We start from the raw sequence: 54107 nt of genomic DNA on the forward strand, positions 1-54107 counted from the left end.
ATCGCCCGCCAGTCGGCGCTTGCCGGCTTCCATGAACTCTTTCGACCAAGTGTAATAAAGGCTCTGCGCGATGCCTTCCTTGCGGCACAGTTCGGCAATGCTGTCTTCGCCGCGCAGACCATCGAGAACGATCCGGATCTTGTCTTCAGCTGAAAAGTGCCGTCGGGTCGCCCGGCGAATGTCCTTCACCACCTGCTCGGCAGGCTTTTTGGTGCTCGGGGATTTAGCAGTCATCTTGGTTCCTTCGTCAGACGACGAGACCAAAACACTCCTTAAAGCTCAACCCTGAATCTGTGCCATGGGCGCTGACGGGGAACAATCCATATTTCCTTGTCCGTGTCGCCGCTGCAGGACGAGAGCGGACGAGTTATCGGAGCGTCGAAAATCGCCCGTGACATCACCGACCGTCACCGCGCGTTTGAACAACAGCAATTGCTTCTCAAGGAGATGGAGCATCGCATCAAGAACGTTTTTTCGATCGCCAGCGGACTGATCTCATTGTGTGCAAAACGCGCCCAAACCCCCGAGGAACTCTCCAAAATGGCACGTGAGCGACTGGACGCTTTGGCCCGCGCTCATGCCCTTACCGCCCCTCGACCAGATAGCGGCACAGAAAACGACCCGCCGACCATTACATTGCACGAACTTTTGCAGACGATCGTTTCGCCTCATTTGGATGCAACGGAGCGTAGGCGGTTCGATGTGCTGGGAGAAGATCTGTCGCTTTCATCAAAGGCGCTTACGCCAATAGCATTGGCCGTGAACGAACTGACAACGAACGCGGTCAAGTATGGAGCACTCTCCAGCCCCGACGGCGCAGTGACGTTCGAAGTTCAGAGCCAGGACGACCTCGTCATCATGCGCTGGACAGAGCGCGGAGGCCCCCTCATCGTCGCGCCTCCCGATCATGCAGGATTTGGCACACGGCTGAGCGAAATGGCCGTCGGACAACTCGGCGGCACTATTGGGCGAGACTGGAATAAGGAAGGTCTATCCGCGAAAATCGTTTTGAAGAGATCGCTGTGTGACCCGCTCCAATAGCAGGAATTAGATCTGGGTTGGTGATCACCGTGCATTTGTGGACTGGAGTTCGAACGAGAACGTGAAACGCTGGTATTGTCTCATTGGATTTATCGTTCTCACCCTGGGCGGTGGGCTTCTCATCGGCTTCCTGACCGCGCCCGGCCTTTGGTACGCAGCGCTCGCGAAGCCCACATTTAACCCGCCGAACTGGTTGTTTGCTCCAGTATGGAGCATCCTTTACGTGTTAATCGCAATTGCTGGCTGGCGCACTTTCGAACGAACAGACAGCGCCTGGCCGATGCGTCTATGGTGGCTCCAACTCGCGCTCAACTTTCTTTGGTCGCCTGTGTTCTTTTCAGCCCACGCCATCGGCGCCGCCCTTGCGATCATTCTGCTGCTGCTTGTCGCCATTCTTATTTTCGTTGCTACAATCTGGCGGCAAGATCGCGTTGCGGCGTGGCTATTCGTGCCGTACGTTGCCTGGGTGCTCTTTGCCTCGGCGCTGAATGCGGCAATTTGGCATCTCAACTGACCGGTCTCTCAATGGGGCGTCGCACCGTAACGGTCACTGACAAAATGCAACAAGGCTATCGCTATGCCCTGACCGCGCCGAGCGGCCGCGAATTCGATCCGCACTTTTCTCCGGACCTGACGCCCAAGGAGATGCTTGCCCTCGGCGTGTTTTGCGGAAAGTACATGACCGACTGCCGCGAGGAATTTCCATCAAGCTGGTTCGTGGGCGCGTAGCTCTCACCATTGGGCCGCGATTGCTCTTTGAACTATTTTGGCGTTGACGCAAGCCAGCCGCTGTCTGAGTGGCGGCGGAAAGGCTGGATTCATCCAGACGATCCGCGCGGCTGGTTCCAATGGTACTGCCGCTATTATCGCGGCCGTCGCATGGCGGACGAAGATGCACGGCAGATCGGACGATGGAAGGCTATGAAGCGCCACATTTCCCAAGTGAGGAGAAATTGCGAGCCGGGAGATTGGACGTGCCGCCCCCGTCAACGGCAGGCGCTGTTACATTGGGCTTACGATAGCCGGAAAATATAGCGCCCCAACAATGACATTGCGGTGCCCAGCTTCATCCTCTCCGGCGCGCAACCGCCAAAAGATGCCGTTCAGAACGCGCCGGTCATCGACACGCGCACGCCGCGCACCTTCGTCGGCAATAGCGGCTGGCCCGTGTAATACCGCCGATGCCCATGTCGGGGAGGATTACCTCCCGATATGGTTCCTTCGTGTTGGACGTGGCGATGCCGTCGCGCCGGAAGAGATCTGCCGCCGTCCGTCCTTCCGCGTCTGGTCGATTGGAAATGAACCCCGCCCGAAGGCGAGGTTTCTGGATCATTGTGGCCGGCCGTCTCGCGAGAGGACCGACATCTGCGCTGCCGCGGAGTTTGGCATGAGGCTCATATCAGTCTCCGATCTATGCTTTGCTAGTGACCGCTCCCAACATGGGAGCGGTCACTTTCAGTGCCAGATGGTCAGAAGTCCATGCCGCCGGCGGGCATGGCCGGCGCTGCTTCCTTCTTCGGCTTCTCGGCGATCATCGCCTCGGTGGTCACCAGCAGGCCGGCGACGGATGCAGCATCCTGCAAGGCTGTGCGCACCACCTTGGCAGGGTCGATCACTCCTTGCGCAAACAGGTCGCCATATTCGTCGGTCTGCGCATTCCAGCCGAAGGCGAAGTCGGCCTTCTCGCGCAGCTTGCCAACGATGATGGAGCCTTCGGCACCAGCATTCTCGGCGATCTGACGCACCGGCGCCTCGATAGCCCGGCGCACGATCTCGACGCCGTGCTTCTGGTCGGGGTTCTGGGTCTCTACGGCATCGAGCGCTTTCTGCGCACGCAGCAGCGCCACGCCGCCACCGGGCAGAATGCCTTCCTCGACCGCCGCGCGGGTCGCGTGCAACGCGTCATCAACGCGGTCCTTCCTCTCCTTGACCTCGACCTCGGTCGCACCGCCGACGCGAATCACCGCGACGCCGCCGGCGAGCTTCGCCAGACGCTCCTGAAGCTTCTCGCGGTCGTAATCGGAGGTCGTCTCCTCGATCTGCGCCTTGATCTGCTTCACGCGGCCTTCGATTTCGGCCTTTGAGCCGGCACCGTCGACGATGGTGGTGTTCTCCTTCTCTATCACCACCTTCTTGGCGCACCCGAGCATCTCCAGCGTGACGTTCTCCAGCTTGATGCCGAGATCCTCACTGATCGCCGTGCCGCCGGTAAGGATGGCGATGTCCTCCAGCATGGCCTTGCGGCGGTCGCCGAAGCCCGGCGCCTTGACGGCCGCGACTTTGAGGCCACCGCGCAGCCTGTTGACGACGAGCGTGGCCAGAGCCTCGCCCTCGACGTCCTCGGCGATCATGACCAGCGGCTTGCCGGACTGGACGACCGCTTCGAGCACGGGAAGCATGGCCTGAAGGTTGGAGAGTTTCTTTTCATGGATAAGGACATAGGGATCCTCGAACTCGACCCGCATCTTGTCCTGATTAGTGATGAAGTAGGGGGAGAGATAGCCACGGTCGAACTGCATGCCCTCGACCACTTCCAGCTCGGTCTCGGCCGTCTTGGCTTCCTCGACGGTGATGACACCCTCATTGCCGACCTTCTGCATGGCTTCGGCGAGAAAACGGCCGATCTCGGAATCGCCATTGGCCGAGATGGTGCCGACCTGGGCGATCTCGTCGTTCTTCGAGATCTTGCGGGCGTTGCCCTTGAGCTCGGAGACGACGGCGTCTACAGCCTTGTCGATGCCGCGCTTCAGGTCCATCGGGTTCATGCCCGATGCCACAGCCTTGGCGCCTTCCTTGACGATGGCCTGCGCCAGAACGGTCGCGGTCGTGGTGCCGTCGCCGGCCAGATCGTTGGTCTTGGAGGCAACTTCGCGAACAAGCTGCGCGCCCATGTTCTCGAACTTGTCCTCCAGCTCGATCTCCTTGGCGACCGAAACGCCATCCTTGGTGATGCGCGGCGCACCGAACGACTTGTCGATGACGACGTTGCGGCCCTTCGGCCCGAGCGTTACCTTGACGGCATTGGCGAGAATGTCGACGCCGCGAAGCATCTTCTCACGGGCTTCGGTGTTGAACTTGACTTCCTTGGCAGCCATTGGATCACTCCTTCAATAGGCAGCTTTCATTGACTGAAATGGTTAAGGGAGAAGCCGTCAGGCGGCCTTCTTCAGCGTGGCGGTCTGCTCGATCACGCCCATCACGTCGCTTTCCTTCATGATGAGCAGGTCTTCGCCGTCGAGCCGAATCTCGGTGCCGGACCACTTGCCGAACAGGATGCGGTCGCCGACCTTTACGTCGAGCTCCATGATCTTGCCCGCATCGTCGCGGGCACCGGGGCCGACAGCGATCACTTCGCCTTCGCTCGGCTTTTCCTTGGCGGTATCGGGAATTATGATGCCGCCTGCGGTTTTCTCGTCGGCTTCGATGCGGCGAACCAGGATACGGTCATGCAATGGACGGAACGTCATTTTGTTCTCCTCAAGGACAAACAGATTTTGAGAGGTCCCTCCGCTCCGGCCCGGTGAGAACCGGAGCGGGGCCGCGCAACCCTTGGCGGCGTCACGCGCGTATCGATCTGGTTTTGGCGATTTTCGATTTCAAGAGGCGAATGCAAAATTTTTGGCACTCGCAGCCATTCACTGCTAGTGCGATGTAATCGCAGCCGAAATTGGCACCATCGAGCATCCGGGCACTTGAAAAATTCGCGCGATTAGCCGAACTTCCTTCTGTGCCGTGCCGGAGGCGCGGTCCGGAGTCCTGATCGAAACGGAGTTTTTGGAACGGCTAAAAACGGAAGGAGGACAGCGATGCGCCGAGCCGATTTTTCGACGATCATTCCCTCTCTCGCGCCACGAGCCGAAGACATTGCGCTCGACCGGCTCCTGTCGCCGGCGCGCCACTACAGGCATCCCGAGGATGTGCTGCGCGACCGCACACTCGAACGCAGCGAAAAGCGCGCCATTCTCTCGTCATGGGCATCCGACGCATGCGCGGTCGAATCGATGCCCGCACTGCGCCAGCCGCCTGGCGCGGAAAGCCCCATCCCATTCGATGTCATCATGGATGCGCTGCGGCGTCTGGATCGCGGCGACATCGGGGAGGACGATGCAGTATGCGGATCCGCAGACCATCACCATCGTCTTCACGCATGAAACGACAAAGGAGAGACATATGCCAGCGATCGTCAGTCGTGAATTCCGGATGCAGATGGAAGGCTACGGCCTAACCACAGCCGAAATCCACTATCGTCTTCCAGATCACCCGAGCCTGTTGCAGGTCTATGTCTGGCAGGATTACGATCTCGCCCCGAAGTTTCCCGAACTGCGCGGCTTTCTCGACTACTGGACCGAGACGCTGGAGGGCGCGCTGCACTCCGTGCGCGTCGCCCACCATCGTCTGATCCAGCCCTCAGAATGGAAAGCCGTCGACGGGATCATATCCGTTCACTGAAGCCCGGCGGGAATTCCCTGATAGCTACCGAGAGTACCCCGAACTCGGGTGCGTCGTGCTCCCTGAACGAGACCCGCTCGCATTGCAGCCTTCATAAAGCTCCGGCGTGCCTCCTTCGCAGAGCGCCATCCATCGAGTGCGTCCCGACAGGCAGCAACGGCATTCCGCCAACGCCGTCCACGTGCCCAGTCCGGCCATTCACGCTCAAGGCATTCCAGTGCTTCAAAACCTGTCGCCACCTTTCGGAGGCCAGTTTTTGGCATGCGCAGAATTACGGGTTCGTTGAACACGACATCAGACATCACTTCCTCCTTGTTTTCTGATCGTCTTTTAAGAGCAAGTAACTGATCGTTCTGTACGATCTCTTGTGATCTGGGCATACCGACGTGCCTCTTCAACCCTCCATCCGTAGCTCAGTCCACGCCGTCATCGTCAGGTTCAAGCAGATCGATGAGTTGGCTGACGCGTGTGTCCGGGAGCGGTCGCCCTTCGCCCATCATCGCCTCGTCATTGTTAAGCCAGTTCCACGCTTCTCGAAGTTCATCAACACTCGCCCCGGTTGCGATAAGCCCCGCCGCCAGATCGTCGTCTATGGAGCCGAGCACTGAAACGATGTCGTCATAGGTCATGGCAGGTCTCCATTCATTTTACCAACCAACTCATCAGATGGTGGAGTTGTTCTCAATTTCCAACAGTCTGAAATCGCTGTGGAAATTTTCTGCCGTCACCCTCTTGAAACTCTGAAATGAAGGAACCAGATCGATTGTGCGCCGCTGCCACTACGGGGCGGCGCCGGCCAAAAGCCGCACAATCTTGTACCCATGTTGCTTCAAGGAGGATGTGGCTAAGAGAACCACTTTCGATTTTTCTCCCCTGTTCCGGTCGAGCATCGGCTTCGACCGTCTGGTCAATGCGCTGGAGGCAGCCAGCCGCGTCGAGAGCATCGACAACTGGCCGCCCTATGACATCGCAAAGACTGACGAAGACGACTACCGCATCACCATGGCGGTGGCCGGCTTCAGCGAAGACGAGCTTTCCATCACGCAGGAGCAAAACATGCTTCTCGTGGCGGGCAGCAAAGCCACCGACGAGAATGCGCAGTATCTGCATCGCGGCATTGCCGGACGCTCGTTCCAGCGTCGCTTCCAGCTCGCCGACCACGTGCGAGTTGAACGCGCGACTCTCGTCAACGGCCTCCTGACAATCGATCTTCGGCGTGAGATCCCGGAGGAGATGAAGCCTCGTCGGATTGCGCTCTCGTCGCAGGAGAAGACGATGCAGATTGAAGCCCCCTCGCACACCAACGAGCAGATCGCAGCCTGACGCTTTTGTCAGTCTACGGATCGCCAGCGCCGGGCCACCCGTCCGGCGCCATCGGCGAAGCTGTGTCCAATTGTTCAGAACAGAAGGAGAATAACCATGAACGTACGTGACCTGATCCCCTGGGGCCGTGACACGAGCAGCAATCAGGCTTCCGCTGTCTATCGTGAAGAGGACCGCAATCCGCTCCTGACGCTGCACCGGGAAGTCAGTCGCCTGTTCGATGATGTCTTTCGCTCGTTTGATCGAAACCTGCCAGCTTTTGACCCTCTGGCTTCCTTCGGACGAGGGTGGCCAAGCGTCGAAATCTCCGAGACTGAAAAGGAGATCCGCATAACCGCGGAAGTGCCAGGTCTGGAGGAAAAGGACATCGAACTGGTTCTGGATGACGGCGCTGCGCGGCGAAAAGCGATCTGAGACCGAGGACAAGGACAAGCAGTTCTCGGAACGCTTCTACGGCCGTTTCGAGCGCGGTATCCCGGTTGGAAGGGAAATCGTCGAGGACAAGATAGACGCCAGGTTCAGAAATGGCGTGCTGAGCCTCGTGCTTCCCAAGACCGAAAAGGCACAGTCGCAGGTAAAACGCATAGCGACCAAGAGCTGACGAGGGTTTCGGCGCCGGCGGGTTCGTTGCGCCCGTCGGCGTCGATCTTCACCGATCACCGAGGAAGAACCATGAACATTGCTGCAAGAAGGACATCAATGGCAGATGGTCCTGTCGACCGGCCCGTGCCGGGAGTCAACGACAATCGTCGCACGATGCGGTCAATGGGACGCTCCTTATTCCCCAGCGATGCCTTGGCCCGGATCTACCGCCCATCTCGCTCGGCGACTACCAGTGCTCCGTCGCGCGATCAATGGAAGCTCGTGTTCGAGGCGCGAAGCCCGTCTTTTATCGAACCGCTCATGGGCCACACCGGCAGCCGGGACACACTGAAGCAGGTCGAGCTTAAGTTCCCGACGCTGGCGTCTGCGATCCGTTACGCGCAGCGGCAGGGTCTTTGCTATGTCGTGGACGTACCAAAGGATAAGGCTAGGATTACCAGGGATAAATCTGGAGAATCGCGAAACACATTCTCCGATGCGACGCTCGGCAAGCTTGGCCTCGCCGGGCTTTCGGAAAAGTACCGTCGTCCATGTCGAATGACGCCAATCGCAATGATGCGGATGGCGCCTGGGCTTCGCCGATGGATGTCGTGGCCGACAACCGGCTACCCCTTGATGCGAGGCTGTTGATTTCCGCTGAGAAGTGATCTGGTTTGGGGAGATTTTTCCACTGAGAAGTGACCCATGTTTGAACGCTGTTCTGCTCGTTTCGTGCGGGAGTTTCAGGTGTTGGACCTGGCGCTTTTGAGCGTTATCCGGCGCTGGCATTTCCGGGACGTTTATCGATCCGGGAGATTGCGCGGCGCACCACTTCATTAAACTGCGCTGATCCTGCGCCTCGCCCCCTAACCACCTCCGTTTGATGCGGGCGAGACGCTGATCAGGCCGACCGCCTTGGGAAAAAAAATAGAAATGCCCACCCAACGACCGGAATGGGCGCATGCGGTCGTTCAATGCTCCATAAACCACCTCTACTAATGGTCAAAATCGACCAATCGACCAATCGACCGGAAACGATTCGAACTTTTTCAACGCCAAACATCGCCGTTTCTACGCTTCTTCGCGTAAGGCCCGTCTCACGCTCTTTGCGCGAGCGTAGTTTCGGCGGCTATCGGCGGTAACAGAGGGCAACCGGCGGCATTTGGCGCGCCCTAAAAGATTCGAACCTGTGACTTTCGACTTAAAAGCATCAGCCGATGCACGCGCAATCGTGGATTCGGAATCGCCGAAGCGGCAGAACAACTGACCTATATATGACCCCGACTATCTTCGGTCAGCAAAGCAGTTCTCCAGGAAAGCGCTGGCATGTACCGGTCGACCGGTATCCGGCAAAGCCAATATCTGAACAACCGCATTGAGCAGGACCATCGCCGCATCAAGCGCCGGATATGTTCAAATCAACAAACACCGCCGCCACGATCCTGTTCGGGATCAAGATAGTTCACATGACGCGAAAACGACAGGCGAGGCACGCCTACAATCTGGGACCATCACTCGCCGAGTAGTTTGAAATAGTCGCTGCCTGAATGTTCGTCCGAATGGCACGTTTGCGACAAAGCCCGCTCGCGCGCGGCAGCTCGCCGACCCTGCGTGCGCCGCAAGTTGCATTGCAGGATCGGCGACGTGCCTTTGAACTATCAGCGCGCGAGGTTGCGCGCACGCAGCCACTCGACAGATGGCAGGATGCCTGCCTTGTCGCGCAGCTCCAGGATCAGGCGTGGCTTTGACGTCAGTTCGCCCAGAGCGCGGAACACGGCGTGCCAGCTGATGTTGCCTTCGCCGATGGTCCAGTGGCGGTCGGCATAGCCGTCTGCGTCCTGCAAGTGGATGTGCTGCAATGAATTGCCCGCCCGGCGCACGAAGTAGTCGACCGGCGGCGCCCCCGTCGAACCACAGGCATAATGTGCGTGGCCGGTGTCGATCGAGACAGCCATGGCGCTTGAGTTGAAATCCTCGACCAGTATGCGTCGAATGTCCGGATCCTTGTCCATGATGTTTTCGACCACCATCGTCACGCCGATCTCTTCAGCGCGGCGAACCGCCTCGTCCATCGTGGCATGGGTATGGTCGAGCACGGATTGATAGGCCTGACGGCCTGGCGCGTTGTCGAGGTTGTGATAGTCCCAGGTGATGTAAGGCGAGTGGATCACCATCTGCGTCGCGCCGAGAAATTCACAGACTTCCAGCCCCTGCAGCATACGGCGGGTGACAACCTTCTGGATCTCCTTGTCCGGACTCGCGATATGAAGGCCCCAGAACGGTCCGTGAATGCCAAGGCGGCCGTTGTAGCCTGACAGAAGCTCCTTCGCACGCGTTGCAACCGGCTTCCAGTCATCGTCGAGCGCGCCGGGAACGCAGAAATCCTGCAACTCCAGATCTCGGTTCTCGTCGACGATGAAGTCGCGGAGATGTTCAAGTTCCGTCACCGTAATGGCGGCGCCGAGCAGGGGTAGGTCGTACATGGTCATGCTTCCTCAAGGATGTTGTTTAAAAGCGTTGCAAGAAGGTCGTGAAACTCGGACATGCCGTTGACCAAATGGTCTGCGCCTGCAGCGCGAAGGGTATCAGCGTGCCCGACACGATCGTCGGAAGGAGCGACGAAGCCCACAGCCATGCACCCTGCTTCCTTGGCGCAGTGGATGCCGTGGATGTTGTCGTCGATAAAGACCGCTTCACGCGGGTCGACGCCCAGTTGCCGGCATGCATGGAGCGCCAGATCGGGCGCCGGCTTCGGCTGCGCGACGTGTTCGGCGGAATACACGTGCCCGCCAAAATGGGCCGCGAGCGGCGTTCGGCCAATCGACAGTTCGAGACGCAGCACCGAAGAATTGGAGCAGATGGCGCGCTCGAGCGGAAAATCGCACAGCACCCGTTCAATACCCGGAATGTAGGGAATTGAAGTTTCAAACATCTCAAAAAGGATGTCGTCGCTGCGCGCGAAAACCGTTGCTGCATCCAACCCGTTCGAAGCCATCCAGCGACGGCTGTCGCGTGCTGAATTGCCGGAGAAAATCGCCCTCGCCTCGTGCTGGCTCATCGGGCGTCCGGCTTCTGTGACTGCCTGTGCCAGGGCACCACAGCCCATCGGCTCGCTGTCGATGACGACTCCGTCGCAATCGAACAGGATCGCCTTGATGCCGCTCATTGTCCCGGCTCCATCTCGCGCATCAGCGCCTGTAAGGTCACCGGATCGTCGGAAACGATGAAGAGCGGCTTGACGGCGAGCCAGCGGCGCATCTGGTCGGGATCATTGATCGTCCAGACCGAGCAGTTCTCCACCCCCCAGTCGCTGGCGATGAGATCGAATTCCGCCGCAAACAATTCATGATGGACTCCAAGAATGTGCGGCAGGCCGCGCAGCTTCTCCATCATCGCCGCAAGACCGCCATGACGCGCTGCTGATTGTGCGTTCACCGAAACGAGGCGGCGCATCTCTGGCGCGATCTCGCGCACCCTCTCGACGACGCTCACGTCAAAGCTGTGCAATGCTGCCCGCGCGGCAAGGCCAGCGGAGCGGAGCGCCGCGGATGCCTTCTCGACCAGCCCGTCATAGGGTCTGCCGTCGCCGCCGGACTTCAGCTCCACCCATGGCTCGATGCGCGGGTCCTGAGCCAGAATGGCCAGGACCTCTTCCAGCGTCGGCGGGCATTCGTCGATCAGCGCGCCATCCGGTCCGCGCAACTTGAGCTGTTTGCGCTCTGCTTGCGTCAGCTTGCGCACATCACCGCTGCCATTGGTGGTGCGCTCAAGTGTTGCGTCGTGGATCACGACCATCTCGCCTTCATCGGTCAGATGGACGTCGAATTCGACCGCGTCGAACCCGTACTCAAGGGTGTTGCGAAAGCCGAGCAGCGAATTCTCGGCCCAAAGATTGCGGGCACCGCGGTGCGCCATGATGCGGGACATTGAGGGTCTTCCGGTTCAACGAATGGTAGGATCGAGACGGTCGCGCAGCCAGTCTCCGAGCAGCGAGATCGACAGCGTGGTCAACACGATGACCACCGATGGCGCGAGCATGATCCAGGGTGCTCGCGTCAGATATTCGCGCCCAAAGCCGACCATGTTGCCAAGTGACGTCTGCGGCGGCTGAACACCGAGGCCGAGGAAGCTGAGACCGGATTCCATCAGAATGATTTCTGGGAAGGTCAGCGTCATTGACACGATCAGCGTCGAGGCGACATTGGGCAAAATGTGGCGCAGATAGACCCGGCTTGGCTTTGCGCCGAGCTGCACGACAGCGCCGGCATAGCCTTGCGCGGAGGCAGAAATGGCAAGTCCACGAGCGATGCGCGCATAACGCTCCCAGCCATAGAAACCCATCAGGCAGACGAGCAGCACCATCGACGTGCCGAAGAAGGCCAGCACCGCCAGTGACATGATCAGGAACGGCAGCGCGGCCTGAAAGTCTGCCAGGGCCATCACCGCGTTCTCCACCCAACCGCGAAATTGCGCAGCCAGAAAGCCAAGCCCGGTGCCAACAACCGCCGACAAGATGGTCGCGCCGAAGGCAATCACCAGCGAGACCCGAATAGACTGCATCAGACGTGAAAGGACGTCACGGCCCAGATCGTCGGTGCCCAGCCAATGGCCCGGCGTTCCCGGTTCGGCCATCCGCGCGCCGAGATCCATCTTGGTTATGGGATAAGGGCGGAGCTGGTCAGCGAAGATCGCGACCAGAACCATTGCCAGTAGCCAAAGCGCGCACAGCCAGATCAACACCGGCATTTTCTGCCGGAGGCGTGACAGGAAGCCTTGCTTGGCGGGTGCTTCCGCGGAAAGAGCGGCAACAGTCATGAGACGATGTCCTCAATGCGCCGCGCGCTTGGAGCGCAGGCGTGGATCGAGCAGGCCGTAGGCCAGATCGACGAGAAAGTTGGCGACGATCATCGAGCAGGCGATGACGAGCAGCAGCGACTGAACGACGGCCAGGTCACGGTTGGCGACTGAGGTGACGATCAACCGCCCAACGCCCGGCCAGGAGAAGATGCTCTCAACGACGGCCGCACCTGCGATCAGCGAACCGACCATGAAGCCCAGCAGCGTGACAATCGGCACCGCTGCGTTCGGCAACGCATGCTTCCAGACGACGTCGCGCCAGCTGAGGCCCTTGGCCATGGCCGTGCGAATATATGGCTGTCCCAGCACCTCGATCATCGCCGAGCGCGAAAACCGCGCCATGATGCCGATGCCGCCAACCGAGAGCGTCGCGATCGGCAGGATCGCGTGCCGCCAGCTATCCTGGCCGCCCGATGGCAGCCAGCCAAGCGTCACCGCAAAGATCAAAACGAGGATCAGGCCGAGGACGAAGGACGGAACCGTGAAGCCGAAGATGGACAGGGTAATCACGCCACGATCTGCAATCGATTGACGATGCAACGCGGCGTAGACTCCGGCGGGAATACCGATCGCGACCTTGAGGATCAATGCCGGAACAGTGATCGCGAGCGTCGCCGGGATACGCGACATGACCAGTTCAAGCGCCGGCACCTGATCGCGCATCGAGACGCCGAAATCGAGGGTCAGCACCTGCGCGATGTAGGCCAGATACTGCTTCCACAGTGGATCGTTGAGGCCCCAGCGCTCGCGAAAGGCATTGATGGCGTCCTGCGGTGCATCGGGGCCAAGCAATATGATCGCCGGGTCGCCGGAAAGACGCAGCACCAGAAAGGCAAACGTCATCACCAGCATCAATGTCAGGAACGCCCGGACGAGACGGATCAGAATGTGATTAAGCATGGGTCAGTTGCTTCTCGTCCTGAAAAGGAAGGGTCCGCAGCTTCAGACAGGCAGCAAGACGGCCATTGTCGCGCATCAGCGATGGCACCTTTGCCTTGCAGGCTGCATCGGCAAAGCGGCAACGCGGGTGAAACGCGCAGCCGGAGGGACGCGCGGCCGGGTTTGGTGGCTCTCCTTGCAAGACGATGCGGTTCGTCATGCCGGTTCCCGCTTGTGGCACCGAAGACACCAGCGCCTGCGTGTAGGGATGCAACGGCCTGGCGAAAATCTCTTCGGCCGAGCCCTCCTCGACAATGCGTCCCAGATACATCACGACCACACGGTCGCACAGATTGCGAACCACCTTCAGATCGTGGCTGATGAAGACCATGGTCAGGTCTTCGTCCTGCTGGAGATCGTAGAGCAGATTGACGACCTGGGCCTGGATGGAGACGTCGAGGGCCGACACAGGCTCGTCGCAGACGAGAAATTTCGGCGACATCGCAAGGGCGCGGGCAATCACGACGCGCTGACGCTGGCCGCCGGACAGTTCCAGCGGATAGCGGTCAGCCTGATCGGCGCGCAAGCCGACCTTCTCCATCAATTCCATCACGCGGGCACCTATCTGCTCGCGCGGCATCAGTCTGTGAATTTCGAGCGGTTCCGCGATCTGGTCGGCAATGGTCATCCGACGGTCGAGTGCGGCCAGCGGATCCTGAAAGATCAGCTGCATGTCGCGGCGCAGCGCTCGCCATTTGGGCGTCGCCGGCATCGGCATCAGCGCCCCTTGCCACAGCACCTCGCCATCGGTCGGCGCCTCGATGCCAAGCAGCATACGCCCGAGGGTCGATTTTCCCGATCCGGATTCGCCGACAACACCAACGATTTCGCCAGCACGGATTTCAAGATCGATACCATCGACCGCGGTCACCGTTGACGGCTTGCCGAAAAGCTTCTTGCCGGTGGTGTATCGTTGGCAAAGTCGGGATGCCTTTAGCAGCACGCTCATCTCACGTACTCGGTCGTTTTCACGGAATGGCCATAGGCAGGCACCACCGCGTGAGCGGCTGGATTGAAACAGGCAAGGTCGCAGCCATCGTCCTGACGGACGAGTCCGGGTTGGACACTGGTACAAAAGTCACTCGCACTTGTGCAGCGCGGCGAAAACGAACAGCCCGTTGGCAGATGGCGCGGATCGGGCACGGTGCCGTAGATCGGCACGAGACGTTGGCGAGGTCCATCCAGTTGCGGGATCGCCTGAAACAGACCGACCGTGTACGGATGACGCGGACTTTCGAAGAGCCCCCGAATGCCGTTTTGCTCGACGACCCGGCCGGCATACATCACTGCCGCGCGATCGCACACGGCCGAGACAGCGCCGAGATCATGGCTGATGAAGACCATCGCCATGCCGGTCTCTTCCCGGATTCTGGCGAGAAGGTCGAGAATCTGCGCCTGAATCGTGGCATCAAGCGCCGTTGTCGGCTCGTCGGCGATCAACAGATCGGGTTCGCCGGCCAAAGCCATGGCGATCATGATGCGCTGACACTGGCCACCCGAAAATTCATGCGGATAAAGATCGATACGCGTCGAGGCAGACGGAATGCCGACGAGATCCATCAGGCGAATGGCTTCGACCCTCGCCGCTGCGCCCTTGAGGCCGCGATGCAGGCGGATGCTCTCGATCAGCTGTTTACCCACCCGTTGGACGGGATTGAGCGAGGATGACGGATCCTGAAAGATCATGGCGATGCGCCCGCCGCGGACCGTTTCCAAGGTAGTACGTGGCGCATTGACAAGCTCTTGGCCGGCAAACTTGGCCGAGCCGCTGACCGCTGCCTTGAGCGGCAGAAGTCCGAGCGCCGCGAGCCATGTCACCGACTTCCCGCAGCCGCTTTCACCGACGAGGCCGACGGCCTCGCCCTCGCCGATTTCGAGATCGATGCCGTGGAGTACCTGCACGCCATCAAACGAGACTTTGAGATCACGGATCGAGACCAAACTCATCCTGCGTCCTTTCCGTAATGTCATGAGAAAGCTGGCAGGCCCGCAGGGCCTGCCGTACCGAAGAAACAGATCAGACGTTCCAATTGTCGCGACGGAAATCCATTGCGAACGCTGGTGCGGCCTTCCAGTTGAGTTCGGACTTCATGCCGGTGAACACGGCGTTCTGATGCAGCAACGTGTAGACTGGGTCTTCGCGCTCTGCGATCTCCAGCATGCGCCGGAAAGCCTTGCGACGCGTCTCGTGGTCGGTCGAGGTTTCCAGAACCACCGACATCTGGTTCAGCTCGGCATTGCTGTATTCGAGGTTCTGCTGGGCCTGACCGTTCGGGCCGAACTGGTTGACCATCGGCGTCACCGGATCGTTGACGAGGTTGGAAGCCGACCAGTCACGCAGGCCGCGCTCGCCTTCGCCGGCGAAGATCTGCGACCAGTTTTCCTTCATCTGGATCTCGACGTTGATGCCGGCCTGCTGCCACATCTCGGTCAGCACCTGACCGGTTGCAGTCTGGTTGGTATAGTAGTTGTTCAGCAGGAAATACGGGATCGCATCACCCTTGTAGTTCGCCTGCTTGAGCAGGTCGCGGGCCAGCTCCGGATTGAATTCCGGCACGGTCCAGTCTTCGATCAACATGTTCGAAGCCGCATAGCTGTCGAACTGAAGCCCCTTCGGCACCACGGTCTGACCGGCCCACAGGGCCTCCACGATGGCATTGCGGTCAATGGCGTGTGTCATGGCGCGACGCACCAGCGGATCAGCCATGATCTCATTTTGGGTGTTGAATACCGAAACGCGGTGGTTCCAGATTGTCGATGACTGAACTTCAAGACCTGCTGTGTTGGCGATGGTGCCGATCTGGTCTGGCGGCAGGTCGCAGGCGAAGTCGTACTCGCCGGACAAGAGGCCGTTCACGCGGCTGGCGACTTCCGGCACTTCGATGAAACGGATGCGTTCAAGCGGCGGGCGACCGGCCCAGTGCTCGTCATGCGCCACCAAAGTCAGCGACACGTCCGGCTTGAATTCTTCGACCTTGTAGGCGCCGGTGGTGACGGGGCTTCGGGCCCATTCGGCATAGGTCTTGGCTTCATCCCACGCGCGTTTGGAGGTGATCTGCGGTCCGCCAGCATAGAAGCGGCCTTCCAGCGTTACGTCCGGCGTCGCATTGTGGAAGCGCACCGTGTAGCGGTCGACGATCTCGACGCCGCGCAGTGCAGGCCAGAGGCGGCGCGCCGTACCTGGGACGCTAGCAGGCAGTTCCTTGTCGGTGTTGGGCTTGAAGTCTTCGGCGTAGATGGTGGTGCCGCCAACCGGCTCCGTACCGCCAAACAGGCGCTCGTCCGAGAACGAGAAGGCAACGTCTTCTGCTGTCATTTCGTCGCCATTGTGGAACTTGACGCCCTGGCGCAGCTTGAACTCGATCGTCTTGTCGTCGAGGCGCTTCCACTCGGTAGCCAATTCCGGCACCGGGCCTTGATCGCCCATCCAGTTGCGGCCGATCAGCCCTTCCCAGAAATTGGGGTAGAACACGCGCTCACCGACGTTTGACTGCTCGTGCCAATTATCCAGCGTGTTGTTGTTGCTGATTTTCTGCACCGCGATGGTGATCGAACGGCGAGCGCCCTGCGCCATCAGGCTGCCCGGCAGGATGAGCGCGCCAAATGCTGCCCCACCCAAAAGTCCAAGAGATTGTCGACGATTGATATGCATGAACTGCCCCATCGAGTTTCAGCCACCGGTTTGGCCGTGTTGAGATAGGACTGAGCTAGTCCACTCATGTGACAGTCACTCGAATGGAAGATGAATGTTATGTGACGTTACCCAGCGACGACGAGGGGGATGACCGCGGTCTCGAAACTGGTTTTGGCGCACAACTTGTTTCGCCGTCACAGGTCCGGCCGCGATCGGCTATCAGCACGAGCCGCTGCTACGATGCGCCGAAGACGGGGCTCAACGTGCGCAACGTCGCGCGTGCGATCACGGCAATGGATGTCCAGGCACGGCCTGGGTCTCATCGATGATCCCGGGTTAGGAATGCCACAGGAGACCCATCAAGATGCCAGCCTCTCCCGCGAGGAGACAGCATTTTTCCCTGCCCGCTTTGCCACATAAAGTTGGGTGTCCGCTTCCTTCACAGCATCCCAGAAATGATCGTACGCGTCAGATGCGGCGATGCCGAAGCTGCCTGTAACGGTCAGACTGGCTGATCCCACATTGACGGGTGTTGCCGCAAGAGATGTCCTAAAGCGTTCCGCCAAGGCTAGAGCGTCCTCCACACTCCCGCTGATCACACACACGAACTCTTCGCCGCCGATGCGTGCAAGCAAATCCTGTTTCCGTGCGACTGCTGCCAGGCGGCGTGCGGTCTCTTGCAACACGATATCCCCTGCAGCATGGCCGAAGTGATCGTTGATCGCTTTGAAGTTATCGAGGTCTGCGAGGATGACTGCGTTTTGGGTTCCTTTTCCCGTGAGCGAGCGAACCGCAGTCTCAAGGCCCCGGCGATTTAAGAGTCCGGTCAGCACATCGGAGTCACGCTCGCGCGTGATCGAAGCAAAAATGTCTGCTCCCGCGACCCCGAAAAGAGCTAGGACGCCGGCATTCAGGACGAAAGCCAATGTGTATTGCAGCGTGATCCAGAAGGTGGTGTTGACGTGCTCGCCGGGCGCCGCACTGAAGCTTCCCACTGTCAGCACGGTCCGGGGAAGGAAGTGCAGCCCCACGAGCGCGATCGTCCAGAAAAGTATCTGATCGGCCACGCTACCCCGAATGTGCTTTCTCGTTTTCCAGGCTGCCGCAAGCAGCACAAAGCCAAACCCGAAATTGAGGATGTAGGTTCTCGCTATCAGGTTTCGATCGACGAAAAGAAAGTAGGCAGTGCTTAGGAGAGCCACCACGAATAATGTTGCGTGGAACGCCCACCCCATGGTCTCAGAGGACCGTCGTTTGACCGCCTCGGCGACTGAAAGAGCGCCTGCGAAATAACAAGCGGTAGCTAGCAGGGAATTGGCAGAGATATTGGTCGGGATCTGAGCGGTTTGCAGCAGGAATCCGGTGCCGCATGACGCGAGACCAACAGCCAGATATCGGAAGTAGCGCAGATTGGACGCGTACCACGACAAGAGGGCAAACGCGACAGCGGCAGTGCCGAACACAGACACCACAAAGTATCCCATAGGGTCCCCGAATACTCAGCGTTGCTATTCGAATAGACCCTGTAAAGGTAGCAACTTAACAGTTGATCAACCCGCAACGTAAAACTAGCCGCACACCGACATGAGGTTTCTCAGCGTGCGCGACGCCACTCAAATCCCCCACAACACGAGAGGTCGAATGAGAACCTTCGAAGCCATCGCCGCTTTCTGATGCCGGCTAACGTCGCGTGTTGGTGACGCCCAGTGCTCAGCGTGGCTCCGCAGGTTAGTTGCTGATCGCCACCACCGCCACGCAGTCGCCCGCCTTGATCAGTCCGGGGAAGTGTCGCGCGACGAGAATGCCGTCCATCTTCGCGTGGATCTCCTGTGGGGCAACGCCCGTGCTGCCGGTGCCCCACACGCGCGCGATCACCATGCCCTTTGTCACCGCGCCGCCAAGATCGACCATGGTTTCGATCAGCCCGTCTTCCATCGCGAAGCTGAAGCAGTCTCCGTCGGGCATATCGAGCCATGTCGTCGGCGTCTGCTCGACCGCCCCGGCAACGATCCCCGCATGGCGCAGCACGTTGAGAACGCCCTTGCGGGCGATCTTTACGGTTTCGGCGCGTGAGGTGCCGCCGCCGCCAAGCTCGGTGGTGACGAACACCTTGCCCATTTCCTCTGCGGCGGTGTCATACATGCCGACCGCATCGATTTCGAGCATCCGCACCGAATACGGCGCTGAAAAAGCCTCCACTGCCGCGAACGCCCTGCCCTCCTGCGCCTTGTCGGGCAGGATATGGGCAGCGCAGAACGGCAGGAAGTCGAGCGTCCGCCCGCCCGAGTGAAAATCAAGCACGAGATCGGCGCGCGGTAAAAGATGGCGATAGATATAGTCGGCGATCTTCTCCGTCACCGTCCCGTCCGGCCTGCCCGGAAAGCTGCGGTTCATGTTGCCCTTGTCGATGGGTGATGTGCGGGTGCCGGCCCTGAACGCCGGGTAGTTCAATGCCGGAACGATGATAACCGCGCCGGACACGTCCTCCACCTTCAACGACCGCGCCAGATCGTAAAGCGCAAGCGGCCCCTCATATTCATCGCCGTGATTGGCTCCGGTCAGCAACGCCGTCGGACCGCTGCCATTGCGGATCACGCAGATCGGAACCATCACCGATCCCCACGCGGAATCGTCACGACTATAGGGCAGGCGCAAAAACCCGTGCTGTACCCCTTCGGCATCAAGATCGATGGTGGGCGAGATCGGCGACGGGCGAAGATGCTGGTCTAACATGTCAGGTCTCATGCGAATTGGTCGATTTGATTGCCGAGGGGAGTAGGGGAGTAGGGAAATACTGCCAACTGCCCTCTTTTCCCCCTACTCCGCTCGCCCCATCAGTCCTTCACGAACAAGTGGCGTGGCACGTTGGCGAGGCACTCGACACCCGTGTCGGTAATCAGGATGGATTCGGTGATCTCCAGCCCCATGTCTTCCAGCCATAGACCGGTCATGAAGTGGAATGTCATACCGGGCTTCAGTTCGGTCTTGTCGCCGGGGCGCAGGCTCATGGTGCGCTCGCCCCAGTCTGGCGGATAGGAGAGGCCAATCGAGTAGCCGGTGCGGTTATCCTTGATGATGCCGTACTTCTTCAGAACGCCGAAGAACCCGTTGGCAATATCCTCGCAGGTATTGCCAGGCTTTGCCGCTGCAAGCCCGGCCTCCATGCCCTCCAGCGTCGCCTTCTCGGCATCCAGAAACGCCTGCGTCGGCTTGCCGAGGAAGACGGTGCGTGACAGGGGCAGATGATAGCGGTTGTAGCACCCGGCGATCTCGAAGAACGTACCTTCATTGGCGCGCATCGGCTGGTCGTTCCAGGTCAGATGCGGCGCGGAGGCGTCCACGCCCGACGGCAACAGCGGCACGATGGCAGGATAATCGCCGCCGATGCCATCGACGCCGCGCGTCCCCGCATCATAGATTTCAGCCACCAGATCGCATTTGCGCATCCCGACTTCGACCTTGTCGAGGATGCGTGCATGCATCGCCTCGACGATCCGTGCCGCCTTGCGCATATAGTCGATTTCGGTCGGGCTTTTGATCGCACGCTGCCAGTTGACCAGCGCCGTTGCATCGGTGAACCGCGCATTGGGCAGGCCTTTTTGCAGCGCGGCAAAGGCAGCGGCAGAAAACCAGTAATTGTCCATCTCGACGCCGATGGTCAGCTTGTCGAGGCCGCGCTCGACCAGCACCGTTGACAGATAATCCATCGGATGGCGCTCGGTCGACTGCACATAATGGTCGGCGTAACCGATGATATTGGCATGATCGAGATAGGCGGTACGCTTGGCGCCGTTGGCGTCCTGTCCACGCCCGTACCAGATCGGCTCGCCGGTCGGCGGCACGATCACCGCCTGATGCACGTAAAACGACCAGCCATCATATCCGGTCAGCCACCCCATGTTCGACGGGTCGCTGACGATCAGCACGTCAATTCCCTTCGCCTCCATGGCCTTGCGTGTCTTTGCCAGCCGCGCCGCATATTCGTCACGCGTGAACTTCAGAGAAGGCGATGTCATTTCCACGAAACTCCTCGGTTTCAACTGTCAAAAATTGTGCCGGCGCCTGCATTGCGCGCCCGTTCGCGCGCCAGCGTGGCGATGGCCGTGTCCTGAACGCCGGTGCCGGTCAGGTCGCAAAACGTGATGTCATACGGGGAGCGGCGGCCTGTTGCGGTTCCGGCAATGATCTGGCCCAGTTCGGCAAATTCCGTCGAAGGGTTCACCAGCCCCGCTTCAATTGCATGGTGCAGTTCGCCCAGAACCCGCGTCTGGGTGAGCCGGTCGGCGACATAGACATTGGCGCGGCGCAGCGCTTCGGGGTCGATCTCGTTCTTGTGCTCTGCGTCCGATCCCATCGCCGTGACGTGCTGCCCGGCTGACAGCCATTGCGCCATCAGGATCGGCGTTTCGCTCGGCGTCGTCGTGACGATGACGTCTGCTCCGGCCACCGCCTGCGCGCCGTCGCTCTCAGCGCGTGCGTCAATGCCAAGCTCGGCACGCAGATTTGCCGCCAGCGCTTCTGCCTTGGCTGCATCCCGCGCCCAGATTCGCGCCTCACGGATCGGGCGCACCAGCATCAACGCTTCCAGTTGCAGCCGCGCCTGGACTCCGGCCCCGAAGATTGCCGCAACCTTCGCCCCCTCGTGCGCCAGATACTTCGCCGCCACCGCACCAGCTGCCGCCGTTCGCACATCGGTGAGGTAGCCATTGTCGAGCAGCAGCGCCTCGACCAGCCCGGTCGTTGCCGACAAAAGCACCATCATGCCGTTGACGCTGGGCAGCCCCAGCTTGGGATTGTCGAAGAAGCCGGGGCTGATCTTGATGGCGAACCCGTCAAGGCCGGGAACGTAAGCCGTCTTGACGTCGACCTCGCCGCGATGCTCGGGAATGTCGAGCCGCAGGATCGGCGACATCGCCACCCTTTGCGTCGCCAGCGCGCGAAACGCGTCCTCGACACAGGCGACCGCCGCAAGGTCAAGCTTCACGATTTTCCGCAATTCCGCTTCGGTCAGGATCGTCATCCGGCTCATGGCCGCCCCTCCCCGTTGATGACGCGCCGGTGCAGCTCCATGTCGATATTTCGGCCCGACAGGATCAGCGCCACCGGCCCGCCTGGCATGACCTTGCCCGCCAACAGCGCCGCGATGCCCACCGCCCCTGCGCCTTCCACGATCTCGCGTTCCTCGCGATAGGCGTGGACGATGCCCGCCGCGATCTCCTCCTCCGACAACAGGATCACGCCATCGAGCAGGTCGCGGCACATCGAAAATGTATGGCGATTGGCAAGCCCGATGCCGCCGCCGAGCGAATCCGCCAGCGTTTCCTCCTCGCGCAGCTGCACCGGCCTGCCTGCCTCAAGGCTCGCCTGCATCGCCGCGCCGCGCGCCATCGAGACACCGATCACCCGCGCCTGTGGGCGCAAACCCTTCACCGCCGCCGCGACGCCCGACGCAAGCCCGCCGCCGGACAGCTGCACCAACACCGTGTCGACCTGAGGCAGGTCCTCGATCAGCTCCAGCCCGATCGTACCCTGACCGGCGATGACATCTTCATGATCGAACGGCGGCACAATGGTCATGCCCATGTCCTCGACCAGCCGCTCGGCCTCCACCTGAGCGTCATCCTGACTGTCGCCGACGATGCGCATCTCCGCGCCCAGAAGCGCGATCGCGTCGCGCTTGTTCTGCGGCACCAGCTGCGACATGCAGATCGTCGCGCCTAGTCCCTCCAGCCTTGCTGCATAGGCCAGCGCTCGCCCATGATTGCCGGTCGAGGCCGCGACCACGCCACGTTTGCGCCCTTCCGGATCCAGCATCGCGACGGCATTGGTCGCGCCACGTAGCTTGAACGATTCGGTTGGCTGGCGGTGCTCCATCTTCATGTAGACCGGCACGCCACAATGGCGCGCCAGCGCGTCGGACAGCTGCAACGCCGTGCGCTCGACCTTGCCTGCAATCCGCGCCTGCGCGGCCCTTATCTCTGCCAGCGCTACCGTCATGCCGCATCCAAAGGCAGCGAGAACACGCGCCCCCGTTCCGGCATGGCGCGCTCGTCGCCGCACAGCCGCAGGCACATCCATGCGGTTGCCTGATTGCTCGTCACCACCGGCTTGCCGAGCGCGGCCTCGATGCTGGCTGCCGCTTCGGCGGCCCGCAGTGCCGTGCACAGGATGATCAGCGCATCCGCCTGCGGGTCCATCGCCTCGCGCGCCAGATCCACCAGCGTCGCCGGTGCGATCCGCGCCATCTCGCGGTCATCGTCCATCCCAAGACAGGTGAAGCTTACAACGTCGAAACCCTTGGCTACGAAATAGTCCGCCACCGGCGCGCTGGTCTCGGCCAGATAGGGCGTCAGAATACTGATCCGCCGCGCGCTCAGCGACTGCAACGCCCTCACCGTTGCCAGCGGTGGCGTCACCACTGCAACCTCCGGCTTGCTTGCCTGAAAAGCCCGTTCGACCGCGTCGTCGCCGATCACCACCGACGCCGAGTTGCAGGAATAGCAGACGACGTCGAGCGGCTCGTCCGGCAGGATCAGCGCCGCCGCCGCGCTCAAAGCTGGCTGCATCGCCCGCAAGTTTTCCGGCGTCGTCGGGTTGGCATAGGCAACGCGCGTGACATAGACGCCGATGTGGTCACTCGCCACCATCCGCGCATAGTCCGGCTCGGTGGTGTGGTCGGTCGCCAGGATCACCAGCCCGACGCGGCTGTCGCGTGGCCGCGCATCGAGTGGCGGTCTTGTTGAGCGCTGACGGATTTTCAGGGCTGCCATTCTACCGCTCCACCCGCCCGTAGCGCCGTTCCAGCCAGCGCAACCCGAATACGGAAACAATCGAAACCGTCAGGAAGAACACCCCCACCATCGTCATCGGTTCGATATAGCGATAATTGGTGTTGGCGATGCTGCGCGCCTGGTTCATCAGTTCCAGCACGGTAATCGCCGACAGCAGCGGCGTCTCCTTGAACATGGCGATAAAATAGTTTGCCAGCGCCGGGATCATCGGCGGAATCGCCTGTGGCATGATCACGTGCACCCATGTCTGCACCGGATTGAGATTGCAGGCTTTCGCCGCCTCCCACTGGCCGCGCGGCACGTTGTCGATCCCACCGCGATAGACCTCGGCGGTGTAGGTGCCATAGTGCAGACCAAGCCCGATGACACCGGCCACCAGCGGCGACAGCAGGATGCCAGCCGAGGGCAGCACGTAAAACAGGAAATAAAGCTGCACCAGAAGCGGCGTGCCGCGAATGAACTCGGCCACCAGCCCGACCGGCCGCGCGACATAAGGGTTCGGCGAGCGGCGCAGAACCGCAAACACCATGCCAACAATGGCGGCGAGCACCGAGCCAAGCAACGTTGCGATAATGGTGATCTTGAACCCTTCCAGCAGGGTTGGCATGATCTGCCAGACGAATTGCCAATCCCATTCCATCAGCTGCGCACTCCATCGAGACCGCGCGTCAGGCGGCGTTCCAGCCAGCGCATCCCGGCTGAGATCGTCATCGCCATCGCAAAATAGAGCACCAGGATCGTCGCAAACGGGATCAGCGTGTTGCCAGTCTGCGCCCGCACCACCTGGGCCTGAAAGGTCATGTCGGACAGTGAGATCAGCGACACGATGGCGGTCGCTTTCAACAACTCGATGGCGTTGTTGCCAAAGGTCGGCAGCATCAGGATCACCGCTTGCGGAAGGATCACATGACGCATGGTTTGATAGCGCGACAGGTTGACGGCCACGCAGGCCTCGAACTGTTCGCGGCCGATTGACTGCACCGCGCCGCGCACCGCCTCCGCGCCATAGGCGCCGACATTCAGGCCCAGCGCCAGCACGCCAGCCTGCATCGAGGTCAAGTCAAACCCCAGCAGCGGCAGCACGAAATAGGCCCAGAACAGCTGGACAAAAATCGACGTGCCACGGAAAAACTCGATATAGGCAGTCGCCAGCCAGCGTACCGCAGCATAATGCGACAGGCGTCCAAGACCCGCCAAAAACGCCATAACCAGTGCCAGCGCGCATCCCATGACCGTCAATTGGACGGTCACCAGCGCACCTTGCAGGATCAGGCCGAGATATCCGGACCAATCAATCATCGGCGACGTTGCCCCATCTGTTGCGGTGCGAGCCTCGAAGGCCACACATTCGGGGGAAAAAGCTGTCAGACATGAAACGCCGAGCCACTGAGGATGGATGGGTGACGGCTCTCTTCCCGAAGAGAAGAGAGCCGTGCTTTGCTGTTACTGCGCGGCGCAGAGCTTTTCGCGCGATGTCGACATCGCCGCGGCGGCCGAGAAGCCATAGGGCTCGATGATCTTGGCGAACTCGCCCGTTTCCTTCAGCTTGGCCAGTTCGACGTCGAACGCATCCCGCAGTGCCTCATCGCCTTTGCGGAAGGCGGCACCGTCGCAATAGACCGGCGCGTCCGAAATCGGCGCGATCATTTCGAGGCTGTCATCCTTGGCCAGCCGCACCAGTTCGCTGATCGACAGCACTGGCAGCGAATAGACATCGAGACGACCATCCTGCAGCATGCGCAGGCCGCTCTGGCCGTCCGGCACGACGACGACGCGGTCGCGTGGCACCCCGGCGTCAAGCGCCAGCCTTTCTTCTGTACCGCCGCCGGGCGCGCCGATGGTGGCGTCGGCATGGGCAGCGATGTCAGCGTAGGTGTTCAGCCCTTTCGGGTTGCCCTTCTTGACGAGGAAGGCCTCAGCATCGCACAGGATCGGTTCTGAGTAGGCGACCGCTTCGCAGCGGTCCTTCTTCATGAACAGGCCAGCAGTGACCACGTCGAAACGGCGCGCCTGCAGCCCCGGTATCATGGCGCCATATTCGGAGATCGACGCCACGACTTCCGGCACCCCGAGACGTTCGAACACCGCCTGTGCCACGTCCGGCCCGGCTCCCGACACCTTGCCATCGGCGGCAACGGCGGTGAATGGCGGTTCGTTGGCGATGGCAATGCGGGCGAAGCCCTGTTCCTTCAGCTGGTCGAGTTTCGGGTTGTCCTGCGCCTGTGCCCCAATGGCGATGGCTGCGACGGCTGTCATGGCGGCCAGCCCGCCGAAGATTAGTTTCTTCATGGTCTTGCTCCTTGTTCCCTGGATCTTTTGTTGTCGCCTGCGGTCACACCCGATGGCCTGCCGCGATGATCTTTTTCAAAAACGCCTGCGTACGTTCCTGTTTCGGATTGGAGAAAATTTCTGTTGGCGTGCCTTCCTCAACGATCTTGCCCCTGTCGAAAAACAGGACCCGATCGGCAAAATCGCGCGCAAAGCCCATTTCGTGGGTCACCAGCAGCATCGTCGTGTCCGTCTCGGCAGCGAGTTTGCGCATCACGTTCAGCACTTCCTCGACCAGTTCCGGGTCGAGCGCCGAGGTCACCTCGTCAAACAGCATGATCTTCGGTGAGAGCGCCAAAGCGCGCGCAATTGCCACGCGCTGCTTCTGGCCGCCCGACAGTTGCGCCGGCATGTTCTTGGCCTTGTCGGCCATGCCGACCATATCGAGCAGTTCCATCGCCCGCTTTTCCGCATCGGGGCGCGAAACATGTTTGGTCAGGCGCGGGGCGAGCGTCACGTTGTCGATCACCGATTTGTGCGGAAACAGATTGAACAGCTGAAACACCATGCCGATCTTCTGGCGCATCTTGGCGAGGTGACGCTCATCCGCTGGCACCAACCCGCTGCGATTCTTCGGCATGTGGTAGAGCTGTTCGCCCTCGATCTCGATATGGCCGCCGTCGATTTGTTCCAGTGTCATCAGGATACGCAGGATCGTCGTCTTGCCTGAACCCGACGGCCCGATCAGCGCCAGCTTTTCGCCGGGCCTTACCTGCATCGACAGATCGTCCAGGACCTTCAGCACGCCGAAGCTCTTGCTGATCTTGTCGATCTTGATGATGGCCGCTGTCATGAATGTCCCGTCTCCCGTTGCGTCATTAACGATGGGGAAGGCTTCAAATCATGTCAATCCGGAAAATAATATCATGACAATTTGATTGGTCAGTCGCCTGTTCGTTTGCGACGGAATTCTCCCGATTTGGCAGTTGCTTCCGGGCAACTGGACGAAATGTGTCGCCTGAACCTGATTGTGGACAGATTTGGCCCGAAATCTTTCGAATTGTTGGTATCTGACTGATTTTGTTGCACATCTCGCGGCAGGTCAGTGAATTAGGTTCACCTGCCCTGATGTGTTGGCACGAGTGTCGCTTCAGATCGCCAGCAACAAATGTTCCGGATCGGCCATCAGCAACTTGGCGACGATGCCCAGTCCGGTGCGCAGTTCCGTCTCGCTGGTCGAGCCGAGCGAGATGCGTACCGACGGCGTCCACGGCGCGTCGGAAACACGGAAGGACATGCCGGGCGCGATGGCCACGCCTTGCAGCCGTGCCTGTGCGACAAAGCTTTCTTCCGCCTGGCCTTCCGGCAGATCGAGCCAGACATGCAGGCTTTCCGGTTGTGACCGGAACGGCGTCTGGGCCAGCACTTCCGATGCAATCGCGTGGCGCTGATGGATTGCTGTGCGCTGCCATTCAACCAATTGGGCGGCCGTTCCGTCCTGCACCCAACGCGTCGCCATCTCAGCCACCAGCGGCGTTGCCATCCAGTTCGACACCAGATGGCGGTTGGCGATAGCGGCGACGAAACGGTCGGGCGCAACCAGATAACCGATACGCAGACCGGGCACGGTGATCTTGGTGAAACTGGTAACGTAGAAGGTGCGTTCCGGCGCAAGCGCCGCAATCGGCGGCGCGCTGCGGGTCACCAGCGGGCCAAGAATGTCGTTCTCGATGATGGCGATGTCGTGCTTTCGCGCCACCTCAACCAGCGCGGCGCGCCGTGCCGCGCCCATCAGCGTCGCCGTGGGGCTGATCGCCGACGGCTGGACGAAGACGGCGCGAATATTGCCGCGTGTGCACGCGTCGTCCAGCGCCTGCGGTAAAATTCCCTCGCGGTCGATCGGCAGCCCCTCGAGGTGAAAGCCCAGATAGCTGGCCAGCGGCACCAGCGTGTGATGGCCGATGGCCTCGGTGGCGACCGTTGTTCCTTGTGGGGCAGCGGTCATCAGCGCCACCGTCATGCCGGCGGTCGCGCCATTGGTGACGCTGATGTTGAGCGGCGAGGTTTCCAGCCCGCAGCCCAGCAGCCATTCCGCTGCCGCCAGCCGATGGCGCGGAAAGATGTTGTTGGGTCGAAATGACAGCGCCGCGCTGGCCGGCAGATCCTGCGCCAGCTGGCCCAGCATCGCGCGCATCTTGTCCAGATGCATCGGCTCGCACACCGGCTTGAGAATCGACAAATCAATCAGGTCACCCAGTCGTTCGGGCAGATAGGGCGGCGTCGGTTCCGGCTGGCGTGCCTGCACAAACGTCCCCCGCCCGATCTCTCCAGAAACCAGCCCGCGCCGTATCAGCTCCTCATAGGCGCGACTGATCGTCTGAACTGACAAATTCATCTCATCCGCCAGCTGCCGATGCGTCGCCAGCTGGGTACCATTTTCCAGCCGCCCTTCATGAATCGCCCGCGCAATCTGGTCCGCCAGAGAAAGGTAAGCCGGACGACGAATTAGAGCAGGATCGGGGCGCCATATTGTCATGAGTTCATTAATGACGCTAATCATGTCAATTGACAATCCTGCTCAGGAAACCAATGCTGCCCCATGACCGCGCCCCGACTTGATGCCATCGACCTGAAGATCCTCGACGCGATCCAGCGTGACGGACGTATTACCAAACTCGCACTCGCCGAGAAGGCAGGGCTGTCACCGACCCCCTGCTGGACGCGGTTGGCGAGGCTGGAGAAGGCGGGCATCATTGCCGGCTATCATGCGCGGCTTGACCTGCGCGTGGTCGCGCCGGTCACCGGAGTGCTGGTCGAGGTGACGCTCGGAAACCACCGACAGGCCGATTTCGAGCGTTTCGAACGCGCGATCCGCGCCTGCCCGGAGGTCGTCGCATGCTGGTCGGTCGGCGGCGGTATCGACTACATGGTAAAGGTCGCGGCGCGCGACATCGATGCCTATCAACGTTTTATCGATTCGTTGCTCGAACAGGAGATCGGTATCGACCGTTATTTCACCTACATCATCACCCGCACCGTGAAGGACGAGGTGGTGCAGCCGGTGATGCAATTGCTGTCGGCCGAAATCTGACGGAGACAGTTTCTCCGCTTGCGGGAATTTCCACAGCTGATTTCTCTTCCAATCATAGCGCAAACAGTCCCCTTCTCCGCTAATTCACGCTTAGGCTGACGGCATCGTTCAACTCGCGAGGCCGTCATGTCTGCCACACTTGCCCGCACGATCCGCCACCAGGCGTTTGACAGGCTGTCCGACCGACGGCTGCATCGCGAACTTGCCTATGTCGGCGGTCAATGGACCGCCGGGGAGAACGGCGAGGGATTTGACGTCAACGACCCGGCAACGGGCGCGAGCCTGGCCTGGGTCGCCGCGCTTGGACGTTCCGAAACGGTGCGCGCCGTGGATGCCGCATCAAAAGCCTTTCCAACATGGCGCGTGCTGCTCCCGCAGGAACGTGCCGCGATTCTGCGCAGATGGTTCGACCTGATTGTCTCGTCAAAGGAAGACCTTGCGCTGCTCATGACGCTGGAACAGGGCAAGCCGCTGGAAGAAGCGCGTGGCGAAATCGACTATGCTGCCTCCTTCGTGGAATGGTATGCGGAAGAAGCGCGTCGTGTGAACGCTGAAAGTGTCACCAGTCATCTGCCGGAAACGGAAATGATGGTGCGCCGCGAGCCGCTGGGCGTTGTCGCACTCGTGACGCCATGGAATTTCCCCTCTGCCATGCTCACCCGCAAAGCCGCTGCAGCTCTTGCTGCAGGCTGCACGATTGTCGCCCATCCGTCATCGGAAACCCCGCTCTCGGCACTGGCGCTGGCGGAGCTGGGCGAACGTGCGGGAATCCCTGCAGGTGTCTTCAACGTTGTCACCGGCGACGCAGAAACCATCGTCGGCACTCTTTGCGAAGATAGACGTGTGCGGGCGCTCAGCTTCACCGGCTCAACCGAAATTGGCCGCCTGATTGCCGCACAATGTGCGCCAACGATGAAACGCCTGGTGATGGAACTGGGCGGTCATGCTCCGCTCATCGTGTTTAACGACGCCGATATCGCCAGAGCCGTGAAAATTGCAGTCGACGCGAAGTTCGCCACCTCCGGGCAGGACTGCCTTGCCGCCAACCGCATCTATGTCCAGCGCGGCATCTATGCGCGCTTTTGCACGGCCTTTGCCGCGCGCGTTGCTGCACTGAAGGTCGGCATGGGGCTGGAGGATGGCGTCGAGATCGGCCCGCTGATGCACGAACGTGCTATCGCCAAGGTGGAACAACAGGTAGCCGACGCAGTTTCATGCGGCGCACGCTGCCTGACCGGCGGACAACGCCACGATGCCGGAACATTGTTTTACCAGCCGACGCTGCTGGTCGATGTCCCGGACAACGCGCGCATCATGCATGAAGAGACGTTCGGGCCGGTGGCCGCAGTCACCGTTTTCGATACCGAAGCTGAGGTCATGGCACGTGCCAACGCGACCGAATACGGCCTCGTCGCTTATGTGGTGACCGAAAACGGTGCGCGCCAACTGCGGATGGGGCGCGCGCTCGACTACGGCATGGTCGCCATCAATCGCGTGAAGATCACCGGCGCGCCGGTTCCATTTGGTGGAGTGAAGCAGTCGGGCCTCGGCCGCGAAGGCGCGCGCCATGGCCTCGAAGCCTTCACCGACCTCAAATATCTCTGTCTCGATGCTGCCTGAAACGGCCCGACGAAAGGACCTTGCCATGCTCGACCGTTCCAACGAATTGACCGCCTGGGATCGCGATCACTTTTTTCATCCCTCAACCCATATGGGCATGCATGCCCGCGGCGAAACGCCAACCCGAGTGATGGTCGGGGGTGAAGGCGTATGGATCACCGATAAGTCCGGCAAGAAAAGCCTCGATGCTTTCGCCGGCCTCTATTGTGTCAATGTCGGTTATGGCCGCACCGAAATCGCGGAAGCCATTGCAAAACAGGCGCATGAGCTCGCCTATTATCACGCCTATGTCGGCCATGGCACCGACGCTTCGATCACGCTGTCCAAGATGATCATCGACCGCGCGCCCGCTCACATGAGCCGCGTCTATTTCGGCCTGTCAGGCTCCGACGCCAACGAAACCAACATCAAGCTGATCTGGTACTATAACAACGTTCTGGGACGCCCTGAGAAGAAGAAGATCATTTCGCGCTGGCGCGGCTATCACGGCTCCGGCGTAATGACCGGCTCGCTGACCGGCCTCGACGTGTTCCACAACGCCTTCGACCTGCCGCGTGCGCCAATCCTGCACACGGAGGCTCCTTACTATTTCCGCCGCGAGGACCGCTCGATGACGGAAGAGCAGTTCTCGCAGCATTGCGCCGACAAGCTTGAAGAAATGATCCTCGCCGAAGGTCCGGAAACCGTTGCCGCTTTTATCGGCGAACCGATACTCGGCACCGGGGGACTGGTTCCGCCACCGGCAGGCTATTGGGCGAAGATTCAGGCCGTTCTGAAGAAATACGACGTGCTTTTGGTCGCCGATGAAGTCGTCACCGGCTTTGGCCGGCTTGGAACGATGTTCGGTTCGGACCATTACGGCATGAAGCCCGATCTCATCACCATCGCAAAAGGCCTGACCTCGGCCTACGCCCCGCTGTCGGGCACAATCGTCGCCGAGGAAATGTGGAACGTGCTGGTGCAAGGATCCGACAAGCTTGGCGCAATCGGCCACGGCTGGACCTATTCCTCGCATCCGATCTGCGCCGCAGCCGGTGTTGCCAATCTGGAGCTGATCGACAAGCTGGATCTCGTCACCAATGCGGGCGAAACCGGTGCCTATTTCCGCCAGAAGCTGGCGGACGCTGTGGGCTCGCACAGGCACGTTGGTGAGGTGCGTGGCGACGGCCTGATGGCTGCCGTGGAATTTGTTGCAGACCGCGATGACCGTGTCTTTTTTGACGCCTCGGAAAAAATCGGACCGCAGATTGCAGCTGCCTTGCTGGAACGGGGCGTCATCGGCCGCGCCATGCCACAAGGGGACATCCTCGGCTTTGCCCCGCCGCTCTGTATCACCCGCGAAGAGGCGGATATCGTGGTGGAAAAAACCGTCAAAGCACTCGACGACGTGTTCGGGCGCTGACTTTGGTGTCGCCGGAGCGGCATGCAGCTGCTCCGGCAATCTCACCGAAGGGCGTTTGGTCGCCCACGGACACGATCGCAATGACACATGCTCCACAGCGTATATCCCATTGACATATCCCAAAATCGATCTATCTTCGGGATATCCCTTCTGTAGATGCCAGCGAGGTTTGTCATGGAACAAGGTGCAGTATTTCAAAGTAACCGCAGCCAGGCTATCCGATTGCCCAAGGCGGTCGCTTTGCCTGATGACGTCAAGCGCGTCGATATCATCGCGGTCGGACGTACGCGGATTATCGCCCCAGCTGGCGAAGTTTGGGATAGCTGGTTCGATGGTCCGGTGGCGACATCAGACTTTATGGACGAACGTGATCAGCCTGACGTGCAGGAGCGCGAAGCGTTGTGATGCTAAAATATATGTTGGATACCAACATTTGCATCTTCACGATCAAGAACAAGCCACAGCAGGTACGCGACGCGTTCACGCGCCACCACGGTCAGCTGTGCATCAGCTCCGTTAGCCTGATGGAATTGATCTACGGGGCAGAAAAGTCAGCGAATGCAGAGCGCAATCTCAGCGTCGTTGAAGGCTTTGCCGCACGCCTTAACGTGCTCCACTATGATGAACTGGCGGCCAGCCACACTGGCCAGCTTCGTGCAGAGCTTGCACGAAGCGGAACGCCAATAGGGCCATATGACCAGTTGATCGCTGGACATGCGCGCTCTCGCGGCCTCATCATGGTAACGAACAACCGGCGCGAGTTTGATCGCGTGCCCGGCCTGCGTGTCGAAGACTGGACCGTCTGACCTATACTCATACCGGTCCGCGACGCAGGTTTAGGGAGCGCATTTTGTACACGGTTGCTCTCCGACACCAGATCATTTCCGCTTTTCTTCGAATCGCTGGCTTGCTCTAACACTTTGTTTTTAAGCAATTCCGAACGCAAAACCGCTTCGCACTTTTGCTGGAATTGCTCTAGCATCGAAATGCATCGGACGCGGTCTGAACTGCATGCCAAGATGGCGTCCTAGTCATTGAGCTCAGTGAGCATGCCATTTGTAAGTTGCCCGATGCCCTGTTCGCCGACGCCAGCACAGATGTTGAGGATCTGAGCGTCGTCCTCGCTCACCGAAATGTACGCATGCCCCATCCGGCCGTCGAAATAGACGCTGTCGCCTGCCTCGAGACGAATAGGGGCGTAGAATTCAAGATGCAGTTCAACGGCTCCAGTGAGGACGAATACGCATTCCTCCCCCGGATGGCGAACCAGGTCAGGAAATTCATCGCGCGAACGCGCAGTGACCCGAACCAGTGTCGGGTCCATCAGTCGATTGGTCAGCCGCATCGCAAACGGCTCATACACGTACACCCCGGTTGGGTAGGCGTTCCTTTCCGATGATCTCGTGACATCAAGCCTGCCTGCGGGCGCGTCCGAAACTGCCCGCTCGCCGCCGGCCATTAGAGTAACGAGATCTACCCCCAGCCCCTTCGCAAGTTTGAGCAACACATCATAGGTCGGAGACATCCGATCATTTTCGATTTTCGAAATGGTCGAAACCGCCAACCCTGCCCGCTCCGCCACTGCCTTCAACGTTAGCGAGGCATTCCGGCGTAGGGTGCGCAAATGGGGCCCGAACGCAAAGGTTTCGCTGTCATTGGTATCTTGCATCGTCGAACTCCGTCCGCAGGCTGCACCTCTGGAATACTCTTATCAGAAAATTCGATTGACAAAAGTTTCTAATAGGAAAACTTTAGGTCGAGTGAGGGCTCCGTATGGCGTGGGTTGCAGTTATCATATTTGTTGTCGCGACGTTAACGGGCGGAGCAGCAATTGCCTACGTGACCGGCGCCGCCGCGGTGTTGAGTTTCCTTGCCGCGGATCAGGCTCGACACCTTGCCATTCTACCCCAGCGCGTCCTCAGCCAATTGGACGTCTTCACATTTCTGGCCATGCCTCTTTTCATTCTCGCAGGTGAGATGATGAGCCGAGGCGGCATCACACGTGCGCTGATCGATCTCGCAATGTTGATCGTCGGACGGTTCCGCGGAGGTCTGGGGCACGTCAACGTCGCGACCAGCATTTTCATGTCATCGATGTCCGGCTCGGCGGTTGCCGACGCCGCAGCGACTACAAGCGCTTTGGTCCCGGAGATGTCCAAGCGCGGTTACCCGTTGGAGTACGCCACCGCTCTTACCGCTGCATCCTCAGTGCTGGGGCCACTCATTCCCCCCAGTGTCGTGATGATCTTTTACGGCGCGTTGATGAACGTTTCCGTAGCAGCTCTGTTCGCTGGCGGCATCCTGCCCGGTCTGCTCGTGGCGGCCGGGTTGTTCGCCTACAATGCCTATGCAGCTGTCCGGCTTGATCTGCCTGGCGGCCGCGATACCCAGATGCCACCGGTGCTTCCGACCGTGGCAAAAGCGGTGCCGGCCCTCGCCGTCCCGGCGGTCATGCTGGGCGGTATCGTGTTTGGCCTCGTCACGCCAACGGAGGCTGCCGCTCTCGCCGTCGTCATCGCCGGCATTACCGGTGTCGTTTATGCACTTCACCAGCCCGGCGTCGCCACACGGCAAGCACTGCGCGACTACGTCAGTCATCTCAACGCAGCACTGGAACGTGCGGCACTTCTCACGGGCGCGATATTTGTCATCCTCTTTGCAGCTGCGATCTTCGGCTATCTTGTAGCGATCCAGAATCTCCCGCAGCAGATCGCTGCCCTCATCGATGGGCTTGGCATCAGCGGTGTCGGATACCTTCTGCTGATTACCGTCTTCTTTCTGATCATGGGGACGTTCATGGACAACATGATGGCCATGGTTCTTCTCGTGCCGCTGCTCATTCCCGCCGCAATCGCGGGCGGCGCGGATCCGGTACATGTCGGCGTGGTGGTGTGCCTCAACCTGACGATAGGGCTTGTATCACCGCCGGTAGGGGGCGTCCTTATGGTTGTCTCCGCGATGAGCGGCGTCAGCTATCTGAAGCTGGCGTGGGCAATTCTGCCGCTGTTTCTTGTGCTTGTTGTCATGCTGTTCGTGCTTGTCCTGTTTCCGGAAATCACACTCTACATCCCGAGACAGGCTGGCTTTATTCAATAATCAGAACACATAGAGGGGAAATCAAAATGAAATCGACATTGAAATGGATGCTCGGCGCGGCTTTTCTGGCGACCTCCGCAATGGGTGCGACCACGGGGCAGGCAGAAGAGATCAGGATTGGCGTTGGTTGCCCTGCAGTGCCGGTTTGCGGCGACTGGGTGTGGGCAGAAGATCTCGCAGCCAAGCTCAAAGCGGATGGCTTTGAGGCCACTGTTTATCCAGGCGGAGCGCTCGGCAAAGACCCCGAGCTCGTTGACCAGCTTGCGCAGGGGCTACTCCAGTTCGGTCTGACCAATTTCGTCATGATCAACGAAATCGATCCACGCATCCAGGGCTTCATGGCGCCCTATATGTTCGACAGCATGGACCACATGTTCCGGACAGTAGATGAAACAGACATCCTCGCGTCAATCGACGGTTCGATGCAGAAACAGGGAATCCGTATCGCCGGGCTGATTGGCCTGGGCGGTACGGTGGGCATTTTCAACTCCAAGAAGCCGATCGAGACCCCCGCAGATCTTGAGGGCATGCGCATTCGCGCAATCGACGCCACGCAAACCAAGCTGATTGAAGAATGGGGTGCCTCGTCGGTCGTCATCGACATGCCTGAATTCATGACTGGCATGCAGCAGGGCATGGCCGATGGCTACGTCAACCCACCCGTGGTGGCGTTGATTTTCCAGCACACCGACTACCTGAAATACTACACCGACTCCGGCTCCGGCACGCCGTTCCGTTCCGCCTTGATGTCCAACGATTGGTACGAAAGTCTCTCCGATGAGGACCGCGCCAAGATCGACGCAGCCATCAAGCATACCAACGACAAGAACCGGGATTGGACAGAAGTCGCAGCGGCCAAGGAACTCGAGCAGTTGCGCGAGAAGGGTGTCGAGATCACATCGCTGACTCCAGAAGCACGTGAGGACTTCATCGCTCGTTCGAAGGCGGCCTGGCCAAGCCTTATGCCAGCAGATGCGATTGAAGCATTTGTTGCAGCGGCGGAAAAAACACGCAGATGACCAGGTTCGGCGAGGCGGCGATCGCACTCAGCAGCGGTGTCGACCGGATATGTCTGTTCCTGGCCAAGTCAGCTCTGGTCGGGATGGTTTGTGTGGTCATGCTGCAGGTCGTCTCGCGCTACGGTCTGCGGCAACCGCCCGCATGGACGGAGGAACTCGCCCGCTACCTGATGGTCTGGGGCGGGCTCCTCGGCACCACTGCTGCATTTCGTAGAGCCACGGACCCAGCGGTCGTACGCGTTGACGAAAATGCGCGTGACAGGCGCGCGTATTTCGCCAAGCTTGCAATCTTGGTGACTGCGGCAATCTTCGTCGGTCCTATCCTCTATTATTCGCTATTTGGCGCGGGGATGGATCCTGCGCGGAGTTTCATCATGCGGATGTCCGCACGAAGCTCGCCCGGCCTTGGCGTCAACCTTGCGGTGATTGCCGCCGCCATTCCAACGGTGTGTGTCGTAATCCTGATTCACCTGGTGGCCCGAATCATCGGAGGACCCTTGATTACAAGAAACGCGGAGCAGAAATAGTAGATGCGGTTCACCGGAGAACATGTCGACTACGTCGTGATCGGTGCAGGCATCGCGGGCGCGTCCGTCGCGGCCGAACTGGCTGCGAACGGCAGTGTTCTGCTGATCGAACGCGAGAACCAGCCGGGCTATCATACCACAGGGCGCTCCGCGGCGCTTTTCTCTCAGGTTTACGGGCCCGACCAGATCCGAGCCCTTTCCCGTGCTTCATCCCGCTTCTATCAGAATCCACCACCCGGTTTCACGGAGCACCAACTCGTTCATCGCCGTCCGGTGGCCCTGATGGGGCGAAGTGACCAAGCGGACACGGTCCACGCTGAATTCGAGCAGGTCCGTGGCCGTGGTGACGTCAGCCTTATCACAGGCAACCAACTACGCGAGATGATGCCACTTCTTCGCGAGGGTTACGCCGCATGCGCCTTGTTAGAGAACGATTCAGCCGACATTGAAGTGCACGCCCTTCACCAAGGCTATCTGCGCCAACTGCGAGAGCGTGGCGGTCAACTTCGAACGACGAGCGAAGTTCTGGGCCTGTCAAACGCTAATGGTTGTTGGTCGATCGAAACCAACCAAGGCCGATCATACGCATCGACCGTCATCAATACTGCGGGCGCATGGGCGGACGAAATTGCTGGCCTGGCTGGCACGTCGAGGGTCGGCTTGGTTCCAAAACGCAGGACGGCATTGATTGTCGACGCACCCGAGGGCCATGCTGACAACCAATGGCCAATGGTCGTCGACATCGACGAGCAGTTTTACCTGAAACCGGATGCAGGAAAACTATTGCTTTCGCCGGCGGACGAAACTCCAAGTCCGCCTTGCGACGCGCAGCCGGAAGAAATCGACATCGCAATCTGTATCGATCGCGTTCAGCAGGCTTTCGATCTCGACGTGCGCCACATCGGCAACCGATGGGCGGGTCTGCGGAGCTTCGTGGCTGACGGTGTGCCCGTCGTTGGCTACGCCGATGACGTACCAGGCTTTTTCTGGCTCGCCGGTCAGGGCGGGTATGGAATCCAGACCGCTCCTGCGATGGCACGCGTAGCCGCTGCCTTGATCAAGGACGATCAAATTCCCGACGATATAGCGGAAGAAGGCGTCGAAATCGCCAGGCTATCCCCGCTTCGCCGTACGCTTACTTCAGAGGTTACCTGATGAAACTTTTCATGGCCGGTCTTGTCACGGAGACGAACTCGTTTTCGCCGCTGCCAACAGGCATGCTCAGTTTCGAAGAAGGCGGCATCACGCGGGGCAATACCGCTTCTTTGCCGCTCCAATATTGGACCGCACCCTTGCACGTCTGGCGCAAGAAAGCGGCCGAGCGCGACATTGAAGTGGTAGAAGGTCTGATGGCCATCGCCCAGCCAGCTGGCCCGACCGTCCGCACGACATATGAGACTTTTCGTGACGAGATCCTGGATGACCTGCGCACGGCAATGCCGGTGGACATGGTTTTTCTCTCGTTGCACGGCGCAATGATTGCCGATGGCTATGACGATTGCGAAGGGGACCTGATTGCGCGATGCCGTGAAATTGTCGGTGAGAAGACGGTTATCGGAGGTCTGCTGGATCCTCACTCACACCTCACCGACACAATGATGACAGAAGCAAACTTGCTCGTTCCGTACAAGGAATACCCCCATGTGGACGTTGCGGAACGCGCACAAGACCTGTTCTCGATGGCAGTTGCCGCTGCCGAAGGGCGCACCCGTCCGGTGATGCGCGACCACGATTGCCGGATCATTTGCGCCTTGCATACGCCCTATGAGCCGATGCGCAGTTTCGTTGATTCCATGTCAGCTCGCGAAGGCAAGGACGGCGTTCTGCACGTCGGGCTGATCCACGGGTTTCCCTGGGGTGACCATGAGCGAACGGGCGCGCGCAGTCTCGTCATCACTGATGGCGATGCTGACAAGGCGTCCAACCTGGCGGCTGAAGTTGCAGAGCAACTGTTTTCAATCCGCGGCGGTCTCAACCGTCCGCACCCGGACATTGGAACGGCACTTGACGCGGCGCTTGCGCATCACAGCGGGCCGATAGTCCTGGCAGATGTTGCAGATAACGCCGGGGGCGGTGCTCCGGGTGACGCCACCTTCCTGCTCAAAGCGATCCTTGATCGCAACATTACCAACGCGGTCGTCGGAATTTTCTGGGATCCTATGGCTGTCCGGATCTGCCGGGAAGCGGGGGAAGGCGCAACTTTGCAGTTGCGACTGGGGGGCAAACACGGCCCGATGTCAGGTGACCCGCTGGACCTTCAGGTGACCGTGAAGAAAATCGCCTCCGATCTTTCCCAGCGGTTCGGCGAACTGCCATTGGCGCTCGGCAACATGGCTTGGCTACAGTGCGAGGGAGTGGACATTGTGATCAACGATCTGCGCACCCAGACATTCCATCCTGAAGCCTACACCGGGCTTGGCATCGACCTGTCTTCCAGGAAGCTTGTGTGCGTGAAGTCCTCCCAGCATTTCCATGCCGGTTTCGCACCGATCGCCGCCGAGGTCATACATGTCGCGACACCCGGATCAATCACACCGGATTACGCCAACATCCCATATACGCGACGCGCACCAAGTTACTGGCCGAAGATGGAGGATCCTTTCGCATGACCAACGCTCTGATAAATGCCCGAGATGACTTTGCCAGGGCCAATCCGGAACAACGCGTCTTGCTGAACGGCCGTGAATGGGGGCTCATCGATCTTGCTGGTAGCGGGCCAGCCCTGCTGTTGATCCCCGGCACCCTGGGACGCGCTGACATCTTCTGGCAACAGATGGCTGCCTTGAAAGGCCGTGTCCGCATCCTGTCCGTTTCCTATCCAGATAGCGGAGGTGTTGAGGAGTGGGCCGGCGATCTGATCTCATTGATTTCCGATCGCGACATAGAGAAAGTTACCGTTCTGGGCTCGTCGCTTGGCGGTTATCTGGCGCAATACATCGCCGCAGTCCATCCCGACCGGGTCGAGCGTTTGATTGCAGCCAACACGCTTTACGACACTGCCCCCGCGAAACGAAACCCGCCCTATAGCTCTGATCTCGACCTCGCCCCGATCGAGGTATTGCGCAACGGGTTTGGACGTGGTCTTGGCGCTTGGGCGGACAGTCACCCAGAACAGGCAGAACTCGTCGAACTCCTCTTGCAGGAAGTCGGCGGTCGCATTCCTGAACTGGAGTTGCGCAACCGGTTAAAGGGGATCAAGAACGCCCCTGACCTGCCCGCTAGTAAAACAAGCCCAGCGAATACTATCACGATCGAGGCTGCGGACGACCCGTTAATCCCTCAGTTCATGCGCGATGAAGTCCGGGCCGTGCTCATTCCTGCAGTCAGCTACCACTTCGAAAGCGGCGGACATTTCCCCTATCTCGCCCGACCCGAACTCTACACGGCAATCCTCGAGGAACAGCTGCAACTGGTTGCAGCTGGAACTACCGAATGGGGTAACGCCAGGGAGCGTAGTCTGTGATCGTTCTTTCTCATCAGGACATCATTGAGCTGCTGCCGCCACGTACCGCGATTGATGTGGTGGCAGATGCAATGGCCGCGACCTCGCGCGGCGATGTCGAGCTTCCACTGCGCTCCATCATGGATGCAGGCGGTCCCAACAAGATGGGCATCATGCCTGGCATGATGCGAACGCCCCCATGCCATGGGATCAAGCTGGTCAGTCTCTTCCCCGGAAACGTCGCTGCAGGTCTGTCGTCGCACCAGGGAGCGATGGTGCTGTTTGAATCGGTGAACGGGACTGCCGTCGCGATGATGGATGGAGGTCCTCTGACCGCGCTACGCACAGCGGCCGCGAGCGCCGTCGCCACACGCAGTCTTTCACGTCCGGACTCAACCGTGTTGGCCATGATTGGCGCCGGCGAGCAGGCCCGAAATCACCTCCATGCGATATGTGTTGTACGAAACATTTCTGAACTGCGCATCGCTAGCCGAACTGAGGCATCGGCTTCAGCCTTCGCAGAGTACGCACGGAGACACTATCCTCATCTGACGATCGATTTCGGCACGGATATCAAAAATGCGGTGGCGGGTGCTGATATTGTCTGCACGGTAACCAGTTCGCCGGTCCCGATTTTGAAGGGCGAATGGATCTCCCCCGGCACCCACCTTAACATCGTTGGCGCCTCGATACCTTCACGACGAGAGATCGACGACGAAATGGTGCTCAGGTCTAGTGTGTTCGTAGACTTCCGTCGTTCAACCTTTGCTCAGGCGGGTGAAATCGTCGACATGATCGAAGCGAAACGGATCGGAGAGCAGCACATACGCGCCGAAATCGGTGAAGTTCTGAACGGTACCCGAACTGGGCGGACTGATAACAGTCAGGTCACCCTCTATCGCTCCCTCGGAATAGCTTCACAGGATATCGCATGCGCCTATCACTGCTGGGAGCAAGCGAAGGTAACCGGTCGCGGCGTCAACGCTCCGCTATAGGCCCCGCCGAAAACCGGCTCAGGCTGAGATTGCTCTGACGAACTGCCGAGGGGGTTGGAACGCTTCAACCGACGCAGCGAAGCGTGACCGGCGAATGGCATATCGATAAAATCGACATCAAGGTTCGTGGCCGATGAATGTATATTTGACGCGCTATTGACTGTGTCGGCGACACCATCGAATTCTGGTTCAGCCAGCAGCGTTACTTGCTGTCAGCAAAGCAGTTTTTCAGGAAAGCGCTAGCACGTTACGGTTGACCCGAGTGCGTGTTTATTGATGGTAGCCGAAGCAATCATGAGGCCGTCGTTTCCTGTGACATCATTAACCGTTTGCAGGACCGCTCTTGGTGCCGGCTGAAGCTGATCGAAATCTGCAAGAGCAAATATCTGAATAACCGGGAAGCGCAGGATTAACGACGTTTCAAGCGCCGAATCCGGCCAATGCTTGGGTTGGGTTCAAATCACCAACATCAGCTTTGATCATCCTGTCAGGCATCGAGATGACCCCATGATGCGCAGGCGACAGGCCAAGTGTGCCTTCAATCCAAATCCGTTCTGGGTCGAGCAGTTCACGATCCTTACCGCCTAAATGGTGTACGGTAAGGCCGCTTGTGTTTCCAGTTAACAGTTGCAACAGAGGCATCGTAAAGCGTGGTCATTCCGATCAGTGGCCTTGCAATGCTTATTATATGTCGATACATTTCGATTTTATCGACGCTTCGTGGCCAAATGTCGATGCTGACGACATATCAGCCCGACATGTCGATCGAAAAAGGATTGATCGACATGTCGTTTCGCGCGGACCAGCCCTATAATGACCTGCCTCCCCTCCCCCCGCGCCAAGATATCGAGACAAAGGCCGTTCTGAAGGCCTGCATAGAGGCGCGCGCAGCGCTGGCGGAACTTCGCGTCTCCGGCCAGCTTATTCCGAACCAGGCCGTGCTGATCAATTCGATTCCCCTGCTCGAAGCGCAGGCTAGCTCTGAAATTGAGAATATCGTCACCACGACCGACCGGCTGTTCCGCTTCGCCAACGAGCCCGGCAATCAGGCTGATCCCGCGACCAAAGAAGCCCTACGCTATCGAACAGCACTCAGCGAGGGGTTCCAGACCCTCACGGAAAGGCCGTTGTCGACGTCCACCGCCATCGCCGTCTGCCGCACCATCAAGGGTGTCGAACTGGATATCCGGGCAACGCCTGGAACGGCTTTGATGAATGAGGCAACGGGTAGCGTGATTTACACACCACCCGAGGGTCAGGCTCTGCTGCGGGACAAGCTCGCAAACTGGGAGCGCTACATCCATGAAGCCGAGGAGATCGACCCTCTTATCCGACTGGCTGTGATGCACTACCAGTTCGAGGCAATCCACCCCTTCATTGACGGCAATGGACGAACCGGCCGTGTGTTGAACCTGCTCTACCTTGTTGATAAAGGCCTGCTGGATATCCCTGTGCTCTATCTTAGTCGCTATATCATCGGCAACAAACGCGCTTATTACGACCGGCTATTGTCGGTCACGACCGACGAGGAATGGGAAGAATGGATCCTATTCATGCTGGAGGCGGTACGCGAAACGGCAAATTGGTCGACAGCGCGCATTCGCGCCATCCGGGACCTGCTCAACCAGACCGCGGAACAAATCCGACATGATCTGCCGAAAATCTATTCACGCGAGTTGGCTGAGATTATCTTCGTCAACCCCTATTGCCGCATTGGCGATCTGGTAACGGCCGGTATTGCCAAACGACAGTCGGCATCGGTCTATCTCAAGAGCCTGACCGAGCACGGCTTGTTGCAGGAGATGAAAGCCGGGCGTGAAAATCTCTACATTAACCCTCCACTGCTCGCGCTTCTCAGAGAGCGGCCCCCGGCGCGGTCCGACCGATAGACCGTCCAAGTGCCATGCTACGCGTGTCACCATCCGCCCGCGTGGAGTTGCGCAGCGGCAGGATGTGATCCTGACTGATTGCGTCCGCGGATATGGTTGCGCATCACCGGCTCCGGGGAGCTTGTCCATCCTGTGCAGCAACGCATCGCTGATTACCCGCCGCCGCTCGATGCGTATTACATCTCCTCTGAGTTCATGCCGAACCACGACGTTCGAGCGGAGCCAAGCTATCCGGCACGGCGCATCTGCGCCATTAGCTTCTGCCGGGAGACCTTCGGCGGGCGTTTGTAGCCAAGACATTTGCGCGGCATTCGCACGCCATGTCATTGGCCGTGACGCAATAGTAGCCGTCGATATCCGGCATCTCCGGATCAACAAAGGTGTGGCGTTTGATCTCACGAAAAATCGTCGAGCGATCCTGCGGCGTTCATCCATGTCGATCTGGGGGTAGGTGCGTGTTACCAGCCCTGCTACGGGGTGATATCGCATGACATCATAATTGCGCTACTTTAAGTATGCCAACGCTGAGGGACACCGGCGTTGCCGTTAGGGTTATAGTCGCGGATAATCAGCCCACACTCCAGCTTGGCGAGACGCCGGCGCGACCTCTGCTTCCAGGAGAGCTTCCTGCGCGGCTTCGACCACCAGCTCTTCAAGGTTCTGCTCCAGCCGGCCAAACTTCGTGTGGCCCCTACCGATAATGTAGGTTTCAGATTGCAAGATAGGCTCCTCTTCTGCCTGAATATTCCAAAAATCACTGGAAACAGGCAATACGAGCAACTACGTATGTATCTACGTACAAACTACGTATGTAGCTTGAACCGACATGCCGTCCCGAGCGTGAGAACAAGATGATCGAAGTCGCCAATATGACCGAGCAGGATCTTAATGCATTCGGCTTCCGTAATGCGCCAGCCGGCATCATCGTTCTGGCAAACAGGAGTATCGTTTCCGCCAATGCCGAGATCGAGCATATCTTTGGCTGGTCGCGCATCGACCTCGAAGGCCAGTCGATCCGGGTGCTTTACCCGTACAGCGTCGATTTCGAGAAAGTCGGAACCCGCTGGCAGCGCTGGTTGCAGAAGCCGGACAGTTACGAGGACGAACGTTTCATGCAGCGCCGCAACGGTGAAATCATCTGGGTGCGGGCGCGCGGACGCACTCTAACGCCAGAAGATCCGTTTCAACTCACGGTATGGACGCTTGAGCACTTGCAGGACCGCGCCCCTGCCGAGGCCTCTTTGACCTTGCGCCAGCGCGAAGTCGCGCGCGGCATGGTCAATGGTTACACCAGTAAGGAGATCGGGCTGGCGATGGGCATTTCACCCCGCACGGTGGAAGTGCACCGACGCACGATCAAGCAGAAGCTCGGCGTGCACAAGCCTGCCGAGCTCGCAGCCAAATTGCTGGGCGCATCGTCTTGAGGGCAATTCGAAGAAAATAGCTAGGGTGGGGACTAATTCACGATGCCATGAGCGCGCAGACGAGTCGCGGGGTTGGACGGACGGCCTACAGCAAAGGGATTTCGATCTTGTATCCTCCACGTTTCCGGGTGCCAGGACGATAGCGTCCAGTTGCCGCGAGCGTGGGCCAAAAATACTCGCTTATCCTCTGCCACGCGACGTGATCGTCTCTTGCGGCTTTTCCTTATGGGCCTTGTGCAAAAGGATTTGCCTTGCCCCAGCAAGACATGCAGTCGCGGGTCTGCAGGAGTATAAGTCAGACGGTCCAGTCTTCGACACGCAGGACTGGAGATTATTCTTGATCCTCGGTGATGTCGCCACTGAACGCTATACGGTCGACGCACCCGACTTTACATAGAAACATCTTGCCGTGCAGGATCCGCGGAACACGTCATATGTCTGCGGCATCGCTCTGCGTCGAGGCTTTGCCGAACTGCTTGAGTCATGCTGCGTACAAACCCGCGATCTCGCTTGCATATTTCTTTTCTATATTGGAACGCCGTACCTTCATGGTTGCAGTCACCTCATCGTCGTCATGGTCCAGCTCCTTGGTCAGAAGATGGAATCTGCGGATGTGTGAGACTTGTGCCAATTGCGCGTTGGCTTCCGCGATCTCGCGCTCGATCAGAGCGCGTGTCGCCGGATTTTCGGCAAGGTTGCGGAAGTTGGTATAGGCGATGCGATTTTCTTCTGCCCACGTACCCACAGTTTCGTAGTCGATCTGAATCAGCGCCGAGACATATTTGCGCGCTTCGCCGATCACGATGCATTCCTTGACATAGGGGCTGCCCTTGATTGTGTTCTCGATCTCGGACGGGCTCAGATTCTTGCCTCCCGCAGTAATCATGATGTCTTTCAGCCGGTCCACGATACGGAACTGACCGTCGCTAACCGTCACGACATCGCCCGTATGCAGCCAGCCATCGCGCAGCGTTGACGCAGTGGCTTCGTCATTCTTGTAGTATCCCTTGAATACTGTGTCGCCACGCAGGATCAATTCGCCGTCATCGCCGACCTTCGCCTCGACATTGACCACGGGCTCACCAACGCTGCCGGGATCGAGCCGGACAAGCTTTTGACCCAGCGCCACGCCGCTCGTTTCCGTCGCGCCGTAAACCTCGACGAGCGGTACACCGATGGTGCGGAAAAAGCGCACGATGCGCGGCGGGATCGGCGCAGCGCCGGTCATCGCGACCTGGGTGCGGCGCAGGCCGATGTAATTCTGTACGGCGCGGAAAACCAAGAGATAGGCCAGCGCAAAACGCAGCTTCTGTCCGGCAGTCCGCTTGTGGCTTGGCGTCTCGGCAAAAGGCTCGCAGGAGCGATAAGCCCATTCAAACAATCGTCGTCTTGGGCCACCCGTTTCCATCATCCGGATATGGATCGAGGAGTGGAGTTTTTCCCAGATCCGCGGCACCCCCAGGAACATCGAGGGCGCGACCTCACGCAAATCTTCCTGCACTGTACGGATCGACTCGCCGAAATTGATCTGCGAGCCAAGATAGATCGGCGCCATCAGCGTCGTCATCTGCTCGGCGACATGGCACAGCGGCAGATAAGAGAGGTGCGTGGAATGTTCGTTCAGGCCGAGCATTTCGACGATCGCAATCGCCTGGGCGCGGATATTCCCGTAGCTCAGGATCGCACCCTTGGGCTTGCCGGTGGAGCCGGACGTATAGATCATCAGCGCCATGTCCGACAGGCTCTGGCCTGCCAGTGTCTCCTCTACCAGATCGCGATGTTGCGCCCGGTGTGCTGTGCCGGCTTCTTCAAGCGCCGCAAATGACATCACCAGATCATCGGGATAAGCGCGCATCCCCTTGGTTTCGACGACGATGATGCGGCGCAGCATCGGCAACTGCGCGCGCACCTCCATCACCTTGTCGACCTGCTCCTGGTCCTCGCAGACGATCACTTCCGTGTCGGAATGCTCAAGCACATAGGCGACTTCGGGTGCAGGACTGGTCGGATAGACGCCGATCGTCACCGCGCCGACGAGGCCTGCACCGAGTTGCGCCAGAACCCATTCAACACGGTTTTCGGACAGCACCGCGACATGGCCGCCTTCGCCAAGCCCGATGGCGCGATAGCCATGGCCGACAGCGGCAGCCCGCGTGAAATAGTCTTGCCAGCTGACCGGGTTCCAGATACCGAAATCCTTTTGCCGGACAGCCGTGCGATCAGGCGTACGGGCTGCATGCTCGCGCAGCATCTGCGGCAGCGTCAGGTCGGGGAATACAGGCACAGTCATCTTATACCTCAGGAAAGCCAGCGCTTGCGGCGCTTGTAGTGCTTGATGTCGCGGTAGCTTTTTGCGCCCTCCGCGCCGCTCATGCCGAGATAGAATTCGCGCACATCCTCGTCCTTGATGAGACGCTCGGTGGGGCCATCGAGGACGATCTTGCCGGTCTCCATGATGTAGCCGTAATGCGACACGGCGAATGCGACGGCGGCATTTTGCTCGACCAGCAACATCGACACGCCCGTCTCTCGATTGATGCGTGCTATGATGGTGAAGATTTCTTCGACCAGAAGTGGCGACAAGCCAAGGGACGGCTCATCGAGCAGGATCAGTTTGGGCTGCGCGATCAGGGCGCGGCCGATCGCCAGCATCTGCTGCTCACCCCCCGACAAATAGCCGGCACGCGAATGTCGGCGCTCATACAAGCGTGGAAAATAGCCATAGACGAGATCGAAAGGGGTTGGCTTCACCCCACGACCTGACAAGGCGAAGGTCGCGGCAGTGAGGTTTTCCTCCACCGTCAGATCCTCGAAGATGCGGCGGCCTTCCATCACATGGAACATTCCGCGCCGCACCAGCCCGTGCGGCGTTTCGGCCAGCAACGGCTTGCCGTCGAAAGTGATGGAGCCGGACGTGACGGCCCCGTCTTCCAACGCCAGCAGATTGGAAATGGCTTTCAGCGTGGTCGATTTGCCCGCGCCGTTCGACCCGAGGAGCGTGGCGACCTTGCCACGCTCAACGGAAAGCGAAAGGCCACGGAGCACCTGGATCGTCTTGTTGTAGACGACCTCGATGTTCTCGATCGAAAGGATGGTGTCCGCAGCCAATTCGATTACTCCGCCACGCTGATCCAGTCGGAAACGGGCTGCATCTTCTTCTCGCCCGCGTCGTACTGATAGATGCGTCCTACAGGAACGGTGTTGCCGGGAACCGAGATCGGCACGCCGATGATGCCCCCCGTATCGAAATCCTTGATCGAGTTCATCGCCGCCTTCATGTTCGTGGACGTCAGTTCCTTGCCCTCGTCCAGCGTCCGCTTGACGGCCTCGCTCATCAGCATCGCGGTCAGGAATCCCTGCATGTAGCCGGTGGCCTGATAGGTCGGGCGCATCTGGCGGATGCGCTCCAGCATCGGAGCCTCTTCCTCGTCATAATAATAGCGGTAGGGCATGACGCCCATGAAGCCGTCGGCCACATCGCCAACGCTTTCCCAGATGCTGGAATCCATCGACCAGAACGTGCCCATGAACTTGGTGTCGAGGCCGAGTTGTTTGGCCTGTGTCATGAATTCCGGCAGCGGGGCCAGGATATAGCCGTGGAAGATCGCGTAGTCTGGCCGTGCACGGCGCAGCTTCAACACTTCCGTCGATACGTCGACTGCGCCCGGCGGCGTGATGATCTGATCGACGACTTCAAGGCCAAGTTCTTTCGCCCGCGCCGTCGAGGACGCGATCGGGTCGCGGCCAAATTCGGTGTCGGAGTTGACAAAGACGAGTTTGGCGCCCGGCTTTTCCTTGGCGATGTATTCGAGCAGGATCGAGTACATTTCCGTATAGTCCGGCCCGGCAATGAACTGCGGCGCGAAATTGACCGGGTCGTTGATTTCGGTGGCAAAGGATGCGCCGGCCATGATCATGTCGCCGCGGCGTACCAGTTCCGGATTGATCGTGCGCGAGAAGGCGGTCGAGTCGCCGTAATAAAGATGCATGTTCTCGTTTTGGCTGGTGAGCTTGTTGAACACCGCCACCGACTGGTCGACCTGATAGCCTGTATCCTCATAAGCCAGCCGCAACTTGCGGCCATGGATGCCGCCTTCCTCGTTGATGATCTTGATGTAGTCCTGGATGCCGGCCTCAATGGCAACGCCGGCGAAGCCGAAGACGCCGGTCAGCGGCAGCGAGCCGCCGATAACGATCTCACCGCTTTCCTGTGCAAAGGCGGGCACGGCAGTGACCAGCGCCGAAGACGCCGCCAATGCCATGAATGTTCTTTTTGTCATGCCCAACATGTCAAACTCCTCCACGAGTTGGTTCAGTTCCGGAATGGCCAGAGATGGAAGAAACGCCGGATCCTCTGGACGATCTCGGCAAGGCCCTGGGGCTCAAACACCAGGAACAGGATGATCAACGCACCGAAGACGACGGTGCGCACTGGCGACAGCAGCGTGCCGGCATTGTCTACGTAAGGCGAAATCGCTTCGACGCCGAAACGCAGAACCTCCGGCACCAGCGTCATGAATGTCGCTCCGATAATGGCACCGAGGATCGAGCCCATGCCGCCGACGATGACGGCGGCAAGATAGAAGATCGACTCGCCAATGGTGAAACTCTCCGGCCCGACAGAGCGGAAGAAATAGGCCCACAAACCGCCAGCGATACCGGCGTAAAACGACGAGATCGCAAAGCTGAGCAATTTGTATCTCAGCAAGGGGATGCCCAGCACCTCGGCGGAGATGTCGCGATCGCGAATGGCGATGAACGCGCGACCAACGCGCGTGCGAAACAAGTTCGCCGCGCCCAGAACCATGAGCGCAGCAATCGGTGTCAGCACCCAATAGAGCTGGAAATAGGTGGTCAGCTGCACCCCGAAGATGCTTGCGGGCGCGACATTCATGCCCCGCGAGCCGCCAGTGACCCCATCCCAGTTGAGAAAAATGAACTGCAGGATGATCGACGCGCCAATGGTGGCGATCGCAAGATAAAGCCCTTTCACGCGCAGGCTTGGCAGCCCCACCAGAATGCCGACCAGCGCAGCGGTGCCCCCGGCGGCAACAAGGTTGAGAATAAAAGGCGTCCCAATGTGGGTTTCCAGCCAGGCGACGGTGTAGGCGCCGACTGCCATGAACGCGCCCTGGCCGAGACTGACCAGCCCGGTATAGCCGGTCAGAATGTTGAGACCCGTCGCACTGGCGACATTGATCGCCACCAGACATGCCAGATAGAGCCAGTAATTGTTGAGCATGAAGGGAGCGGCGACCATCGCCACCACCAGCACGCCTATCCACGCCCATTGGACATTTGTCTGAAGCAGCGCTTCATCAGCCCGGTAGGTTTCATTGGCGGTTGCAATACGCATATCAGAGCCGCTCTATTTCTTTGGTGCCGAACAGACCGTATGGACGGATCATCAGCATCATAATGAGAAGACCGAAGGTGAAGACCAGCTTGTATTCACCGCCGAGATACGTGCCTGTCAGCGCTTCCAGCAGGCCGATGAACAGACCGGCGATGAGAGCGCCTGCAACCGAGTCGAGGCCGCCGACAATCACCACGACCAGTGCCGACAGGCCGAACGCCCCCATGGTTGGCGAGATGCCGCCAATCGAGCCGAGCAACACGCCGGCACCTGCCGCCGTGCCGCAACTGATGATCCATGCGAGCGAGAAAACCCCCGGCACATTGATGCCGCAGGAATAGGCGGCCGCCTGGTCTGTCGCAGTGGCGCGCAACGCCACACCACCACGCCAGAAGCGGAACAATGTCAGGAACAATGCGATCACGACCGCAGCGATGGCAAAGCTGATGGCAATTTTGCGCGAGACATAGGCTTCCCCGATGAAGACCGGGGCGGTGCCCATGAAGTCGGGCAATGTCCGTGGGTCGGTGCCCCAGACCAACTCGACGATGCCGACCAAGACTGAACCAAGGCCCACCGTGACCATGAACACCGAGATCGGGTCTTCACCCAGCATCGGGCGAATGACGCCGCGCTCAACCACCGCGCCAATCGCCATGCCACCTGCGACCGCCACCGGAATCGCGATCCAGGCCGACAGGCTCATGCCCGCCGCTACGGTGAAAAAGAAATAGCCCCCCATCATCAGGATTTCGCCGACGGCGAGGTTGATGACGCGGGTCGCCTTGTAAATCAAAACGAAAGCCAGAGCGGTCAGCGCGAGAAGCGCACCGGAACCGAGACCGGCAAGGCAGATCTCGAGGAAGAACACAAAATCGCTCATGCCATCCCCGCTTCGCCTGCCAGTCGCTTCATCAATGCCGCCGGATCGCCGCTGCCGAGATAGGCCGCCACAACCTGCGGGTCCTGCTGCACTTCATGCGGCAGCCCACTGGCGATCACCTGCCCAAAATTGAGCACGACGACATGGTCGGAAATGTCCATCACCATTCCCATGTCGTGTTCAACCATGAGGATCGTGGTGCCCCATTCCTCTTTCACGTCGAGGATGAAGCGCGCCATGTCTTCCGTTTCCTCGCGGTTCATGCCTGCTACCGGCTCGTCCAAAAGCAGGATGCGCGGCTTCATCGCCAGCGCCCGCGCCAGCTCGACACGCTTCTGCAATCCGTAGGACAAAGCCCCAACCGGCATATGGCGAATGTGGTTGATCTCGAGAAAGTCGATGATATCGCGCTCGACCTCGGCGCGTAGCTCGACCTCCTCGCGCGCGGCAGGCCCGAAATAGGTCAACGCCTGCAACAAGTTGGTCTTCATATGCGCATGGCGACCGAGCTTGATATTGTCGAGCACGGTCATGCCGCGAAACAGCGCAATGTTCTGGAACGTGCGGGCAAAGCCCATCTTGGCACGTTGTGGCGGGTGGAGGCGAGACACATCCTTCCCATCGCACCGGATCGCGCCCTGTTGTGGCTTGTAGAAGCCCGAGATGCAGTTGAACATCGACGTCTTGCCGGCGCCATTTGGCCCGATCAAAGCGGTGATCGAACCAGGCTCAACCGAAAACGACACATCACTTATGGCCTTCAGGCCGCCGAAGGACAGCGACAGGCCCTCTACGTCAAGCCGCGCTGGCTTCTCCATATTCGTCATCGCGCGGCTCCTCCCGTCGCAGGACAATAATACGACCCGACCATGTTCCTCCCGTGCCTTTTGGCCTTCTCCTGCCCATGCCTGCCTGCCCCTCCCGGCCACGGCGTGCTATGAGAACAATCGTGCAATCATCCCTGCATCCGGGCACGCGCGACTGGTTCGTCAATGCTGCGGCCGGTGCGCTCAAAACCTCTCTTCCAGTCATTCACGTGCCGCGCCATCCACAAGCGCGCACGGTCGCGGTCGCGATCCCGGATGGCGTCGATCAGTTCGCGATGGGCATCGACCATGCGGCGCGCGCCCTCCGGCACCATCCGGCAGATCATCTCCGATGTCGGGAAAAACAACAGTCCAGCGGGCTCGCGCGCCAGTTGCAGTACGCGATTATGCGATGCGCGCGCGATCAACTCGTGAAATCGCGTATCAAGGTTCGCCAGATTGACCGGATCGTCAATTGCCGTTTCGGAAGCCTGAAAATTCATTTCCAGGGCGTCGAGGTCGTCGTCATCGGCATGAGCAACCGCACCCTCGATTGCGCCAAGCTCAAGCACCATACTGGTTTCATAGAGCTCTCGGAATGTCACTTCGCTCATCATCAGCGCGCGACTCATCCGACTTGAAAGTTCGCCATAATGCGGTGTGCACACGAAGAGCTTACGTGCAGCCTCCCGACGCACCAGCCCGCTCTGCTCAAGCACACGGATCCCCTCACGCACTGTCGAGCGGTTCACACCGAACTGACGCACAAGCTGTGCCTCGGTGCCGATCTCGTCCCCAGGCTTTAGTCGCCCGGACGTGATCTCGCGTTCAATCGCCTCCGCTACCATTTCATAGGCAGACGCGACCTTGAGCGGTTCAAAACGACGCGGTGTTTCGGACATCTCCTCCCCGATCTTGCCCGTTTGTCGGACAAAGGTAGCAGCGTCCATCAACCTGTCAAGGTTCAACCAAATGGCGCGAGTGACCGAGCAGCGAGTATCTTGAAAAGCCAACCCGGGCCTCGGCCGCGCTCGTGTGCGGTTGAAATGACCCTTTACTAATCGTGATGCACGAGAGGAGCGGCCAATGTTTGTTGGAGGGATTGCCCCCTTCAAATTGCGGCTTACGGTTCTGAAGCCCACTTTGAGGTATTGCCGCGGCGGTGGCTTCGGTTCGACGATGGACATGGCGGCAGTAAATCCCGAGACTTGCGAGTTATGCCGACGTGGTACAGATCTTCAAACAAGTTTCGTAATGAACCGACCGGCGGCTACTGGATAGACTTCCAGCTCCTCGAGGAGCACGGCTTCAAGCTGATCTTTGTGAATGCGCGTTACACAAGCACTTGTGCCTTACCGGATGACAAATGTCAGCGATACTGGGGGCTGCGACAATCGCATTCTTGTGGGCTATCGCATGGCAGCTTTCACAATACTGGCGCGACCGGAAGGCGGACCCCACAGGCAATCGTCGCCGGGAGCGAGATCCGGAAGTGTTGGCGTGGTAATGTTGCGGAAGGTCGCCGCGACAATCGAATTATCGAGGCCGTTGCAAGATCTCATCGGGCGGCATGATCCACAACCAGATAAACGTTTCCTGCTAGAAGACATGGAATGTGTGGGCGTACTCAACTCGCTTAGGGCATTGAGAGAGTGATTTAGTCGAGGCATGGTAGTAGAATCGAAGATGCTACGGTCTTCGATTGAAATACGCTTGTAGAATTCTCGACCGTCTACGGATTGCTCTCGGTTCCCGCCTCAGTAAAAGGATCTGAAACTTGCTATCGCTGTATCACTGTTCGGACGACGTACGCGGTGGCGGCACAGGTTTTAGCGTTTCAAAACCTGCCGGGGAAAACAATGTCTTGATCCACCAGCACGTTGAATCGGTATCCTGGCCTTATTTTCAATGTCGGTTGAACATTGAGGTTTCGTGACAGGCTCTGCTGCGACATGTGGCTGAAACTTTCGGCAAATGAACGCCTAGCGACCTCCTCAGCGCTGTTGGATGTTCCGAACGCGTTACGATCCTGCGGGATCATCATGTCGGTGCCCGCACCGATTAGCGCTACGAGGATTGCGGATCCGAAAGTCCGGAAATGGTGGTTGTCGACCAGATCTCTAAAGCCGCCAAAGCCAGCCGCATCAGTTCCGGCCATACCACCTAGCTGGAGAGTGGAACCGTTCGGGAAGATAATATCGGTCCAGATGACCAGCACGCGGTTCTGTCCAAACGAGACTTTGGAATCGTAGCGGCCGGACAATTTTGCTCCCTGCGGGATGAGTAGATACCGGCCGGTGGCGCTGTCATAGACGTTCTGGCTTGTGATTTTTCATGGAATGAGGACCCTGTTTAAGGGGTGATTTTCGTCCAAACGGGACCCCTTAACGTGGGGTCATCAAAATGCCTCCGGTTTCATCGGAGGCATTTGTGTTTTGGATGTTGATTGTGGAGACGATTGCAAAGATACGCCGGCTTTCGCGGGTTCAGGGCAAGTCGATCAAGGCGATTTGCCGCGAGTTGAAGGTTTCACGGAAAGTGGTGCGCAAGGTGCTGCGCTCGGACGAGACCGAGTTCCGCTACGAGCGCAAGCATCAGCCCTATCCGCGGATGGGGGCATGGCGCGAAGAGCTTGACCGGATGCTGACGACGAACGTGGCCAAGCCCCGGCGG

53 protein-coding genes and 7 pseudogenes are annotated in these 54107 nt (G+C 59.4%); 25 read left to right on the forward strand and 35 right to left on the reverse strand.

Annotated elements, in window-relative coordinates:
* The coding region (locus tag BMZ42_RS14600; protein ID WP_139207948.1) for a transposase at positions 1-234 on the reverse strand (234 nt) is incomplete at its 3' end.
* A 96-nt stretch (positions 235-330) separates the two neighbouring features.
* Here BMZ42_RS14600 and BMZ42_RS14605 point away from each other — a divergent pair.
* From BMZ42_RS14605 to BMZ42_RS18285, 3 genes and pseudogenes are all read left to right on the forward strand, one after another.
* Entirely contained in the window at positions 331-1041 is a 711-nt protein-coding gene (locus BMZ42_RS14605) for a sensor histidine kinase (RefSeq protein ID WP_139207950.1), read from the forward strand.
* A gap of 61 nt (positions 1042-1102) precedes the next feature.
* Positions 1103-1555 (forward strand): TspO/MBR family protein, encoded by a 453-nt coding sequence (locus BMZ42_RS14610; protein WP_091523984.1) that lies wholly within the window; start codon positions 1103-1105, stop codon positions 1553-1555.
* Between the two features lie 11 nt (positions 1556-1566).
* Positions 1567-2076: pseudogene (locus BMZ42_RS18285) on the forward strand (hypothetical protein).
* A 434-nt stretch (positions 2077-2510) separates the two neighbouring features.
* Here the strand turns inward: BMZ42_RS18285 and groL are convergent.
* Together groL and BMZ42_RS14625 are read right to left on the reverse strand one after the other, a co-directional pair.
* The gene (groL, locus tag BMZ42_RS14620) at positions 2511-4136 is read right to left on the reverse strand and encodes a chaperonin GroEL (RefSeq protein ID WP_091523874.1); all 1626 of its coding nucleotides are present in this window, start codon (positions 4134-4136) and stop codon (positions 2511-2513) included.
* Between the two features lie 57 nt (positions 4137-4193).
* Positions 4194-4508 (reverse strand): co-chaperone GroES, encoded by a 315-nt coding sequence (locus BMZ42_RS14625; protein WP_091523876.1) that lies wholly within the window; start codon positions 4506-4508, stop codon positions 4194-4196.
* A 339-nt stretch (positions 4509-4847) separates the two neighbouring features.
* Between BMZ42_RS14625 and BMZ42_RS14630 the strand changes: the two genes are divergently transcribed.
* Positions 4848-5192 (forward strand): hypothetical protein, encoded by a 345-nt coding sequence (locus BMZ42_RS14630; protein WP_091523879.1) that lies wholly within the window; start codon positions 4848-4850, stop codon positions 5190-5192.
* A gap of 19 nt (positions 5193-5211) precedes the next feature.
* Positions 5212-5490 carry an usg protein gene (locus BMZ42_RS14635; RefSeq protein ID WP_091523882.1) on the forward strand — a complete coding sequence of 93 codons (279 nt, stop codon included), beginning with the start codon at positions 5212-5214 and terminating at the stop codon, positions 5488-5490.
* Here BMZ42_RS14635 and BMZ42_RS14640 read toward each other — a convergent pair.
* Both BMZ42_RS14640 and BMZ42_RS14645 read right to left on the reverse strand, forming a co-directional pair.
* Complete coding sequence (locus tag BMZ42_RS14640) at positions 5484-5870, reverse strand: DUF982 domain-containing protein (protein ID WP_342028961.1); 387 nt, start codon at positions 5868-5870, stop codon at positions 5484-5486. The genes BMZ42_RS14635 and BMZ42_RS14640 overlap by 7 nt on opposite strands.
* A 33-nt stretch (positions 5871-5903) precedes the next feature.
* Positions 5904-6119 (reverse strand): hypothetical protein, encoded by a 216-nt coding sequence (locus tag BMZ42_RS14645; protein ID WP_091523885.1) that lies wholly within the window; start codon positions 6117-6119, stop codon positions 5904-5906.
* A 211-nt stretch (positions 6120-6330) separates the two neighbouring features.
* Here BMZ42_RS14645 and BMZ42_RS14650 point away from each other — a divergent pair, with 211 nt between their 5' ends.
* From BMZ42_RS14650 to BMZ42_RS14665, 4 genes and pseudogenes are all read left to right on the forward strand, one after another.
* Positions 6331-6813 (forward strand): Hsp20 family protein, encoded by a 483-nt coding sequence (locus BMZ42_RS14650; RefSeq protein WP_091523888.1) that lies wholly within the window; start codon positions 6331-6333, stop codon positions 6811-6813.
* A 96-nt stretch (positions 6814-6909) separates the two neighbouring features.
* Positions 6910-7414 (forward strand): annotated as a pseudogene (locus BMZ42_RS14655) (Hsp20/alpha crystallin family protein).
* A gap of 71 nt (positions 7415-7485) precedes the next feature.
* Positions 7486-8046 carry an NADH dehydrogenase ubiquinone Fe-S protein 4 gene (locus BMZ42_RS14660; protein WP_091523890.1) on the forward strand — a complete coding sequence of 187 codons (561 nt, stop codon included), beginning with the start codon at positions 7486-7488 and terminating at the stop codon, positions 8044-8046.
* Positions 8047-8739: 693 nt separating this feature from the next.
* A pseudogene (locus tag BMZ42_RS14665) lies at positions 8740-8921 on the forward strand (DDE-type integrase/transposase/recombinase); the annotation flags it as partial.
* 132 nt (positions 8922-9053) lie between these two features.
* Here the strand turns inward: BMZ42_RS14665 and BMZ42_RS14670 are convergent.
* The 19 genes from BMZ42_RS14670 to ehuR all read right to left on the reverse strand — a co-directional run bounded on the left by BMZ42_RS14670 (position 9054) and on the right by ehuR (position 28420).
* A complete protein-coding gene (locus BMZ42_RS14670; protein WP_091523892.1) occupies positions 9054-9878 on the reverse strand; it encodes a sugar phosphate isomerase/epimerase family protein in 825 nt (274 codons plus the stop codon).
* 2 nt (positions 9879-9880) lie between these two features.
* Positions 9881-10561: an HAD family hydrolase gene (locus BMZ42_RS14675; RefSeq protein ID WP_091523895.1), complete on the reverse strand. Its 681-nt coding sequence runs from the start codon at positions 10559-10561 to the stop codon at positions 9881-9883.
* Complete coding sequence (locus tag BMZ42_RS14680; RefSeq protein ID WP_091523898.1) at positions 10558-11322, reverse strand: glycerophosphodiester phosphodiesterase family protein; 765 nt, start codon at positions 11320-11322, stop codon at positions 10558-10560. The genes BMZ42_RS14675 and BMZ42_RS14680 overlap by 4 nt, the downstream gene beginning before the upstream one ends.
* A gap of 15 nt (positions 11323-11337) precedes the next feature.
* Positions 11338-12210 (reverse strand): ABC transporter permease, encoded by an 873-nt coding sequence (locus tag BMZ42_RS14685; RefSeq protein ID WP_091523900.1) that lies wholly within the window; start codon positions 12208-12210, stop codon positions 11338-11340.
* A gap of 12 nt (positions 12211-12222) precedes the next feature.
* Positions 12223-13152 carry an ABC transporter permease gene (locus BMZ42_RS14690; RefSeq protein ID WP_091523903.1) on the reverse strand — a complete coding sequence of 310 codons (930 nt, stop codon included), beginning with the start codon at positions 13150-13152 and terminating at the stop codon, positions 12223-12225.
* Positions 13145-14140 (reverse strand): ABC transporter ATP-binding protein, encoded by a 996-nt coding sequence (locus BMZ42_RS14695; RefSeq protein WP_091523904.1) that lies wholly within the window; start codon positions 14138-14140, stop codon positions 13145-13147. The genes BMZ42_RS14690 and BMZ42_RS14695 overlap by 8 nt, the downstream gene beginning before the upstream one ends.
* Complete coding sequence (locus BMZ42_RS14700) at positions 14137-15138, reverse strand: ABC transporter ATP-binding protein (RefSeq protein ID WP_091523907.1); 1002 nt, start codon at positions 15136-15138, stop codon at positions 14137-14139. Before BMZ42_RS14700 ends, BMZ42_RS14695 begins: the two co-directional genes overlap by 4 nt.
* 70 nt (positions 15139-15208) lie before the next feature.
* Positions 15209-16843 (reverse strand): ABC transporter substrate-binding protein, encoded by a 1635-nt coding sequence (locus tag BMZ42_RS14705; protein WP_091523990.1) that lies wholly within the window; start codon positions 16841-16843, stop codon positions 15209-15211.
* Between the two features lie 341 nt (positions 16844-17184).
* Positions 17185-18309, reverse strand: coding sequence for a GGDEF domain-containing protein (locus BMZ42_RS14715; protein ID WP_091523913.1), 1125 nt, complete (start codon positions 18307-18309; stop codon positions 17185-17187).
* A 244-nt stretch (positions 18310-18553) separates the two neighbouring features.
* The gene (gene doeB, locus BMZ42_RS14720; protein WP_091523915.1) at positions 18554-19558 is read right to left on the reverse strand and encodes a N(2)-acetyl-L-2,4-diaminobutanoate deacetylase DoeB; all 1005 of its coding nucleotides are present in this window, start codon (positions 19556-19558) and stop codon (positions 18554-18556) included.
* 101 nt (positions 19559-19659) lie between these two features.
* The gene (doeA, locus tag BMZ42_RS14725; protein WP_091523917.1) at positions 19660-20841 is read right to left on the reverse strand and encodes an ectoine hydrolase DoeA; all 1182 of its coding nucleotides are present in this window, start codon (positions 20839-20841) and stop codon (positions 19660-19662) included.
* Positions 20842-20861: 20 nt separating this feature from the next.
* Entirely contained in the window at positions 20862-21854 is a 993-nt protein-coding gene (gene eutC / locus BMZ42_RS14730; RefSeq protein WP_091523920.1) for an ectoine utilization protein EutC, read from the reverse strand.
* Positions 21851-22822 (reverse strand): hydroxyectoine utilization dehydratase EutB, encoded by a 972-nt coding sequence (gene eutB / locus BMZ42_RS14735; RefSeq protein ID WP_091523923.1) that lies wholly within the window; start codon positions 22820-22822, stop codon positions 21851-21853. Before eutB ends, eutC begins: the two co-directional genes overlap by 4 nt.
* Entirely contained in the window at positions 22819-23595 is a 777-nt protein-coding gene (gene eutA / locus BMZ42_RS14740) for an ectoine utilization protein EutA (protein WP_091523925.1), read from the reverse strand. The genes eutB and eutA overlap by 4 nt, the downstream gene beginning before the upstream one ends.
* Before the next feature lies 1 nt (position 23596).
* Complete coding sequence (gene ehuD / locus BMZ42_RS14745; RefSeq protein WP_091523927.1) at positions 23597-24256, reverse strand: ectoine/hydroxyectoine ABC transporter permease subunit EhuD; 660 nt, start codon at positions 24254-24256, stop codon at positions 23597-23599.
* Positions 24256-24915, reverse strand: a complete 660-nt coding sequence (gene ehuC, locus BMZ42_RS14750) for an ectoine/hydroxyectoine ABC transporter permease subunit EhuC (RefSeq protein ID WP_091523930.1) — start codon at positions 24913-24915, stop codon at positions 24256-24258. The genes ehuD and ehuC overlap by 1 nt, the downstream gene beginning before the upstream one ends.
* Before the next feature lie 144 nt (positions 24916-25059).
* Entirely contained in the window at positions 25060-25905 is an 846-nt protein-coding gene (ehuB, locus tag BMZ42_RS14755; RefSeq protein WP_091523932.1) for an ectoine/hydroxyectoine ABC transporter substrate-binding protein EhuB, read from the reverse strand.
* Between the two features lie 43 nt (positions 25906-25948).
* On the reverse strand, positions 25949-26737 hold the full coding sequence (gene ehuA / locus BMZ42_RS14760) for an ectoine/hydroxyectoine ABC transporter ATP-binding protein EhuA (protein WP_091523935.1): 789 nt from the start codon (positions 26735-26737) through the stop codon (positions 25949-25951).
* Positions 26738-27034: 297 nt separating this feature from the next.
* Positions 27035-28420: a MocR-like ectoine utilization transcription factor EhuR gene (gene ehuR, locus BMZ42_RS14765; RefSeq protein ID WP_091523993.1), complete on the reverse strand. Its 1386-nt coding sequence runs from the start codon at positions 28418-28420 to the stop codon at positions 27035-27037.
* Positions 28421-28483: 63 nt separating this feature from the next.
* Between ehuR and BMZ42_RS14770 the strand changes: the two genes are divergently transcribed.
* The 5 genes from BMZ42_RS14770 to vapC all read left to right on the forward strand — a co-directional run bounded on the left by BMZ42_RS14770 (position 28484) and on the right by vapC (position 32803).
* Positions 28484-28975, forward strand: coding sequence for an Lrp/AsnC family transcriptional regulator (locus tag BMZ42_RS14770; RefSeq protein ID WP_091523938.1), 492 nt, complete (start codon positions 28484-28486; stop codon positions 28973-28975).
* A gap of 126 nt (positions 28976-29101) precedes the next feature.
* Positions 29102-30595, forward strand: coding sequence for an NAD-dependent succinate-semialdehyde dehydrogenase (locus BMZ42_RS14775; RefSeq protein ID WP_091523941.1), 1494 nt, complete (start codon positions 29102-29104; stop codon positions 30593-30595).
* A gap of 25 nt (positions 30596-30620) precedes the next feature.
* Positions 30621-31997 (forward strand): aspartate aminotransferase family protein, encoded by a 1377-nt coding sequence (locus BMZ42_RS14780; protein ID WP_091523996.1) that lies wholly within the window; start codon positions 30621-30623, stop codon positions 31995-31997.
* Between the two features lie 174 nt (positions 31998-32171).
* The gene (gene vapB / locus BMZ42_RS14785; RefSeq protein WP_091523943.1) at positions 32172-32402 is read left to right on the forward strand and encodes a type II toxin-antitoxin system VapB family antitoxin; all 231 of its coding nucleotides are present in this window, start codon (positions 32172-32174) and stop codon (positions 32400-32402) included.
* Complete coding sequence (vapC, locus tag BMZ42_RS14790; protein WP_091523945.1) at positions 32402-32803, forward strand: type II toxin-antitoxin system tRNA(fMet)-specific endonuclease VapC; 402 nt, start codon at positions 32402-32404, stop codon at positions 32801-32803. The genes vapB and vapC overlap by 1 nt, the downstream gene beginning before the upstream one ends.
* Before the next feature lie 221 nt (positions 32804-33024).
* Here vapC and BMZ42_RS14795 read toward each other — a convergent pair whose 3' ends face one another.
* A complete protein-coding gene (locus tag BMZ42_RS14795) occupies positions 33025-33666 on the reverse strand; it encodes a helix-turn-helix domain-containing protein (RefSeq protein WP_091523948.1) in 642 nt (213 codons plus the stop codon).
* A gap of 104 nt (positions 33667-33770) precedes the next feature.
* Between BMZ42_RS14795 and BMZ42_RS14800 the strand changes: the two genes are divergently transcribed.
* The 9 genes and pseudogenes from BMZ42_RS14800 to fic all read left to right on the forward strand — a co-directional run bounded on the left by BMZ42_RS14800 (position 33771) and on the right by fic (position 42965).
* Entirely contained in the window at positions 33771-35093 is a 1323-nt protein-coding gene (locus BMZ42_RS14800) for a TRAP transporter large permease (RefSeq protein ID WP_091523951.1), read from the forward strand.
* A gap of 26 nt (positions 35094-35119) precedes the next feature.
* Positions 35120-36112, forward strand: coding sequence for a TRAP transporter substrate-binding protein (locus tag BMZ42_RS14805; RefSeq protein ID WP_210185229.1), 993 nt, complete (start codon positions 35120-35122; stop codon positions 36110-36112).
* Positions 36109-36639 carry a TRAP transporter small permease gene (locus tag BMZ42_RS14810; protein ID WP_091523953.1) on the forward strand — a complete coding sequence of 177 codons (531 nt, stop codon included), beginning with the start codon at positions 36109-36111 and terminating at the stop codon, positions 36637-36639. The genes BMZ42_RS14805 and BMZ42_RS14810 overlap by 4 nt, the downstream gene beginning before the upstream one ends.
* Before the next feature lie 3 nt (positions 36640-36642).
* Positions 36643-37794, forward strand: a complete 1152-nt coding sequence (locus BMZ42_RS14815; RefSeq protein WP_091523956.1) for an NAD(P)/FAD-dependent oxidoreductase — start codon at positions 36643-36645, stop codon at positions 37792-37794.
* Positions 37794-39248 carry a M81 family metallopeptidase gene (locus BMZ42_RS14820; RefSeq protein ID WP_091523958.1) on the forward strand — a complete coding sequence of 485 codons (1455 nt, stop codon included), beginning with the start codon at positions 37794-37796 and terminating at the stop codon, positions 39246-39248. The genes BMZ42_RS14815 and BMZ42_RS14820 overlap by 1 nt, the downstream gene beginning before the upstream one ends.
* Positions 39245-40102, forward strand: a complete 858-nt coding sequence (locus BMZ42_RS14825; RefSeq protein WP_091523960.1) for an alpha/beta fold hydrolase — start codon at positions 39245-39247, stop codon at positions 40100-40102. The genes BMZ42_RS14820 and BMZ42_RS14825 overlap by 4 nt, the downstream gene beginning before the upstream one ends.
* Positions 40099-41076, forward strand: a complete 978-nt coding sequence (locus BMZ42_RS14830; RefSeq protein ID WP_091523962.1) for an ornithine cyclodeaminase family protein — start codon at positions 40099-40101, stop codon at positions 41074-41076. Before BMZ42_RS14825 ends, BMZ42_RS14830 begins: the two co-directional genes overlap by 4 nt.
* A gap of 45 nt (positions 41077-41121) precedes the next feature.
* Positions 41122-41664 (forward strand): annotated as a pseudogene (locus BMZ42_RS14835) (DDE-type integrase/transposase/recombinase); the annotation flags it as partial.
* Between the two features lie 197 nt (positions 41665-41861).
* On the forward strand, positions 41862-42965 hold the full coding sequence (gene fic / locus BMZ42_RS14840) for a protein adenylyltransferase Fic (protein ID WP_091524000.1): 1104 nt from the start codon (positions 41862-41864) through the stop codon (positions 42963-42965).
* Between the two features lie 304 nt (positions 42966-43269).
* Here the strand turns inward: fic and BMZ42_RS18290 are convergent.
* Together BMZ42_RS18290 and BMZ42_RS18075 are read right to left on the reverse strand one after the other, a co-directional pair.
* Positions 43270-43400, reverse strand: a pseudogene (locus BMZ42_RS18290) (IS30 family transposase); the annotation flags it as partial.
* Between the two features lie 117 nt (positions 43401-43517).
* Positions 43518-43685: a hypothetical protein gene (locus tag BMZ42_RS18075; protein WP_175556742.1), complete on the reverse strand. Its 168-nt coding sequence runs from the start codon at positions 43683-43685 to the stop codon at positions 43518-43520.
* Between the two features lie 131 nt (positions 43686-43816).
* On the opposite strand from BMZ42_RS18075, the gene BMZ42_RS14855 reads away from it, so the two are divergent.
* Positions 43817-44389, forward strand: coding sequence for a LuxR family transcriptional regulator (locus BMZ42_RS14855; RefSeq protein ID WP_091523967.1), 573 nt, complete (start codon positions 43817-43819; stop codon positions 44387-44389).
* A gap of 481 nt (positions 44390-44870) precedes the next feature.
* On the opposite strand, the gene BMZ42_RS14860 is transcribed toward BMZ42_RS14855, so the two are convergent.
* The 8 genes and pseudogenes from BMZ42_RS14860 to BMZ42_RS14895 all read right to left on the reverse strand — a co-directional run.
* Positions 44871-46679, reverse strand: a complete 1809-nt coding sequence (locus tag BMZ42_RS14860; RefSeq protein ID WP_091523969.1) for an AMP-dependent synthetase/ligase — start codon at positions 46677-46679, stop codon at positions 44871-44873.
* Between the two features lie 8 nt (positions 46680-46687).
* Positions 46688-47497: an ABC transporter ATP-binding protein gene (locus BMZ42_RS14865; protein WP_091523972.1), complete on the reverse strand. Its 810-nt coding sequence runs from the start codon at positions 47495-47497 to the stop codon at positions 46688-46690.
* A 5-nt stretch (positions 47498-47502) separates the two neighbouring features.
* The gene (locus BMZ42_RS14870) at positions 47503-48678 is read right to left on the reverse strand and encodes an ABC transporter substrate-binding protein (RefSeq protein ID WP_091523974.1); all 1176 of its coding nucleotides are present in this window, start codon (positions 48676-48678) and stop codon (positions 47503-47505) included.
* A gap of 23 nt (positions 48679-48701) precedes the next feature.
* Positions 48702-49745 carry a branched-chain amino acid ABC transporter permease gene (locus BMZ42_RS14875; protein ID WP_091523976.1) on the reverse strand — a complete coding sequence of 348 codons (1044 nt, stop codon included), beginning with the start codon at positions 49743-49745 and terminating at the stop codon, positions 48702-48704.
* 1 nt (position 49746) lies between these two features.
* Positions 49747-50628 (reverse strand): branched-chain amino acid ABC transporter permease, encoded by an 882-nt coding sequence (locus BMZ42_RS14880; protein ID WP_091523979.1) that lies wholly within the window; start codon positions 50626-50628, stop codon positions 49747-49749.
* Positions 50625-51455, reverse strand: a complete 831-nt coding sequence (locus BMZ42_RS14885; RefSeq protein ID WP_091523981.1) for an ABC transporter ATP-binding protein — start codon at positions 51453-51455, stop codon at positions 50625-50627. The genes BMZ42_RS14880 and BMZ42_RS14885 overlap by 4 nt, the downstream gene beginning before the upstream one ends.
* 128 nt (positions 51456-51583) lie before the next feature.
* A complete protein-coding gene (locus BMZ42_RS14890; RefSeq protein ID WP_091524002.1) occupies positions 51584-52336 on the reverse strand; it encodes a FadR/GntR family transcriptional regulator in 753 nt (250 codons plus the stop codon).
* A gap of 935 nt (positions 52337-53271) precedes the next feature.
* Positions 53272-53757 (reverse strand): annotated as a pseudogene (locus tag BMZ42_RS14895) (TrbI/VirB10 family protein); the annotation flags it as partial.
* Positions 53758-53873: 116 nt separating this feature from the next.
* Here BMZ42_RS14895 and BMZ42_RS14900 point away from each other — a divergent pair.
* Positions 53874-54107 (forward strand): annotated as a pseudogene (locus BMZ42_RS14900) (IS21 family transposase); the annotation flags it as partial.

It is taken from the genome of Aquamicrobium aerolatum DSM 21857, from assembly GCF_900113935.1.
Classification (GTDB): Bacteria; Pseudomonadota; Alphaproteobacteria; order Rhizobiales; family Rhizobiaceae; genus Aerobium; species Aerobium aerolatum.

What these genes read in the sequence shown, in the direction of transcription:
- groL (WP_091523874.1), bottom strand. Translation starts at nt 4,136, where the DNA reads ATGGCTGCCAAGGAAGTCAAGTTCAACACCGAAGCCCGTGAGAAGATG.
- BMZ42_RS14625 (WP_091523876.1), bottom strand. Translation starts at nt 4,508, where the DNA reads ATGACGTTCCGTCCATTGCATGACCGTATCCTGGTTCGCCGCATCGAA.
- BMZ42_RS14630 (WP_091523879.1), top strand. Translation starts at nt 4,848, where the DNA reads ATGCGCCGAGCCGATTTTTCGACGATCATTCCCTCTCTCGCGCCACGA.
- BMZ42_RS14635 (WP_091523882.1), top strand. Translation starts at nt 5,212, where the DNA reads ATGCCAGCGATCGTCAGTCGTGAATTCCGGATGCAGATGGAAGGCTAC.
- BMZ42_RS14640 (WP_342028961.1), bottom strand. Translation starts at nt 5,870, where the DNA reads ATGCCCAGATCACAAGAGATCGTACAGAACGATCAGTTACTTGCTCTT.
- BMZ42_RS14645 (WP_091523885.1), bottom strand. Translation starts at nt 6,119, where the DNA reads ATGACCTATGACGACATCGTTTCAGTGCTCGGCTCCATAGACGACGAT.
- BMZ42_RS14660 (WP_091523890.1), top strand. Translation starts at nt 7,486, where the DNA reads ATGAACATTGCTGCAAGAAGGACATCAATGGCAGATGGTCCTGTCGAC.
- BMZ42_RS14670 (WP_091523892.1), bottom strand. Translation starts at nt 9,878, where the DNA reads ATGTACGACCTACCCCTGCTCGGCGCCGCCATTACGGTGACGGAACTT.
- BMZ42_RS14675 (WP_091523895.1), bottom strand. Translation starts at nt 10,561, where the DNA reads ATGAGCGGCATCAAGGCGATCCTGTTCGATTGCGACGGAGTCGTCATC.
- BMZ42_RS14680 (WP_091523898.1), bottom strand. Translation starts at nt 11,322, where the DNA reads ATGTCCCGCATCATGGCGCACCGCGGTGCCCGCAATCTTTGGGCCGAG.
- BMZ42_RS14685 (WP_091523900.1), bottom strand. Translation starts at nt 12,210, where the DNA reads ATGACTGTTGCCGCTCTTTCCGCGGAAGCACCCGCCAAGCAAGGCTTC.
- BMZ42_RS14690 (WP_091523903.1), bottom strand. Translation starts at nt 13,152, where the DNA reads ATGCTTAATCACATTCTGATCCGTCTCGTCCGGGCGTTCCTGACATTG.
- BMZ42_RS14695 (WP_091523904.1), bottom strand. Translation starts at nt 14,140, where the DNA reads ATGAGCGTGCTGCTAAAGGCATCCCGACTTTGCCAACGATACACCACC.
- BMZ42_RS14700 (WP_091523907.1), bottom strand. Translation starts at nt 15,138, where the DNA reads ATGAGTTTGGTCTCGATCCGTGATCTCAAAGTCTCGTTTGATGGCGTG.
- BMZ42_RS14705 (WP_091523990.1), bottom strand. Translation starts at nt 16,843, where the DNA reads ATGCATATCAATCGTCGACAATCTCTTGGACTTTTGGGTGGGGCAGCA.
- BMZ42_RS14715 (WP_091523913.1), bottom strand. Translation starts at nt 18,309, where the DNA reads ATGGGATACTTTGTGGTGTCTGTGTTCGGCACTGCCGCTGTCGCGTTT.
- doeB (WP_091523915.1), bottom strand. Translation starts at nt 19,558, where the DNA reads ATGTTAGACCAGCATCTTCGCCCGTCGCCGATCTCGCCCACCATCGAT.
- doeA (WP_091523917.1), bottom strand. Translation starts at nt 20,841, where the DNA reads ATGACATCGCCTTCTCTGAAGTTCACGCGTGACGAATATGCGGCGCGG.
- eutC (WP_091523920.1), bottom strand. Translation starts at nt 21,854, where the DNA reads ATGAGCCGGATGACGATCCTGACCGAAGCGGAATTGCGGAAAATCGTG.
- eutB (WP_091523923.1), bottom strand. Translation starts at nt 22,822, where the DNA reads ATGACGGTAGCGCTGGCAGAGATAAGGGCCGCGCAGGCGCGGATTGCA.
- eutA (WP_091523925.1), bottom strand. Translation starts at nt 23,595, where the DNA reads ATGGCAGCCCTGAAAATCCGTCAGCGCTCAACAAGACCGCCACTCGAT.
- ehuD (WP_091523927.1), bottom strand. Translation starts at nt 24,256, where the DNA reads ATGGAATGGGATTGGCAATTCGTCTGGCAGATCATGCCAACCCTGCTG.
- ehuC (WP_091523930.1), bottom strand. Translation starts at nt 24,915, where the DNA reads ATGATTGATTGGTCCGGATATCTCGGCCTGATCCTGCAAGGTGCGCTG.
- ehuB (WP_091523932.1), bottom strand. Translation starts at nt 25,905, where the DNA reads ATGAAGAAACTAATCTTCGGCGGGCTGGCCGCCATGACAGCCGTCGCA.
- ehuA (WP_091523935.1), bottom strand. Translation starts at nt 26,737, where the DNA reads ATGACAGCGGCCATCATCAAGATCGACAAGATCAGCAAGAGCTTCGGC.
- ehuR (WP_091523993.1), bottom strand. Translation starts at nt 28,420, where the DNA reads ATGACAATATGGCGCCCCGATCCTGCTCTAATTCGTCGTCCGGCTTAC.
- BMZ42_RS14770 (WP_091523938.1), top strand. Translation starts at nt 28,484, where the DNA reads ATGACCGCGCCCCGACTTGATGCCATCGACCTGAAGATCCTCGACGCG.
- BMZ42_RS14775 (WP_091523941.1), top strand. Translation starts at nt 29,102, where the DNA reads ATGTCTGCCACACTTGCCCGCACGATCCGCCACCAGGCGTTTGACAGG.
- BMZ42_RS14780 (WP_091523996.1), top strand. Translation starts at nt 30,621, where the DNA reads ATGCTCGACCGTTCCAACGAATTGACCGCCTGGGATCGCGATCACTTT.
- vapB (WP_091523943.1), top strand. Translation starts at nt 32,172, where the DNA reads ATGGAACAAGGTGCAGTATTTCAAAGTAACCGCAGCCAGGCTATCCGA.
- vapC (WP_091523945.1), top strand. Translation starts at nt 32,402, where the DNA reads ATGCTAAAATATATGTTGGATACCAACATTTGCATCTTCACGATCAAG.
- BMZ42_RS14795 (WP_091523948.1), bottom strand. Translation starts at nt 33,666, where the DNA reads ATGCAAGATACCAATGACAGCGAAACCTTTGCGTTCGGGCCCCATTTG.
- BMZ42_RS14800 (WP_091523951.1), top strand. Translation starts at nt 33,771, where the DNA reads ATGGCGTGGGTTGCAGTTATCATATTTGTTGTCGCGACGTTAACGGGC.
- BMZ42_RS14805 (WP_210185229.1), top strand. Translation starts at nt 35,120, where the DNA reads ATGAAATCGACATTGAAATGGATGCTCGGCGCGGCTTTTCTGGCGACC.
- BMZ42_RS14810 (WP_091523953.1), top strand. Translation starts at nt 36,109, where the DNA reads ATGACCAGGTTCGGCGAGGCGGCGATCGCACTCAGCAGCGGTGTCGAC.
- BMZ42_RS14815 (WP_091523956.1), top strand. Translation starts at nt 36,643, where the DNA reads ATGCGGTTCACCGGAGAACATGTCGACTACGTCGTGATCGGTGCAGGC.
- BMZ42_RS14820 (WP_091523958.1), top strand. Translation starts at nt 37,794, where the DNA reads ATGAAACTTTTCATGGCCGGTCTTGTCACGGAGACGAACTCGTTTTCG.
- BMZ42_RS14825 (WP_091523960.1), top strand. Translation starts at nt 39,245, where the DNA reads ATGACCAACGCTCTGATAAATGCCCGAGATGACTTTGCCAGGGCCAAT.
- fic (WP_091524000.1), top strand. Translation starts at nt 41,862, where the DNA reads ATGTCGTTTCGCGCGGACCAGCCCTATAATGACCTGCCTCCCCTCCCC.
- BMZ42_RS14855 (WP_091523967.1), top strand. Translation starts at nt 43,817, where the DNA reads ATGATCGAAGTCGCCAATATGACCGAGCAGGATCTTAATGCATTCGGC.
- BMZ42_RS14860 (WP_091523969.1), bottom strand. Translation starts at nt 46,679, where the DNA reads ATGACTGTGCCTGTATTCCCCGACCTGACGCTGCCGCAGATGCTGCGC.
- BMZ42_RS14870 (WP_091523974.1), bottom strand. Translation starts at nt 48,678, where the DNA reads ATGTTGGGCATGACAAAAAGAACATTCATGGCATTGGCGGCGTCTTCG.
- BMZ42_RS14875 (WP_091523976.1), bottom strand. Translation starts at nt 49,745, where the DNA reads ATGCGTATTGCAACCGCCAATGAAACCTACCGGGCTGATGAAGCGCTG.
- BMZ42_RS14880 (WP_091523979.1), bottom strand. Translation starts at nt 50,628, where the DNA reads ATGAGCGATTTTGTGTTCTTCCTCGAGATCTGCCTTGCCGGTCTCGGT.
- BMZ42_RS14885 (WP_091523981.1), bottom strand. Translation starts at nt 51,455, where the DNA reads ATGACGAATATGGAGAAGCCAGCGCGGCTTGACGTAGAGGGCCTGTCG.
- BMZ42_RS14890 (WP_091524002.1), bottom strand. Translation starts at nt 52,336, where the DNA reads ATGTCCGAAACACCGCGTCGTTTTGAACCGCTCAAGGTCGCGTCTGCC.